The 56412-nt window shown below is 63.8% G+C and carries 51 protein-coding genes and 1 riboswitch (1 of these 52 only partly in view); of the genes, 24 read left to right on the forward strand and 27 right to left on the reverse strand.

From position 1 onward, the window contains the following. From PJE01S_RS02455 to PJE01S_RS02470, 4 genes are all read right to left on the reverse strand, one after another. Positions 1–292 (reverse strand): electron transfer flavoprotein subunit beta/FixA family protein (locus PJE01S_RS02455; RefSeq protein WP_422630670.1); only part of this gene is annotated, 292 nt, incomplete at its 3' end. 241 nt (positions 293–533) lie between these two features. Continuing rightward, a complete protein-coding gene (locus tag PJE01S_RS02460; RefSeq protein WP_068831576.1) occupies positions 534–1856 on the reverse strand; it encodes a mechanosensitive ion channel family protein in 1323 nt (440 codons plus the stop codon). Continuing rightward, the gene (locus PJE01S_RS02465; RefSeq protein ID WP_068831577.1) at positions 1835–2644 is read right to left on the reverse strand and encodes an enoyl-CoA hydratase; all 810 of its coding nucleotides are present in this window, start codon (positions 2642–2644) and stop codon (positions 1835–1837) included. The genes PJE01S_RS02460 and PJE01S_RS02465 overlap by 22 nt, the downstream gene beginning before the upstream one ends. A 22-nt stretch (positions 2645–2666) precedes the next feature. Continuing rightward, a complete protein-coding gene (locus PJE01S_RS02470) occupies positions 2667–3620 on the reverse strand; it encodes a histone deacetylase family protein (protein ID WP_068831578.1) in 954 nt (317 codons plus the stop codon). Between the two features lie 41 nt (positions 3621–3661). Between PJE01S_RS02470 and PJE01S_RS02475 the strand changes: the two genes are divergently transcribed. The 4 genes from PJE01S_RS02475 to mltB all read left to right on the forward strand — a co-directional run bounded on the left by PJE01S_RS02475 (position 3662) and on the right by mltB (position 9354). Then, the gene (locus tag PJE01S_RS02475; protein WP_068831906.1) at positions 3662–4582 is read left to right on the forward strand and encodes an AAA family ATPase; all 921 of its coding nucleotides are present in this window, start codon (positions 3662–3664) and stop codon (positions 4580–4582) included. Between the two features lie 18 nt (positions 4583–4600). Beyond that, a complete protein-coding gene (locus PJE01S_RS02480) occupies positions 4601–5620 on the forward strand; it encodes a DUF58 domain-containing protein (RefSeq protein WP_068831579.1) in 1020 nt (339 codons plus the stop codon). A 583-nt stretch (positions 5621–6203) separates the two neighbouring features. Further along, a complete protein-coding gene (locus PJE01S_RS02485) occupies positions 6204–8237 on the forward strand; it encodes a transglutaminase TgpA family protein (protein WP_174548503.1) in 2034 nt (677 codons plus the stop codon). 28 nt (positions 8238–8265) lie between these two features. Next, positions 8266–9354 (forward strand): lytic murein transglycosylase B, encoded by a 1089-nt coding sequence (mltB, locus tag PJE01S_RS02490; protein ID WP_068831580.1) that lies wholly within the window; start codon positions 8266–8268, stop codon positions 9352–9354. Between the two features lie 166 nt (positions 9355–9520). Here the strand turns inward: mltB and PJE01S_RS02495 are convergent, their stop codons facing one another. The 11 genes from PJE01S_RS02495 to PJE01S_RS02535 form a co-directional block, all read right to left on the reverse strand. After that, positions 9521–10192 carry a hypothetical protein gene (locus tag PJE01S_RS02495; RefSeq protein ID WP_068831581.1) on the reverse strand — a complete coding sequence of 224 codons (672 nt, stop codon included), beginning with the start codon at positions 10190–10192 and terminating at the stop codon, positions 9521–9523. A gap of 216 nt (positions 10193–10408) precedes the next feature. Further along, a complete protein-coding gene (locus PJE01S_RS02500) occupies positions 10409–10837 on the reverse strand; it encodes an SRPBCC family protein (protein WP_068831582.1) in 429 nt (142 codons plus the stop codon). A gap of 132 nt (positions 10838–10969) precedes the next feature. After that, positions 10970–11590 carry a DUF2846 domain-containing protein gene (locus PJE01S_RS02505; protein ID WP_084389349.1) on the reverse strand — a complete coding sequence of 207 codons (621 nt, stop codon included), beginning with the start codon at positions 11588–11590 and terminating at the stop codon, positions 10970–10972. 128 nt (positions 11591–11718) lie between these two features. Further along, on the reverse strand, positions 11719–12198 hold the full coding sequence (locus PJE01S_RS02510; RefSeq protein ID WP_068831583.1) for a cyclic nucleotide-binding domain-containing protein: 480 nt from the start codon (positions 12196–12198) through the stop codon (positions 11719–11721). A gap of 250 nt (positions 12199–12448) precedes the next feature. Next, complete coding sequence (locus PJE01S_RS02515) at positions 12449–13420, reverse strand: Bug family tripartite tricarboxylate transporter substrate binding protein (protein WP_068831584.1); 972 nt, start codon at positions 13418–13420, stop codon at positions 12449–12451. Positions 13421–13571: 151 nt separating this feature from the next. Continuing rightward, positions 13572–14393 carry a transglutaminase family protein gene (locus tag PJE01S_RS02520; RefSeq protein WP_068831908.1) on the reverse strand — a complete coding sequence of 274 codons (822 nt, stop codon included), beginning with the start codon at positions 14391–14393 and terminating at the stop codon, positions 13572–13574. 40 nt (positions 14394–14433) lie between these two features. Beyond that, a complete protein-coding gene (locus PJE01S_RS02525) occupies positions 14434–15396 on the reverse strand; it encodes an alpha-E domain-containing protein (protein WP_068831585.1) in 963 nt (320 codons plus the stop codon). A 19-nt stretch (positions 15397–15415) separates the two neighbouring features. Then, positions 15416–15577: an alpha-E domain-containing protein gene (locus tag PJE01S_RS24260; RefSeq protein ID WP_084389316.1), complete on the reverse strand. Its 162-nt coding sequence runs from the start codon at positions 15575–15577 to the stop codon at positions 15416–15418. Between the two features lie 19 nt (positions 15578–15596). Then, a complete protein-coding gene (locus PJE01S_RS24960; protein ID WP_157090201.1) occupies positions 15597–15758 on the reverse strand; it encodes an alpha-E domain-containing protein in 162 nt (53 codons plus the stop codon). Positions 15759–15760: 2 nt separating this feature from the next. After that, entirely contained in the window at positions 15761–17263 is a 1503-nt protein-coding gene (locus PJE01S_RS02530; protein ID WP_068831586.1) for a circularly permuted type 2 ATP-grasp protein, read from the reverse strand. An 85-nt stretch (positions 17264–17348) separates the two neighbouring features. Continuing rightward, positions 17349–19844 (reverse strand): DNA internalization-related competence protein ComEC/Rec2, encoded by a 2496-nt coding sequence (locus PJE01S_RS02535; RefSeq protein ID WP_084389350.1) that lies wholly within the window; start codon positions 19842–19844, stop codon positions 17349–17351. A 471-nt stretch (positions 19845–20315) separates the two neighbouring features. Here PJE01S_RS02535 and PJE01S_RS02540 point away from each other — a divergent pair, with 471 nt between their 5' ends. The 5 genes from PJE01S_RS02540 to PJE01S_RS02560 all read left to right on the forward strand — a co-directional run bounded on the left by PJE01S_RS02540 (position 20316) and on the right by PJE01S_RS02560 (position 29347). Next, positions 20316–23921, forward strand: a complete 3606-nt coding sequence (locus PJE01S_RS02540; RefSeq protein ID WP_068831587.1) for a transglutaminase family protein — start codon at positions 20316–20318, stop codon at positions 23919–23921. Between the two features lie 148 nt (positions 23922–24069). Beyond that, complete coding sequence (locus PJE01S_RS02545) at positions 24070–26904, forward strand: circularly permuted type 2 ATP-grasp protein (RefSeq protein WP_068831910.1); 2835 nt, start codon at positions 24070–24072, stop codon at positions 26902–26904. Between the two features lie 5 nt (positions 26905–26909). Next, the gene (locus PJE01S_RS02550) at positions 26910–27830 is read left to right on the forward strand and encodes a transglutaminase family protein (protein ID WP_068831588.1); all 921 of its coding nucleotides are present in this window, start codon (positions 26910–26912) and stop codon (positions 27828–27830) included. Positions 27831–28002: 172 nt separating this feature from the next. Beyond that, on the forward strand, positions 28003–28473 hold the full coding sequence (locus PJE01S_RS02555; RefSeq protein WP_068831589.1) for a RidA family protein: 471 nt from the start codon (positions 28003–28005) through the stop codon (positions 28471–28473). Positions 28474–28561: 88 nt separating this feature from the next. After that, positions 28562–28720, forward strand: a riboswitch (FMN riboswitch). An 87-nt stretch (positions 28721–28807) separates the two neighbouring features. Continuing rightward, entirely contained in the window at positions 28808–29347 is a 540-nt protein-coding gene (locus tag PJE01S_RS02560; RefSeq protein WP_084389317.1) for a 6,7-dimethyl-8-ribityllumazine synthase, read from the forward strand. Between the two features lie 127 nt (positions 29348–29474). Here the strand turns inward: PJE01S_RS02560 and parC are convergent, their stop codons facing one another. The 3 genes from parC to PJE01S_RS02575 form a co-directional block, all read right to left on the reverse strand. Continuing rightward, entirely contained in the window at positions 29475–31829 is a 2355-nt protein-coding gene (parC, locus tag PJE01S_RS02565; RefSeq protein WP_068831590.1) for a DNA topoisomerase IV subunit A, read from the reverse strand. Between the two features lie 145 nt (positions 31830–31974). Beyond that, entirely contained in the window at positions 31975–32787 is an 813-nt protein-coding gene (locus PJE01S_RS02570; protein WP_068831591.1) for a lytic transglycosylase domain-containing protein, read from the reverse strand. A 152-nt stretch (positions 32788–32939) separates the two neighbouring features. Continuing rightward, complete coding sequence (locus tag PJE01S_RS02575; protein ID WP_068831592.1) at positions 32940–34958, reverse strand: DNA topoisomerase IV subunit B; 2019 nt, start codon at positions 34956–34958, stop codon at positions 32940–32942. A gap of 161 nt (positions 34959–35119) precedes the next feature. Between PJE01S_RS02575 and PJE01S_RS02580 the strand changes: the two genes are divergently transcribed. The 6 genes from PJE01S_RS02580 (at position 35120) to PJE01S_RS02605 (ending at position 40943) form a co-directional block, all read left to right on the forward strand. Next, positions 35120–36361, forward strand: a complete 1242-nt coding sequence (locus PJE01S_RS02580) for an MFS transporter (protein WP_068831593.1) — start codon at positions 35120–35122, stop codon at positions 36359–36361. 184 nt (positions 36362–36545) lie between these two features. Beyond that, positions 36546–37358, forward strand: a complete 813-nt coding sequence (locus PJE01S_RS02585) for an SDR family oxidoreductase (RefSeq protein ID WP_068831594.1) — start codon at positions 36546–36548, stop codon at positions 37356–37358. Next, the gene (locus PJE01S_RS02590; RefSeq protein ID WP_245660562.1) at positions 37355–37981 is read left to right on the forward strand and encodes a class I SAM-dependent methyltransferase; all 627 of its coding nucleotides are present in this window, start codon (positions 37355–37357) and stop codon (positions 37979–37981) included. The genes PJE01S_RS02585 and PJE01S_RS02590 overlap by 4 nt, the downstream gene beginning before the upstream one ends. 92 nt (positions 37982–38073) lie before the next feature. Then, positions 38074–38958 carry a 4-hydroxy-tetrahydrodipicolinate synthase gene (gene dapA, locus PJE01S_RS02595; protein ID WP_068831595.1) on the forward strand — a complete coding sequence of 295 codons (885 nt, stop codon included), beginning with the start codon at positions 38074–38076 and terminating at the stop codon, positions 38956–38958. Between the two features lie 17 nt (positions 38959–38975). Continuing rightward, positions 38976–40127, forward strand: a complete 1152-nt coding sequence (gene bamC, locus PJE01S_RS02600) for an NlpB/DapX family lipoprotein (protein ID WP_068831596.1) — start codon at positions 38976–38978, stop codon at positions 40125–40127. A gap of 42 nt (positions 40128–40169) precedes the next feature. Further along, positions 40170–40943 (forward strand): MBL fold metallo-hydrolase, encoded by a 774-nt coding sequence (locus PJE01S_RS02605; RefSeq protein ID WP_068831597.1) that lies wholly within the window; start codon positions 40170–40172, stop codon positions 40941–40943. On the opposite strand, the gene PJE01S_RS25645 is transcribed toward PJE01S_RS02605, so the two are convergent. The 3 genes from PJE01S_RS25645 to PJE01S_RS02620 form a co-directional block, all read right to left on the reverse strand. Beyond that, complete coding sequence (locus PJE01S_RS25645; protein ID WP_068831598.1) at positions 40897–41265, reverse strand: hypothetical protein; 369 nt, start codon at positions 41263–41265, stop codon at positions 40897–40899. The genes PJE01S_RS02605 and PJE01S_RS25645 overlap by 47 nt on opposite strands. A gap of 244 nt (positions 41266–41509) precedes the next feature. After that, positions 41510–42022 carry a hypothetical protein gene (locus PJE01S_RS02615; RefSeq protein WP_068831599.1) on the reverse strand — a complete coding sequence of 171 codons (513 nt, stop codon included), beginning with the start codon at positions 42020–42022 and terminating at the stop codon, positions 41510–41512. Between the two features lie 40 nt (positions 42023–42062). Continuing rightward, positions 42063–43298, reverse strand: a complete 1236-nt coding sequence (locus PJE01S_RS02620) for a cupin domain-containing protein (protein ID WP_068831600.1) — start codon at positions 43296–43298, stop codon at positions 42063–42065. 14 nt (positions 43299–43312) lie between these two features. Between PJE01S_RS02620 and PJE01S_RS02625 the strand changes: the two genes are divergently transcribed. Then, on the forward strand, positions 43313–43837 hold the full coding sequence (locus tag PJE01S_RS02625; RefSeq protein WP_068831601.1) for an FKBP-type peptidyl-prolyl cis-trans isomerase: 525 nt from the start codon (positions 43313–43315) through the stop codon (positions 43835–43837). A 62-nt stretch (positions 43838–43899) separates the two neighbouring features. On the opposite strand, the gene PJE01S_RS02630 is transcribed toward PJE01S_RS02625, so the two are convergent. The 3 genes from PJE01S_RS02630 to coaBC form a co-directional block, all read right to left on the reverse strand. Next, positions 43900–44382, reverse strand: a complete 483-nt coding sequence (locus tag PJE01S_RS02630) for an outer membrane lipoprotein (RefSeq protein WP_068831602.1) — start codon at positions 44380–44382, stop codon at positions 43900–43902. A gap of 137 nt (positions 44383–44519) precedes the next feature. Next, positions 44520–44969: a dUTP diphosphatase gene (gene dut / locus PJE01S_RS02635; RefSeq protein WP_068831603.1), complete on the reverse strand. Its 450-nt coding sequence runs from the start codon at positions 44967–44969 to the stop codon at positions 44520–44522. Beyond that, entirely contained in the window at positions 44966–46231 is a 1266-nt protein-coding gene (coaBC, locus tag PJE01S_RS02640; RefSeq protein WP_068831604.1) for a bifunctional phosphopantothenoylcysteine decarboxylase/phosphopantothenate--cysteine ligase CoaBC, read from the reverse strand. Before coaBC ends, dut begins: the two co-directional genes overlap by 4 nt. Positions 46232–46424: 193 nt before the next feature. On the opposite strand from coaBC, the gene pyrG reads away from it, so the two are divergent. The 6 genes from pyrG (at position 46425) to PJE01S_RS02670 (ending at position 51576) form a co-directional block, all read left to right on the forward strand. Next, on the forward strand, positions 46425–48116 hold the full coding sequence (gene pyrG, locus PJE01S_RS02645) for a CTP synthase (protein WP_068831605.1): 1692 nt from the start codon (positions 46425–46427) through the stop codon (positions 48114–48116). A 2-nt stretch (positions 48117–48118) separates the two neighbouring features. Next, entirely contained in the window at positions 48119–48976 is an 858-nt protein-coding gene (gene kdsA / locus PJE01S_RS02650) for a 3-deoxy-8-phosphooctulonate synthase (RefSeq protein WP_068831606.1), read from the forward strand. A gap of 100 nt (positions 48977–49076) precedes the next feature. Further along, positions 49077–49367, forward strand: coding sequence for a DUF1330 domain-containing protein (locus PJE01S_RS02655; RefSeq protein ID WP_068831607.1), 291 nt, complete (start codon positions 49077–49079; stop codon positions 49365–49367). Positions 49368–49410: 43 nt separating this feature from the next. Continuing rightward, on the forward strand, positions 49411–50697 hold the full coding sequence (gene eno / locus PJE01S_RS02660) for a phosphopyruvate hydratase (protein WP_068831608.1): 1287 nt from the start codon (positions 49411–49413) through the stop codon (positions 50695–50697). Positions 50698–50718: 21 nt separating this feature from the next. Further along, positions 50719–51033 carry a septum formation initiator family protein gene (locus PJE01S_RS02665; RefSeq protein ID WP_068831609.1) on the forward strand — a complete coding sequence of 105 codons (315 nt, stop codon included), beginning with the start codon at positions 50719–50721 and terminating at the stop codon, positions 51031–51033. A 30-nt stretch (positions 51034–51063) separates the two neighbouring features. Continuing rightward, the gene (locus tag PJE01S_RS02670) at positions 51064–51576 is read left to right on the forward strand and encodes a hypothetical protein (RefSeq protein ID WP_068831610.1); all 513 of its coding nucleotides are present in this window, start codon (positions 51064–51066) and stop codon (positions 51574–51576) included. A gap of 57 nt (positions 51577–51633) precedes the next feature. Here the strand turns inward: PJE01S_RS02670 and hslO are convergent, their stop codons facing one another. Together hslO and PJE01S_RS02680 are read right to left on the reverse strand one after the other, a co-directional pair. Then, entirely contained in the window at positions 51634–52602 is a 969-nt protein-coding gene (gene hslO / locus PJE01S_RS02675) for an Hsp33 family molecular chaperone HslO (protein WP_068831611.1), read from the reverse strand. 47 nt (positions 52603–52649) lie between these two features. Beyond that, entirely contained in the window at positions 52650–53174 is a 525-nt protein-coding gene (locus PJE01S_RS02680; RefSeq protein ID WP_068831612.1) for a gamma carbonic anhydrase family protein, read from the reverse strand. A 131-nt stretch (positions 53175–53305) separates the two neighbouring features. Here PJE01S_RS02680 and PJE01S_RS02685 point away from each other — a divergent pair, with 131 nt between their 5' ends. Then, positions 53306–54127: a ferritin-like domain-containing protein gene (locus PJE01S_RS02685; protein WP_068831613.1), complete on the forward strand. Its 822-nt coding sequence runs from the start codon at positions 53306–53308 to the stop codon at positions 54125–54127. Positions 54128–54213: 86 nt separating this feature from the next. Next, complete coding sequence (locus PJE01S_RS02690; RefSeq protein ID WP_174548505.1) at positions 54214–55497, forward strand: class I SAM-dependent methyltransferase; 1284 nt, start codon at positions 54214–54216, stop codon at positions 55495–55497. 68 nt (positions 55498–55565) lie between these two features. Here the strand turns inward: PJE01S_RS02690 and xerD are convergent, their stop codons facing one another. Beyond that, positions 55566–56412: the 3' portion of a site-specific tyrosine recombinase XerD gene (gene xerD, locus PJE01S_RS02695; RefSeq protein ID WP_068831914.1), read on the reverse strand. Its footprint extends 56 nt past the window's final position; 847 of the gene's 903 nt are visible here — the last part of the coding sequence; its start codon lies beyond the right edge, outside the window; its stop codon occupies positions 55566–55568.

Consider the following 56412-nt stretch of genomic DNA (forward strand, 5'->3'; position numbering starts at 1 on the left):
CCACGGCCAGCGGCTGCAGCTCCTCGGCGGTCTCGACCAGGAGGGCGCGGTCGGCGCCTATGGCCATGGCGGTGCGCAGGGTTTCCTGGCACTGGGCCACGCCGCAGCTGACGGCGATGACCTCGGTGGCCACACCTTTTTCCTTCAGGCGCACGGCCTCTTCGACGGCGATCTCGTCAAAGGGGTTCATGCTCATCTTGACGTTGGCGATGTCGACGCCGGTGCCGTCCGATTTGACGCGGACCTTGACGTTGAAGTCGACTACACGTTTGACGGGGACCAAGACCTTCATTGCACGGCTCCAGAGTTTATTGAATTGACGTTAACGTAAAGCGTTTCATTTTATGCTGCAGCGCAACGCTACTGGGCTGCCTAGCCGCCCCAAGGGTTTATCAGGGGGCACATTAAAAAGAACGACCGTTCTTTTTTATTATAGAGGGCGGCTTCCAGGGAATTAGAGCCCCCACCCAACAGCGCTCATGCGCGCGTCCGCTGATTCGGCGTGAGGCCCTGCGACACCCGCATTGCCGGGATCAGGAAGGCTTGACGGCCTCCACCGGACTGACTGGGGTATGCAGCACCCGCTGCGGATACGGAATGTCGATGCGGTGCGCGCGCAGCGCCTCAAGAATGGCCAGATTGATGAGCGAGCGCAGGTTCTGCAGGCCGTTTTCGGGATCGCCCAGCCAGTAATTGAGCGTGAACTCCAGGCCGTCGGCCCCAAAATTGGTCAGCGCCACCGACGGCCCGGGATCGCGCACCACGCGAGCCTGATTCAGGGCCGCGTCCATGAGCAGGCGCGTCACCAGTTCCACGTCGCTGTCATAGCCCACCGACACCACGGTGAACTGCAGCAAGCGGGTATCGCTCAGTGTCAGGTTTTCAACACGGCTGCTGATGAACATCTCGTTCGGGACAATCGATTCACGCCCCGACGCCGCACGCACCACCGTGTAGCGGGCATTGATGTCGGTGATGCGGCCTTCGAAGGTGTCCACCCGCACGCTGTCGCCGATGCGCACGCTGCGTTCGGCCAGCATCACAAAACCGCTCACATAGTTGGCGGCCAGCTTTTGCAAGCCGAAACCCACGCCCACGCCGATCGCCCCCCCCAGCACCGACAGGGCCGTCAGGTCAATCCCCACCGAGGACAGCGCCAGCAGCAAGCCCACAAACATCAGCACCGCGCGCGTGGCATTGCTGATGGCCTTGCGCAGGGACAGCTCGCCGCCCGTGGCCGAACGCAGCAGGCGCGCCTCAATGGCCGATGAAATCCACAAGGTGATCAGGATGACGATGCCGGCGGTCAGCGTGCCTTCCAGCATGGTGCGCACCGACAGGGTCGAGCCGCCCACCTTCCACCGGATGCCATCCAATTCGTCCAGAATGACGGGCAACAGCCCGCTGACCCACAGCACCATGGCCATCCAGGCGCCCCAGGAAATGGTGCGCTCCAGCGCCCGCACCAGCGGCGCGTCCTTGAAGGCGGCCTGCAGCACCTTGACGCCCAGGCGAATCACGGCCAGGGCCAGCAGCACCGGAATGGCCACCTTGAAGACCGCCACAGTAAGCACCTGCGCCAGCAAGGCCTGGGCCACATGGGCAAAAAACAGCAGCAACAAGGGGAACAGCACGCCATCAAAAATACGCCGCCCAAAAAGAATCGACGAGTCGTCAACCACCCGGCGCGCACGGCTCACCACGCGCGCCACCAGCCAGGCCAACAAGGCGCAGGCAATCAGGGCGGCGAGTTCGGTGAGGGCCGAGGGCTGGGTCAGGGCGGCAAACCAGCCGTCCAGACCGTCAATACCGGCGGGGGAAGCGGGACGAAGATTCAAGGCGCCGGAGCTGGCCATTGAGGTTTCCTTTTCTCGATGAAGGCTTGCACGCCCTCTTGTGCGACCGGGTGGACCATGTTGCAGGCCATGGCCTGGCCCGCCAGCTGGTAAGCCGCTTCCACCCCGGTTTCACGTTGTTGGTAAAAAAGCGCCTTGCCCATGGCCAGCGCCTCGCGCGGCTTGCCAAGCAAGGTCTGCAGCAGTTTTTCAAGCTCGTTGTCCAGCGCCTCCAGCGGCACCACACGATTGACCAGGCCTCTGGCCCGCGCCTCGTCGGCGGTGATGAACTCGCCGGTCATCAGCATTTCCATGGCCTGCTTGGCCGGCATGTTGCGCACCAGCGGCACACTGGGCGTGGCACAAAACAGGCCCACATCAATGCCGTTGACGCCAAAACTCGCATTGCTGCTGGCGACCGCCAGATCACACTGCGCCACCAGCTGGCAGCCCGCGGCGGTGGCCAGACCCTGCACCCGGGCAATCACAGGCACCGGCAGATTCTGGATGCTGAGCATGACACGCGAGCACTGGGCAAACAGCTTCTGGTAGTAGGCCAGCTCGGGCCGGGCGCGCATGTCCTTGAGGTTGTGGCCGGCGCAAAACACCTTGCCCTCGGCCGACACCACCGCCACGCGTGCGGCGCTGTCCAGGGCAATCGCATCCAGGGCCGTCTGCAGCGCCGCCAGGACCTCTTCGCTCAATGAGTTGAAAGTGCCCGCGCGGTTCAGGACCAGGTAATGAACGCCCCGCGCATCCTGCGTATGCAGGACGGGCGGCGACACATCGGCATGTACGGTGGTGTTCATGAAAACTCCTCGCTATAACTCGCTATAAATCAGCCAGCACGCGAATATGCGCTTCCACGCTGCGCGCCAGCGCGCCCAGGTTGTAACCGCCTTCGAGCGAGGAGACGATGCGGCCCTGCGCATGGCGCTTGGCCACATCCTTGACGCGCTGGGTGATCCAGACATAGTCCTGCTCGACCAGGCCCAACTGGCCCAGGTCGTCATCGCGGTGCGCATCGAAGCCGGCGCTGATGAAAATCATTTCGGGCCTGAAGGCCTCCAGGCGCGGCATCCACATCATGTCGATCAGCTCGCGCACCGCCATGCCCTTGGTGTAGGCCGGCACCGGCAGGTTCACCATGTTGGGGGCCTGCGTGTCGGCGCCGCTGAAAGGGAAAAGCGGGTGCTGGAAAAAGCTCACCATCAGCACCCGGTCGTCACCGCGGAAGATATCTTCGGTGCCGTTGCCGTGGTGCACGTCAAAGTCCACAATCGCCACGCGCTTGAGGCCGTGGCGCTCCAGCGCATATTTGGCGGCAATGGCCACGTTGTTGAAAAAGCAAAAACCCATGGCCTTGTTGCGCTCGGCATGGTGGCCAGGCGGGCGCACGGCGCAAAAGGCGTTTTCCAGCTCGCCGGCCAGCACGCTGTCGGTAGCCGCAAGTGCGGCGCCCGCGGCGCGCAAGGCGGCGTTCCAGGTGTGCACGTTCATCGAGGTGTCGGGATCAATCTGCGCGTAGGCGGGGCCGCCGGCCCGGATGTCATCGGCCAGGCCTTCGCTCAAGCCACGGATCGCCGCCACCAGCATGCGGTCGTGCGCCAGCTCGATGTCGCCCAAAGACGCTTGCGGGGCCTCGCGCCGCGCCAGCGCATCGCCCACGCCGGTGAGCAGCAAGCGGTCTTCAATGGCGTCGAGCCGCTGCGGGCACTCGGGGTGACCCTCGCCCATTTCATGCTTCCAGCAGTCCTTGTGGGTGAAATAACCAGTCGCGTTCATCAGGGAAATTTTTACAAAAAATTTGCGTTATGGTTGACGGCATGCACGTCAAAGAAAAACTTCAAGCGCTCCTGAATCAGCTTAACACGGTCATTGTCGGAAAACCCTCCCAGGTCAGCGATTGCGTAGCCTGCCTGCTCGCCGGCGGCCATCTGCTGATCGAAGACGTTCCCGGCGTGGGAAAAACCACGCTGGCCCATGCGCTGTCGCGCTCGTTCGGCCTGCAGTTTTCACGCGTGCAGTTCACCGCCGATTTGATGCCCAGTGATTTGTCGGGCGTCTCGATTTACGAGCGCCAGAAAGAAGGTTTTGTGTTCCACCCCGGGCCGGTGTTTGCCCAGGTGCTGCTGGCCGATGAAATCAACCGCGCCAGCCCCAAAACCCAGAGCGCCCTGCTCGAAGCCATGGAGGAAAAGCAGGTCACGGTCGAGGGCGAAACCCGGCCCCTGCCGGTGCCGTTTTTCGTGATTGCCACGCAAAACCCGCACGACCAGCTGGGCACCTACGCCCTGCCCGAATCGCAGCTGGACCGGTTTCACATGCGGATTTCACTGGGCTACCCGGATCGCGCCGCCGAGCGCGAACTGCTCAGGGGCAGCGACCGGCGCGAGATGGTGGACCAGCTGCCGGCGGTGCTGGCGCCGCACCACCTGCTGGAGCTGCAGCAACTGGTCACACAGGTGCATGCCGCAGAGCCGCTCTTGAACTACCTGCAGGACCTGGTGGCCGCGACCCGTTCGGGCCGCTGGTTTCTGCAGGGCCTGAGCCCGCGCGCCGGCATCGCCATCATGCGGGCCGCCAGGGCGCAGGCCTTCCTGAACGGGCGGGATTACGTCGCCCCCGATGACATTGCCGCCGTCATGCCGCAAACCGCCGCGCACCGGCTCATTCCCGTCAGCGGCGCGGGCCGCGGCCCGCTGGAGCAGGTGCGGGCCATGCTGGATGCTGTGCCCCTGCCCTGAAGCGGACGGCAGCGAATCATGGCCTCACCGGCGTTCATTCCCAACCCGTTTTCCCCGATACGCCGACGCTTTCAGAGCTGGTGGCAAAGCCGGCTGCCGCTGACCGACAGCGTCACGCTGACCCAGCGCAATGTCTACATCCTGCCGACGCGCCCGGGGCTGATGCTGGGCCTCACCCTGCTGGTGCTGCTGGTCGCCTCCATCAACTACCAGCTCAACCTGGGTTACCTGCTGACGTTTTTGCTGGCCGGCTGCGCCCTGGTGGGCATGCATGTCAGCCATGGCACGCTGCGCGGTCTTGCTATGAACCTGGTAGCACCTCACGCCCAGTATGCGGGCGCTACAGCCACTTTTGACATCAAACTCACGAGCACCCGACGGGCCGCCCGCCACGGCATCGGCCTGAGCGTGCTGGACCCTCACGATGTGGCCGCAGAAAATGGGAAAGAGCGGCACTGGGCCTGGACGGACGTGCCGGCGCAAGGCAGCAGCGTGGTGCAGGTGGCCTTCACGCCCGCCCGGCGCGGCCTGCACCGCCTGCCGACGCTGACCGCCGAAACGCGTTTTCCGCTGGGCACCTTCCGCGTCTGGACGGTCTGGCGGCCCGCGGCGCAGATGCTGGTCTACCCGGCGCCCGAACTGCATCCGCCGCCCCTCCCTCCGGGGGAACCCCGATCCGGCGGCGCCGCGCTTGCGGCACGGGCGCAAATCACAGGCGAATTTGACGGCGTGCGGGGCTATCGCCGCGGCGACCCCATGAAGCTGGTGGTCTGGAAAAAGGCCGCCAAGGACGACGGACAAGGCAACGGCCTGGTGGTGCGCGACACCCAGCAGGCCCAGCGGCACGAGCTCTGGCTGGACTTCATGCGGGCAGGTACGGCGGGTACGGAGCAAAAACTTTCGCGGCTTTGCGCCTGGGTGCTGCTGGCCGACAAGCTGGCGCTCGACTATGGGTTGAGGCTGCCTTCGCTGGAGATCAAGCCCGGCAGTGGGGAGGCGCATAAGCGGCTTTGTCTGGAGGCGTTGGCGGTATGTTGAGCTTTGTCGATGTGCGAGCAGGCCGGGTCTCGCCCCGGCGGGCGACTTACTTGTCTTTTGCTTCGCCAAAAGAAAGTAAGCAAAGAAAAGGCGACCCGCAGTCTGGGTCCCTGCGCTTCGCTCCGGGCAACCTGCGCTGCTCGACTACGGCGGGGGTCCGCAGAACTCGCTTCGCTCAAACAACTGCGGCCCTGATCCCGCCTCCATCTGCGCTGCTCAGCCCAGCCAGGACGGGACAGGCAAAAAAGCAGGTACCAAATACAAACACTAAAACAAGTACGCGCCAAAGCGCGTACTTGCGGAGTTCGGCTGTTGGTATTTCTTTCCCACCCCGTTCTGGCTGGGCTGAGGAGCGCAGGGCCAGGCGGATCAGGGCTCGTGCTTGTCTGAGCGAAGCGAGTTTGCACGAGACCCCGCTTGGACCGAGCACCGCAAGGTGCCCCGTAGCGAAGCGCAGGGGACCCAGACTGCGGGTCGCCTTTCTTTTGGGTACTTTTCTTTGGCGAAGCAAAGAAAAGTGCCTCGCCCGCCGGGGCGAGACCCGGCTTCCGCCCTCAAAAAGACCAGCACCAGGCGGATATCAATGCTGATCCGCCTCACCACCCTGCCCCGCGACGCCCGCGACACACTGTTCCTGCTGCTGGTCATCGCCTGGCTGCTGCTGCCGCAAACCGCCCATCTGCCGCTGTGGTGCAGCGCACTGGCGGGCACGGTGCTGCTCTGGCGCGGCTGGCTGGCCCTGCAGGCCCGGCCGCTACCGGGAAAATGGTGGCTGCTGGCCTTGCTGGCGCTCACCATGGGCGCCACCTGGGCCACACACAAAACCCTGCTGGGCCGCGACGCCGGCGTCACCCTGCTGGTGGTCTTGCTGACGCTCAAGACCCTCGAATTGCGCGCCAGGCGCGACGCCTTCGTGGTGTTCTTCCTCGGCTTTTTCTGCATGCTGAGCAATTTCTTCTACTCACAATCGCTGCTCACTGCGTTCAGCATGCTGCTGGGGCTGCTGGGTCTCCTGACCGTGCTGGTCAATGCCCACCTGCCAGTCGGCAAACCGCCCCTGGCGCTGGCCGCCAAGACCGCCGGCTGGATGACCCTGCTCGGCGCGCCCATCATGGTGCTGCTGTTTGTGCTGTTTCCGCGGCTGGCGCCCTTGTGGGGCGTTCCCGGCGATGCCATGACGGGCCGCAGCGGCCTGAGCGCCAGCATGCAGGTCGGCAACATCGCCAGCCTGGCGCTGGACGACAGCATCGCCATGCGCATCCGGTTTGAAGGCCGCCCGCCCGCGCAGCCCGATTTGTATTTTCGCGGCCCGGTGCTGTCGAGCTTTGACGGGCGCGAGTGGCGGCCACCGCGTTTTGGTGCGGCTTCGCGTGACGGCAATAACGGGGCTGGAGCCAAGCTCGCCGTTTCCGGCGCGCCCGTGCGCTATGAAGTCACGCTGGCGCCCACCAGCCGCCCCTGGCTCTTCGTCATGGAGGCCGCCACGCAAAGCCCCGAATTGCCGGGTTATCAGAGCACGATGCAGGCGGACCTGCAATGGCGGGTGGATCGCCCCATCACCGACCTGGTGCGCTACAAGGTGCAAAGCTACCCCAGCTTCCGGCACGGCCCCACGCAACGTATGGCCGGCTTACAGGAATTCGTGGAACTGCCGCCGGGTTTCAACCCGCGCACCCAGGCGCTTGCCGAGCAGATCCGCAGCGACCCGCGCCATGCCGGCGCCAGCACCGCCCAACTGGTCCAGGCCGCGCTGGAGCGCCTGCGCACCGGCGGCTACAGCTACACGCTGGAGCCCGGAGTGTATGGCCAGCACACGGCCGATGAATTCTGGTTTGACCGCAAGCAAGGCTTTTGCGAGCACATCGCCTCCAGCTTTGTGATCTTGATGCGGGCCATGGATATTCCTGCGCGCATCGTGACCGGCTATCAGGGCGGTGAACAAAATTCGGTCGACGGCTTCTGGGTGCTGCGGCAAAGCGATGCCCATGCCTGGGCCGAAGTCTGGCAGGCGGGCCGCGGCTGGGTGCGCGTGGACCCGACCTCGGCCGTCGCGCCCGGCCGCACCGGCGCCTTCCAGCGGCTGGCCGCCCCCCAGGGCGTGGTCGCCCAGACGCTGGGCAGCCTCAGCCCCACCTTGATGGCCCAGCTGCGCGCCACCTGGGAGGCCGTGAACAACGCTTGGTCCCAGCGGGTGCTCAACTACACCCAGGGCCAGCAGCTCAATCTGCTGAAAGACATCGGCTTTCAATCGCCGAGCTGGGAAGATTTGAGTGACCTGCTGCTCGGCAGCATCGTGCTGGCCAGCCTGGCGGGCGCCGCCTGGGCGCGCTGGGAGCGCAGCCAGCACGACCCCTGGCTGCGCCTGCTGGCGCGCGCCCGCAAGCGGCTGGCCCGGGCCGGCATCCACAGCACGCCAGCCAGCTCGCCGCGCCAGCTGGCCCGGCAGGTGCTGGCGAAATTCAATGGCGGGCAAATCGGCCAGGCGCAGGCGCTGCATGACTGGCTGATGCGGCTGGAGTCGCAGCGCTACGCGGCGACCTCCGCCCACCCGCAAAGCCAGCGCCAGGAGCTGCACCGGCTTAGGCAACAATTCAGCCGGCTCTCATGGCCTGCTTAAAATTGCTGCAACGCCCTACTTTCTTCGCATGACACCTTCAACGCTTACTCACCGATTCAAACTCGCTATATTTTTAATAGCCTCCCTCGCAGGTGCAGCAAGCGCTGGCGAGGTACAACCCTCGAAAAAAACGGCAAACACCCAAACCGCCGTGCAAGGCCCGCCCTATGCCACGCGGCCCGAGGCCATGCAGTTTGCCGACGACCTGGCCAGCCGGCGCGACCTGGACCCGGCCTGGGTGCGCGAGGCCATCGGCCAGTCGCGCTACAACGCCACCGTGGCGCGGCTGATGCAGCCCGCCACCAAGCCCTTTGTGAAAAACTGGAAGGTCTACCGCAGCCGTTTCATCGATCCGATTCGCATCGAGGCCGGCCGGCGCTTCTGGCTGGAGAACCAGGCCAGCCTGGCCCGCGCTGAAAAGGAATACGGCGTGCCCCCCGAAATCATCGTCGGCATCATCGGCGTGGAAACCATTTACGGCCGCGATACCGGCAGCTTCCGCGTGATGGACGCGCTGAGCACGCTGGCCTTCGACTTTCCGGCCAGCCACCCGCGCGCCCAGGAGCGCAGCGAGTACTTCAAGGGCGAGATCGAGCAGTTTCTGACCCTGCAAAGCCGCCTGGGCAATGACCCCTTCGAGGCCAAAGGCAGCTATGCCGGCGCCATGGGCATGCCGCAATTCATGCCTTCGAGCTGGGTCAAGTACGCGGTGGATTTCGACGGCGACGGCAAGATCGACTTGTGGAACAGCCCGGCCGACGTGATCGGCTCCGTCGCCAGCTACTTCAAGGCCTTCGACTGGAAGCCCGGCATGCCCACGCATTACCCGGTGAGCTTTGACAGCAGCCGCCTGGACATGGACGCCCTGATGGCGCCCGACATCCTGCCAACCTTCAGCGTCGCCAGCTTCACCGCCAAGGGCGCGGTGCTGGAAGGCCAGGCCCTGCAGCACCAAGGACCGCTGGCATTGATCGAACTGCTCAACGGCCCGGATGCGCCCACCTACGTCGCCGGCACCGAGAACTTTTACGCCATCACGCGCTACAACTGGAGCAGCTACTACGCCATGGCGGTGATTGAGCTGGGGCGGGAAGTGGCGGCGCGGGTCAAGCCATAAATTGGCCCTGCTCATGTTTGACGTGAGTCAGCATGACCTGGCTTGACGGGGCATGTCCGATCAACGGAAGGGTTGGGCTCCATGGCGACTAAACACGCCAGCCATCTTTCACGCGAAAGCAAACTCCATGGACTCGCAGTGCTCCGGGATGGGAAAACCCGGGTACTCAGGTATAGCCTTGCTTCCAGCGAACCGGCGCAAACCGGATCAGCGGCAACGGCGGATGCTGTGTCGCCCGGAGCGCTTGTGACAAGTCGACCCCAATGTCACGAGACTCCGGTGACGGCACGGGTGTGGCGAAGTCTATCGACAGGAGATACCGTCGGCCAGGCTCCATGAGGGCGAAGTCCGATTCGACAGGTCGATGATCCCACTTGCCGCCCTGCTTGACGCGGTTTCCCTGCAGGTCCCACATGTCGAAGTCGAAACCGGCGATGCCTGTGAATCGTTTGCCCGCTATGCTGAGCACAGCCAGTGAAGGACGAAAAACGAACCCTGGATCTGTGGGTGTTACGCTGACAAACACGCGCGTCTTCCCCGGCTCGTGGTTCTGAGGGTAGACATTGCGCGGGTCGACAGACAACGGGAGGGCGAACAGGTAGACCTGTGTGTCATAAGTACGCAGCTGGTTGTTGATCGCCACCCGCAGTTGCAACCCGGGGACGTTCAACGCGGCACGGTTGCGTGCCTCATGGAGGGTGGGAGCTTCGCTGGAGAATGCAGGGGGAGTGTCTCCTAGGTAGGCGACACTCTCCCAACCACCGCGATAGCCGGCGCATCCTGAGAAACCCAGACACACCAGAATGAGAGCAGGAAACCTGCGCCGCGCGATCAACATGATGCCTCCTACCGCTAATTGGTTGGCACCCCACGTTCTTGCAAAGTCCGCATTTCAGTTGGCCGTGGCAGCTGAACACTGCCGCGGACCGAAACCCTGAGCCTGACGCGCATCCAGTTCGGGCATTGCTTCCTCAATAGGGCGCCCCATCTGCGCATCATGGAGTCGCCGCGCACGCTGACTCAGTGGCCGGGGCATGGACGCAAAGCTTCTGCCTCAATCACCCACATGGATCTTGATGTCATGCGGTGTCGGATGCCCTCCACCACTTTCCAGCCAATCCCGCAGGCTTAGCAGGAAGGTGGCCCATTTGGTACTGCAGTGATGCATGAACTCAACAGGCTCTTTCCAGTTGGCGTGTTTGAAGAGAATGAAGGTCTGATCATCCTTCCTCTCCAATCGGAAGAACACTTCAGTTCCCACCCATTCATCGGGACCCGTTGTGCACTTCCAATGCACGAGAGAGAAAGGTTTGGATTCCAGCACCCTCATCTGGCAGAAGCCGAAGTTGATCAACCCGCCCACGCTCGTTTCTCCAGTGGTTTCGCTTATCCACCAATGCTGGAGGCCTTCGATCGTAGAGAGGGCGTTGAAAACCTTTTCAAGTGGTGCATCAACGCCAACCCGGTGAAGAATATCTGGCATGTTGCGCTCCTATATGTCCTTGAGTGAGGGGTGACCCAAGGTACATGAGCCGCCCGCCTGACGCAGAGGTGAGAGGTGACGCGGAGCGACTGGGCGAAGCCCGCCTGCGGAGCATCCCTCCAGACCACCATATTAGAGTTTCTCCAGAAGTTGCTGCTTCTTTTTCTGAAACTCCTCTTCGGTAATGACGCCGTCCTTTTGCAGATTTTGTAGTTCTCGTAACTTTTGATTTACAGAATCGCCTGGGGGCGCTGGAGATGCTGAAAGCGGAGCGTTTATCGGCGTATCAAGTGGCGTCAAGTCCTTATCTGAAACCGAAAAAGCAATTAACTTTGACTCCGTTACGCCAGCGCGTCCGGTGCTTTCGTTGACCTGTTGCAACAAGCTTCTTGGCGTCCACATTCCCATTTTTACTTCCTGCCACACGAAATAGTTTTTTCCTGCCTCGACGGACAGAGGAAGACTGGAAACGTTCTCGGAGTGGGATTCGACGCTGTATTTTCCCGGGACAACATTCAACCGAAAATAAGTCTTTGCCGCCGTCTGGCCCAGCACCTTTCCGTTAACCGATACGGTCATCGGTATTGCGGCGCCAAAACTTTCATTGCGATAGATGTATAAGGATGCCTTGCTTGGGGCGGGTAAAAATTCCTTCGCCTGAATATCCTGATCCAGGGGTGCCATAGGCACCGAAGCGCATCCTGCAAGCAGCAGAACCATGGCTGTCGTGAAGATTCCGAAAAAGTGTTTCATGTAGGCATCTCCCTTGTTGAAGCGCTAACCATAGAGATGAGCGGCAGACCACGGCTTGCAACACCCCCATGTGAGAAGAGCGTTAAAAGCCATCAAAAGTGGAGAGGCGAAGCGCGGTCCGTGCGCCGCTAATCCTGGTGCTTTCCCGGTCTACCCGCGGTGTCGCTCAGAAAACGGCTCATATCGCGCGACAGGCTCATGAAAAAAATGGCGAATTGCTGCGGGTCCCAGATGTAGAGGTCGGCAAACTCCTGACTCGACACCTTCACCACGATGCAGTCATCGGCGGCATCGCCGCTGAAGCGCCGCGGGCGCAGCGCGATCATCGCCGGAAAACCAACACTTTCTCCCGCGTTCATGACTCGGATGACGTCCTTGCCGCCGTCGGTATCCTCATAAACGGTGATCTGACCTCTTAGCAGCACGAAGAAGCTATCGGCGGTATCGCCCTTGCGGTAGAGGGTCTCTCCGGCTGTCAACTTCAGTACTTCACCGTCGGCCAGCAGCTTCGCGACAAAACTCTGCGACAGCGCGCCGAAGGCCGACATTTGCTCGAAGGCGTCAGCGGCCAGGTACTCATGGAGCGTTGCGGGGTCGAGAATTTCCATGTTTGGTGTCCGATGGGGGCGGCTCTCATCATGGCGGCGAGACTTGGGGAAAGAAGTCTTGTATTGCGACTATGAGGTCGAGGGTCAAGTCTCCCATTTTGCAAATCGACGCGCAAGTACAAGTCGAATTTGACCCTGATGTCTCTCACATCCGTACCGCGATCACCCCGGGGTCACGCATCCACGTGGGCAAGGCCACCTTCATCGACCTGCTGGCCGAGCGCATCGAACAGCGCCAACGCAGGGAGCGCTACTCGGGCTTGATGTTCGCGCTCCTGACCAGCTTGCCCCAGCGATCGGCTTCCGACTTGATCAGGGCGGCGAACTGCTCGGGCGTGCCGCCACCCAGTTCGTTGCCCTGGCCCAGCATCTGCTCCTTGATGGTCGGGTCGGCCAGCGCCTTGTTGACGGTTTCATTGAGCAGCTTGATGAGGGCCGCGGGCGTACTGGCCGGCGCCACCAGCCCCTGCCAGTTCTGGACCTCGAAGCCCGGCACGCCGGCCTCGGCCATGGTGGGCAAATCGGGAAACAGCGGCGAACGCGTCTTGCTGGTGATGGCCAGCGCGCGCAGCTTGCCGGCGCGGATCGAGGGAGCGGCCGAATACATCTGCTCGAACATCATGTCCACCTGGCCACCCATCAGATCGGTCGTGGCGGGCGCTCCGCCCTTGTAGGGAATGTGCGTGATGGACAGGCCGGCCAGCGACTTGAACATCTCGCCCGACAAATGGTGCGACCCGCCCAGCCCGCCCGAGGCAAACGACAGCTTGCCGGGACTGGCCTTGGCGGCGGCGATGATGTCCTTGACGCTCTTGAACGGCGAATTCGCCGGAACCATCAGCACCAGCGGGCCTTTTTCGATCAGGCAGACCGGCACCAGGTCCTTGGCCGGATCGAAATTCATTTTCTTGAACATGGTCGGATTGACCGCCAGCGGCGCGAAGTTGCCCATGCCTATGGTGTAACCGTCCGGCTTGGCCCGGGCGACGGCCTCGGTGCCGATGTTGCCGCCGGCGCCGGGCTTGTTGTCCACGAGCACCGGCTGGCCCAGCGCGGTGGAAATGAACCTGCCGATCTGGCGCGAGCGCTGGTCGGCGTTGCCGCCGGCGGCATAGGGGCAGATCAGGGTGATGGGCTTGCTGGGGTATTTGTCCTGCGCCCAGGCCAGCGAGGGCATGGCGATGACTACCGAAGTGGCCTGCAGGAGGTTGCGGCGTTTCATGTCGAATCCTTGTGATCAGTGGTGTTCCCCGACCTTAAAGGGTGCGGCTGTCAATCAGCTGGCAAAAGGCATGAGTAGTTTCCCGGATGCGGGCAGCTATTTGGAGAAAAGAGGGGCAGATCCCATCAATCAAATTTCAAGCCAAGCCCATTCAAACCGGCTCAATCGTGATATCCACCGTCATGGACTCCACACCGCCGCCCTGGCGCACGCCCTTGATGGGCGGGCAGGCGTCGTAGTCGGTGCCCATGGCCAGGCGCACATGGCGCTCGTCAATCAGGCAACCGTGGGTGACATCGATGCTGATCCAGCGGCGCGTGGCGGCATCCAGGCACACATCAACCCAGGCGTGGCTGGCCAGGTCGGGTTCGTTGGCGGCGTAGAAATAACCGCTGACATAGCGCGCCGGAATACCCAGACTGCGGCAGATCGCCACCATCACATGGGCCTGGTCCTGGCACACGCCGGCACCCGCCTCAAAGGCTTGCAGCGCCGTGGTGGTGACATTGGTGCTATTTTTTTGATAGCTTACTGCGCCCGCCACACCCTGGCTCAAGGCCAAAAGCTCGCTCAATTCGGCCCGACCGCCGGTCGCCCCGGGCGCGATGAAGCGCCGGCCGAACTCGGCCAGCAGCGGATGCGGTGCGGCCAGATGCGTGGCGCGCAAGAAGAAGTCGGGATGCGGCAAGGTCCCGACATCGGTGAACTCGGCCATGCCAAAGGTCTCCACCTCGCCGGCGGCATTGACCAGGCTCCAGCGCACGTTGTCAGTGGCCCGGCCGACAAAGGTGTAGGAGTGGATGGGGTTGCCGAAGGCGTCCAGCTGGGAAAACAGCTTTTCGGGCGCGCCCAGGCTCCAGAAATACACCGTCTGCGCCGGGCCGGACTGCGGCGTGAGCCAGAGCGTTTGCAACGCATAGCGCAAGGGCTCGGTGTAGCGGTAATCGGTGGTGTGACGGACGTGCAGCTTCATGGGCAACAGCCCCAACGGATTTCTTGGGTCAAGGCAATTTTCAATGGTTGGCCGGAACGAGGAATTCGCGGCTGATATGCGCGCCGAGTTCGTTCACGCGGTCCAGGAACTGGGTCAAAAAGGCATGCAGGCCGGTCGCCAGAATCTCGTCGATGCGCGCGTACTGCAAATCGGCCCGCAACTTGCCGGCACGGCGCTGGGTTTCGCTGAGCGGGTCGCTGGTCACCATGGCGAGGTTGCCCATCACTTCATTGAGGCAGGCCAGCAGCGAGCGCGGCATGTCGGGCCGCAGTATCAGCAGTTCGGCCACGCGCTCGGGCTTGATGACGTCGCGATACACCTTGCGGTAGACCTCAAAGGCGGACACGCTGCGCAGGATGGCGCTCCAGTGGTAAAAATCGAACTCCTGCTCTTTCTCGCTGACCATGCCGAGAAAATCACTTTGCACGGCGTGAAACTTCACATCCACCAGGCGAGCGGTGTTGTCGGCACGCTCCAGAAACGTGCCCAGGCGCAGAAAATGAAAGGCCTCATCCTGCAGCATGGTGCCGGCCGTCACGCCGCGCGACAGGTGCGAGCGGAACTTGACCCATTCAAAAAACTGGCCCGGGTCGCGCTCAAAATCACCTTGACGCAACATGCGAATGACTTCCAGATAAGTCTGGTTCTGCGTTTCCCAGACTTCGGTGGTCAGCGAGCCACGCACGGCGCGGGCGTTTTCACGCGCGTTCTGCAGGCACGAAACAATGCTGGAAGAGTTTTTCTCGTCGCGCACCATGAAGTCCATCACATCACGCGGATTGACGTTGTCGCCGTATTTGGCGGCGTACAACGGCTTGAGCTCGCTGATGCTGAGCAGGCCCTGCCAGCCCAGTTGCAGCCCATCATCGGATTGCGGCAGCAGCGAGGTCTGGTAATTCACATCCAGCATGCGGGCGGTGTTTTCGGCGCGTTCGGTGTAGCGCGACATCCAGAACAGGTGATCGGCGGTGCGGGATAACATTTTTTCTCCTTCTTAAGCCTCAAACACCGAAAGCGCTGACGCGCTTTGCGTGTTTTGGTGATGACCTCACAAGCGCTTCGCGCAATTGATGAGTCATCCCCGCGAATGCCTGCGGCATGTCGCCGGCGCGTTCGGTGTAGCGCGACATCCAGAACAAATGATCGGCGGTGCGGGATAACATTTTTTCTCCTTCTTAAGCCTCAAACACCGAAAGCGCTGACGCGCTTTGCGTGTTTTGGTGATGACCTCACAAGCGCTTCGCGCAATTGATGAGTCATCCCCGCGAATGCCTGCGGCATGTCGCCGGCGCGTTCGGTGTAGCGCGACATCCGGAACAGGTGATCGGCAGTGCGCGACAACATGGTTAAATTCCTCCCGCCAATGACTGCGACTGGGATTGAAACGGTGAAGGCGTGGGCAACGAGGCACCGGTCTGCAGCACCCAGGTGTCCTTGGTCCCGCCGCCCTGCGAGGAATTGACCACCAGCGAGCCATCCTTCAATGCCACCCGCGTCAGCCCGCCGGGCACCATCTGCACTTCCTTGCCGCTCAGCACAAAGGGCCGCAAATCAATGTGGCGCGGCGCAATGCCGCTTTCCACATAGGTCGGGCAGGTGGAGAGGCTCAGCGTGGGCTGGGCAATATAGCCCGAGGGGTTGGCCAGAAGCGCCTTGCGGAAGTCCTCAATCTCGGCCTGGGTGGAGGCCGGCCCCACCAGCATGCCGTAGCCGCCCGCGCCATGCACCTCCTTGACGACCAGGTCCTTGAGGTTGGCCAGGGTGTAGTGCAGGTCTTCGGCGTTGCGGCACATATAGGTGGGCACGTTCTTGAGGATGGGCTTTTCACCGAGGTAAAACTCGATCATCTTGGGCACATAGGGGTAGATGGATTTGTCATCGGCCACGCCGGTGCCTATGGCGTTGCACAGCGAGACATTGCCGCTGCGGTAAACGTTGAGCAGGCCGGCGCAACCCAGCGTGGAGTTGGGGCGGAAGGCCAGCGGATCGAGGAAGTCGTCGTCGACGCGGCGGTAGATCACATCCACGCGCTTGGGGCCGCGCGTCGTGCGCATGTACACGAAGTTGTCCTTCACGAACAGGTCCTGGCCCTCGACCAGTTCCACCCCCATCTGCTGCGCCAGGAAGGCATGCTCGAAATAAGCCGAGTTGTACATGCCGGGCGTGAGCACTACCACCGTGGGCTCGGCCGTGGCGGGCGGCGCCATGGCGCGCAGCGTTTCCAGCAGCAGGTCGGGGTAATGCGCCACCGGGGCCACACGGTTCTCGCTGAAGAGTTCGGGGAACAGCCGCATCATCATCTTGCGGTCTTCCAGCATGTAGCTCACGCCGCTGGGCACGCGCAGGTTGTCTTCGAGCACGTAGTACTCGCCCTCGCCCTGCGCATTGGGCGCGCGCACGATGTCGATGCCGCTGATGTGCGAATAGATGTTGCCGGGCACGTCCACGCCCATCATCTCGGGGCGGAACTGCGCATTCTGGAAAATCTGCTCGGACGGGATCACGCCCGCCTTGATGATGTCCTGGCCGTGGTAGACATCATGGATGAAGCGGTTCAGCGCGGTGACGCGCTGCACCAGCCCTTTTTCCATGCTGGCCCATTCATGCGCCGGGATGATGCGGGGGATCAGGTCGAACGGAATCAGCCGCTCGGTGCCGGCGCCGTCCTCGTCCTTGGCGCCGTACACCGCAAAGGTGATGCCGACGCGGCGAAAAATCATTTCCGCTTCGGCGCGACGCGCCTCCATCACCTCGGGCGCCTGCCGGGCCAGCCAGCGCTGGTAGCCCTGGTAGTGCGCACGGACGCTGGATGCCGCGGCATTCATTTCATCAAACATCGGTCGGCTCATGGGCTTGATCTCCAGCAAGGTTGGCGCGCAGCGCTATGTTTAGTCATAGCTTAGCAAGTTATGCGCCAAGCCGGTGCACCCGCCTTTAATAAAGCTCGGGCGCATGCTGCCAGTAGCGCCGGCCGGCCTCGCGCTGGCAACTGATGTCTGCGGGCGTCAGGCTGCGCCAGGTGGCCGCTCCGCACTGCGGCGACCGGATCAGCCGGATGCCGCGCTCCTCGTAGCGCGCCACCACCGATTCGACGGGATGGCCGAAACGGTTGCGGTAGCCCGCCTGGGCCAGCGCCAGCCGCGGCTGTACCGCGTCCAGGAACAGCGCGCTGGAAGAGGTCTTGCTGCCGTGGTGCGGCACCAGCAAAAAATCGGCCTTCAGGCTGGCGGGATGGCCCAGGCTGGCGCCTTCGGCCAGCCGCAATTCCTGGGGCGACTCGATATCGCCCACCAGCAGCGCCGTCCGGCTGCCGTTGGAGACACGCAGCACGCAGCTCATGGCGTTTGATTTGTTGACCCGTTCATAGTCGGCGGCGGCCGGGTGCAGCACCTCAAAAGTGACCGCATCCCAGACCCAGCGCTGGCCCGCCGCGCAGCGCGTCGATGGGCGCAGCGCCTGCAACTCGTGCGTGTCTTCAATCGAGCTCAGCAAGCCGGCCTGTGGCTGCATGGCCAGCACGGCGGGCGCGCCGCCAATGTGGTCGCTGTCCCTGTGGCTGAGCACCAGCAGGTCCAGCCGCTCGCCCAGCGCGCGCAGCAGCGGCACGAGCACGCGGTTTCCGGCATCACTTTCGCGTGAAAACCTGGGGCCGGTGTCGTACAGCAGCGTATGGCCGGCGGTGCGCACCAGCACCGCATTGCCCTGCCCGATGTCAGCGGCCAGCAACTCGAACTGCCCGGGCGCCACCCGCGCCGGCTGCCACAGCAACACCGGCAGCATCAGGGGAATGCCCAGCGCCCGCCAATGCCACGGCAGGTGCATGGCCAGCAAGGCGCCGCCCAGCACACCGGCCACGGCGCACCACAGCGGTGCGGCAGCCACGCTGAGGGAAGCCAGCGGCCAGCTCGCCAGCCACTGCAAAAACACCGCCAGCCAGCTGACCGCCCAGGCCGCCACATCCCAGACCGGCGCCCACAGCACGCCCAGCATGGCCAACGGCGTGACCAGCAGGGTCACCCAGGGAATGGCCAGCGCATTGGCCAGCAAGCCGACCAGCGACACCTGGTTGAACAGCAGCAGCGACAAGGGCGTGAGCGCCAGCGTGACCACCCACTGCTCCCGCGCGGCACGGACAAGACCGCCCAGAAATTTCGAGAGCCGCTGCCGCCAAAAGCCGGCCTTTGGCAGGGCTACTGAAGGTATTCGATCTCCAGCCCAGGTACCACGGGCGTCAGCCGCTCCTGAATCCGTAGCAAAAAGAACACCCACCGCGACAAACGACAGCCAGAAGCCGGCCTGCATCAGCGCCCAGGGGTCCAGCGCAACGACCACCGCCATGGCCAGCAGCCAGGTCTGCCCCCAGGGCCACTGCTTGCCGCTTTGCCGCAGCAGCACCACCGTGGCCAGCATCCAGATGGTGCGCTGGGCCGGCACGCCCCAGCCCGAAAACAGTGCGTACAAGGCGGCCAGAAGAAGCCCACCCAAAGCCCCGGCATGGCTGGCCGGCAGCGCCAGGCACAGCCGCGGCGTCAACCTGACCGAGCGCCGCCACAGACGGCCCAGCAGCAAGGAAGCGGCCCAGGCAAACATCGTGATATGCAGGCCGGAAATGCTCATCAGATGGGCCACGCCGGTGGCGCGGAACACATCCCAGTCGGCGCGTTCAATCGCGTTCTGGTCGCCCACCACCAGCGCGGCCAGCACGCCGGCGAGCTGCCGGTTGTCCACACGCTGGTAAATCGCCTCGCGCACCGACTGGCGGGCGCGCTCCACGGGATAGCGCCAGCTGCTCGAAAGCCTGGCCGGCGGCGCATCCTGCGGCCCGGCCCGTACATAGCCGGTGGCCTGAATGCCCTGCTCCCAGAGCCAGAGTTCGTAGTCGAAACCGTGGGGGTTGCTGTTGCCATGCGGCGCCTTGAGCCGCACCGTCATGCGCCACTGCTCGCCGGCACGAAGGGTCTGCGGCTGGCGCTGCAAGGCCAGGCCCAGTTCGAAGGGATCAGCGTCCTGCGCTGCAAGCCCCCTGGCGCTGCTTTTGAAATCCCGCGCACCAAAGCCCGAATACCAGCCCAGCAGCATTTGCGGCGGCAGCCTGACGGTTTGCCCGTTGAGGCGGGCAGCGTCGATGCCAAGGCGAAACCGCACGCCGTCTTCGCCCGGCTGCGGCATGGCCAGCACCCTGCCAGTCACCTCGATATCGCGCCCCTCCAGCATGGGATCGAGTGCGGTGGACTGGAAAACGCCGGCCCGCCATCCCGTCAGGCCCAAGCCCAGCAAGGCCGCCAAAACAACAACGGCCAGGGCCATGCCCCAGGAAGCCTTGTTGTTGAAGGCTTGAACGCGCCACAGAACACTCGGCACTACGCAAGCCAGCGCCGCCAGCGCGGCATACCACCCGGCCGGCCACAGCGCAGGCTGCTGCAACTGCATGGCCACACCGGCGATGAAACCACCAAAAACAAGCCCGGGGCTGATGCCACCCGCCAACCGTCTGACTGAAACAGGTCGGTCCACAGCCTCCTCCCCCCATTATTTTTCTATCGCATTTACCGCCACAAGTTCAACGGACCATCAGGGCAAAGGGCCGACAAAGCCGGTATGGCGCAGCTCTTGCTTTCAAAATACAGGCAAACCCGGGTAAGCTGTTTGCCAGCAGGGCGCATGATGTGGCGGCCTGCGCTAGTGTGGTGTTGCAAGCTTGACGGTGCAAATAAAACCGATGGATTTTTGTTCAGGGCAAGGCGCAAACCACAGCAATAGTTCCACTATTGCGAGGATTTGCAACGCCGCCATGGACGAAAAGACGCGGTTTTATGTGCCGGATAGCATGCAACACCACACTAGCTACCATTTTGCTTGACGGCGTTTGCACCAACGTCATTTTTAAAAAGCGAGGCTGCCTTGTCCATCCACGTTGCCCTGAGCCACATCACCCATTACAAATACGACCGTCTGGTCAAACTGGGGCCCCAGGTCATTCGCTTGCGGCCTGCACCGCACAGCCGCACACGGGTGCTGTCGTACTCGCTCAACATCGAGCCCGCCAAGCACTTCATCAACTGGCAGCAGGACCCGTTTGCCAACTACCAGGCCAGGCTGGTGTTTCCCGAGCCGACCCGCGAATTCAAGGTCACGGTGGACCTGGTGGTTGAAATGGCGGTGTTCAACCCGTTTGATTTCTTTCTGGAGCCCAGCGCCGAGGAATTTCCTTTTACCTACAGCGCACCCCAGGCGAGGGAACTGGCGCCTTATCTCGTCACCCAGCCCGCCACACCGCTGCTCAAGCGCTACCTCGAGCAGACAGACCGCACGCCGAAACGGACCATCGACTTCCTGGTAGGCCTGAACCAGCGCCTGCAATCCGACATCAAATACTCCATCCGCATGGAGCCCGGCGTGCAGACGCCCGAAGAAACCCTGCAGCTGGCCTGCGGCTCCTGCCGCGACACCGGCTGGCTGCTGGTCCAGTTGCTGCGGCACATGGGGCTGGCCGCGCGCTTTGTCTCGGGCTACCTGATCCAGCTCAAGGCCGATGTCAAATCCATTGACGGGCCCAGCGGTGCCGAGGCCGACTTCACCGACCTGCACGCCTGGTGCGAAGTGTTTCTGCCCGGCGCGGGCTGGGTCGGGCTGGACCCGACCTCCGGCCTGATGGCCGGCGAAGGCCACATCCCGCTGGCCTGCACACCCGAGCCATCGAGCGCGGCGCCTGTCGAAGGCGGCGTCGACAAATCCGAGGTGACGTTTGAGCACCATATGGCAGTGCAGCGGATTTACGAATCGCCGCGGGTGACCAAGCCCTACACCGAAGCCCAATGGCAGGCGGTGCTGGCGCTGGGCGAAGCGGTGGACAAAGACCTGATGGCCGGCGACGTGCGGCTCACCATGGGCGGCGAACCCACCTTTGTCGCCACCACCGACCGGGATGCGGCCGAATGGAACATCGACGCGCTGGGCCCCACCAAACGCGGCTATGCCACCGAGCTGGTGCAAAAATTGCGCGCCGAATACGGCGAAGGCGGCTTTCTGCATTTCGGCCAGGGCAAGTGGTACCCGGGCGAGCAGTTGCCACGCTGGGCGCTGAGCATTTTCTGGCGCAAGGACGGTCAGCCCATCTGGCAGAACCCGGCCCTGTTTGCCGATGAGCGAAAGCCCTGCAGCTACACCAGCGCCGATGCGCAGCGCTTTATCCAGACCCTGAGCAGCAAGCTGGGCCTGGCCACCGACTACATCACACCGGGTTATGAAGACACCTGGTACTACCTGTGGCGCGAGCGGCGCCTGCCGGTGAACGTGGATCCGTTTGACTCCCGCCTGGACGATGCCATGGAGCGCGAGCGCCTGCGCCGGGTCTTCATGCAGGGGCTGGATGCGGTGGTGGGCTATGTGCTGCCGCTGCAGACCAGGGAGGCGCAAGCCAGACAGCATCCTGCGGCATCGCCTGCGCTGGCGGGGCCGAAGTGGACCACCGGCCCCTGGTTCTTCCGCGAAGAGCGCATGTACCTGATGCCGGGCGACTCGCCCATGGGCTACCGCCTGCCGCTGGACTCGGTGCCCTGGGTGTCCAAAACCGACTACCCCTACATGATCGAGGCCGACCCGTTTGCGCCGCGCCAGGATCTGCCGCCCGCGTCGGCCCTGGCCGCACGTTACAACGCGGCAGCAGCGGTGAGCCGGGGCGCCACGCCCGCTGCCGCTTCGCGAGCCGCCGCAGCATCCACCGCCGGCAGTGCCAGTTCGCTCGCGCAATACATGGCGCGCTTCATGACGGGCAACGCGGCGCTCACGGAAGCCGGCCGCATCCTGCAACTCAGGCCCGCCGGCCATGGCAACGCAGCCCCGCCGGTACCCGCCACTACGGCGCCCTCACCCAACGACAGCCGCACGCCCAAAGCCTTTGAGTCAGCCGCCTGGCTGACGCGCACCGCCCTGTGCGTGGAGGTGCGCGACCCGGCGCGGGCCAATGGCCCCAAAGACAAGCCCAAAGCCGACCCGGACAGCAAGGCCAACGCCACGGGCCGGGGCGAAACCGGCGCCCTCTATGTGTTCATGCCGCCGCTGGAACGCCTGGAAGACTACCTGGACCTGCTGGCCGCCGTGGAAGGCACGGCGCAGGCGCTGGGCGTCAGCATCGTGCTGGAGGGCTACCCGCCGCCGCGCGACCCGCGCCTGAAAATGCTGCAGGTCACGCCCGACCCCGGCGTGATTGAAGTCAATATCCACCCCGCCTACAACTGGGGTGAGCTGGTGGCGCACACCGAGTTCCTTTACAAGATCGCGCATGAAACCCGGCTGTCCGCCGAAAAATTCATGACCGATGGCCGGCACACCGGCACCGGCGGCGGCAACCACTTTGTGCTGGGCGGCGCCACACCGGCCGACAGCCCCTTTCTGCGCAAACCCGAGGTGCTGGGCAGCCTGATTGCCTACTGGCACAACCACCCGTCGCTGAGCTATCTGTTTTCGGGCATGTTCATCGGCCCGACCAGCCAGGCGCCGCGCGTGGACGAAGCGCGCAACGACCAGCTCTACGAGCTTGAAATCGCCCTGCGTGAAATTGCCGGCAACCGCGAAAAATACGGCCAGGACATGCCGCCGTGGATTGTTGACCGCACGCTGCGCAACATCCTGGTGGACGTGACCGGCAACACCCACCGCAGCGAGTTCTGCATAGACAAGATGTACTCGCCCGACTCCGCCACCGGACGCCTGGGCTTGCTGGAATTGCGCGCCTTTGAAATGCCGCCCCATTCCCGCATGAGCATCGCGCAGCAGCTGCTGCTGCGCGCCCTGGTCGCGCGCTTCTGGAACAAGCCCTACCAGGGCCGAATGACGCGCTGGGGCACCGAGCTGCATGACCGCTTTTTGCTGCCCAGCTTTGTCCGCATGGATTTTGCCGACGTGCTGACCGAGCTGCGCGAGGCCGGCTACGCCTTCGACATGGCCTGGTTCGAACCGCATTTCGAATTCCGCTTTCCGCTGATCGGGCAAGTCAACGCCAGCAGCATCGAGCTGACGCTGCGCAGCGCGCTGGAGCCCTGGCATGTGATGGGCGAAGAAGGATCGGCCGGCGGCACCGTGCGCTATGTGGACTCGTCGCTGGAACGCGTGGAAATTCACGTGACAGGACTCAACGACAACCGCTACGTCGTCACCGTCAATGGCCGCGCCCTGCCCCTGCAAAGCACTGGCTGGGTCGGTGAATACGTGGCCGGCGTGCGCTACAAGGCCTGGAACCCGCCTTCCGCGCTGCACCCCTCCATCGGCGTGCATGCGCCGCTCACCTTCGACATCGTCGATACCTGGATGGAACGTTCGCTGGGCGGCTGCCAGTACCATGTGGCGCATCCGGGCGGGCTCAGCTACGACACGCTGCCCGTCAATTCGTATGAAGCCGAAAGCCGCCGGCTGAACCGGTTCTTCCGCATGGGCCATACCCCGGGGAAAATGCAGATCAGCCCGGCCCAGCCAAGCCGGGAATTTCCCTTCACCCTGGACTTGCGCTGATCAGGCGCTGCAAAAACCGCCCCGAGTCTGCCCGCGCAGACCCGGGCGGCCTGCGGTTTTTTCATATGACGGTACAGGATTATGATGAGAGGGCTTGACGCTGGCTTTCACCGGCAGCAGCCGGGCCGCTGGCATACTCTATAGACCCGTGAAAAACAGCACCCAGTCACTATTTGCCGCCCATGCGCTGGACTCCCCTGGCGCGCTGGCGGCTGCCTTGGCGCCCGCCGCAGCGGCCGGGCACTTTGACGAAGTGCGTGGCCGCCCGTCTTTGGGTCCGGCGGCTGCGGAAGCTCTGCCACCCGTCCCGCCCATGCTGCGCCCGGCAGGCTCGCCAGGCAACGTTGTCCCCCAATCTCCCGAGGCCAACCAGACGGCAGAGCCAGAAGCCGCCCCTGGCGAGGCACTGTCCGTCCACTGGACCTGCTTTTTCAATTTTCTGGGCCAGGACGGCTTTTACGACCTGAACCGGCGCCGCGCCAGCCTGCAGCGCCAGATCCGCGACAACGGCGTCACCTACAACGTCTACGCCGATGCCAACGGACCGCAGCGGCCGTGGTCGCTGGACCTGCTTCCCATGCTGGTGTCGCCCCAGGACTGGGCATTGATTGAAACCGGCATCCAGCAGCGCGCCCGCCTGCTGGACCGGGTGATGGCCGATATTTATGGCCCGCAGCAGTTGCTTGTCCAGGGGCTGCTGCCCAGTGCACTGGTGCATGCCCACCCCGGCTACCTGCGCGGGATGCACGACGTCAAACCACCTGGCGGCACCTATCTGCACATTGCCGCGTTTGACCTCGCCCATGGCCCGGATGGCCAATGGTCAGTGGTGTCGCAACGCACGCAGGCGCCGTCCGGCTTGGGCTACCTGCTGGAAAACCGCCTGATCATCTCCCAGCTGTTTCCCGAGGCCTTTCGCGAAATGAACGTGCAGCGGCTGCTCGCCGCCTACACGGCGCTGGCCGACGGCCTGAAAGCCATGAGTCCGACACAGCCGGGTGAGGGCGACGGCCGCGTGGTGCTGCTGACCCCCGGCCCCTATAACGAAACCTATTTTGAACATGCCTATCTGGCGCGCTTTTTGGGCCTGACGCTGGTCGAAGGCAGCGACCTGATGGTGCGCGACGACCGGCTGTACCTCAAAACCCTGCAGGGCCTGGAGCCGGTGCACGGCGTGCTCAAGCGGCTGGACGATGAATTCCTGGACCCGCTGGAGTTGCGTTCCGACTCCGCGCTGGGCGTGCCCGGCCTGCTGCAAGTCATTCGCGCCGGCAACGTGCTGGTGGCCAACATGCCGGGCTCGGCCTTTCTGGAATCCAGCGCCCTGCTCGGCTTTTTGCCCGCGCTCTCAGAACACCTGCTGGGTGAAACGCTGGCCCTGCCTTCGCTGGACACCTGGTGGTGCGGCGAACAGGCGGTCATGCAGGACGTGCTCAGTCAGCTCAAGGACTGTGTCATCAAGCCGACCTATCCCGACTCGGGCACCGTGTCGGTCATTGGCAACACACTGAGCCGCCGCGAACTCGATGAATGGGCCGGCCGCATCATCCGCCGGGGCGAAGACTACACCGTTCAGGCCTACCAGCCGCTGTCCCAAACGCCCACCTGGCAAGGCGAAAGAATTGCCCCGCGCTCGGCCATGCTGCGCGTCTTTGCCGTCGCTGACGGCACCGGCTCATGGCAGGTGATGCCCGGCGGCCTGGCGCGGCTGACCGGTACCAACGAAAACATCGCCTCCATGCAGCACGGCGGCAGCAGCGCCGATGTGTGGGTTCTGGGCGCGCCGTCTGGCCCGGCCACGAGCGCGCCCGCTGGACGTCCGGCCGTTCCACACGCAGAGCGGCCCGCGCCCGCCCGGGCCACGGCCCCGCTGCGGCGTCGGCCGCCAGTCACCAGCCGGGCAGCGGAAAACCTTTTCTGGCTGGGCCGCTACACCGAACGCACAGAAAACGCCACCCGCCTGGCGCAACTCACCCTGCAGTGCCTCAATTCCGAAGAAGCGGTTTCCCAGCCGCTGCTGGCCTGGCTGAGCAGCATGGCGGTGGCCAACGCGTTGGTGCTCAGCACCGTGCCACCGGCCACGCAGTCGCGCCGCGTCTTTGAACGCGCCCTGATCGCCAACCTGCCCCATACCGGCCAGGCCGCCAGCGTCGGCGCCAACCTCAAAGCCATCAAGAATGCCGCGTCGGCGGTGCGCGAGCGCCTGTCCCTGGAGCAGTGGCATGTGATCGTCCGCGCCGAGGCCGACTTTTTCAAGCACCGCGACGCCTTCAGACCCACCCACTCGTTCGGCGCCATGGCATCGCAAAGCCAAAGCCAAAGCCAAGGTCAGGGCCAAAGTCAAAGCCAGGGCGCTCAACACCCGCTGGAGTATTCATCGGCCGAAGCGCTCAAAGCCCTGGAGTCGGCCAGCGGGTTTCTGGCCGCCATGACAGGCGCTCAGACCGACCGCATGACACGCGACGATGGCTGGCGGCTGCTGAGCCTGGGCAGGATGATCGAGCGGCTCAACACCCTGGCCACCGCGCTGATGCGGGGCTTTGAATCCGGTGCGGTCTTTGAGACCGGCGGTTTCAGCGCGATGGTGGCGCTGTTTGACAGCACCGTCACCTTCAATGCGCAGTACCAGCAGCGCCGCGACATTCCGGCCTTGCTCGACCTGCTGGTGCTGGACCGCGACAACCCCCGCGCCTTGGGCTGGGTGATGCAAACACTGCGCGGCCGCCTGGCCAAACTGACGGGCAGCACGCCCGGTGATTTACGCGGGATGGCCTGGAGCCTGCCTGACCCCGACAACTGGGTACTGGCCGATTTATGCGAAAGCACGCCAGCCAGCAGCCAAGGCAGCGATAAAACCCGGCGTTACGGCAAGCTGCATGACTTGCTCGAAGAATGCAGCCAGGCGGCGCTGGAACTCTCGGACACGCTGAGCCGGCGCTATTTCAGCCATGCCGACTCAGGCAGTCAGAGCCTCGGAGCCTGATTCCCGTGCTGCTTCACGTTGTTCACGAAACCCGCTACCGCTACATGCCAACGGTGGAAAACGCCCACCACATGGTGTACCTCAAGCCCGCCAACGGCAGCGGGCAGACCTTGCTGCGCCACGCGCTGCGGGTCGATCCGGCCCCGGCGCAACTGTGCGACGCGGTGGACATGTACGGCAACACGCGCACCTATTTTTCACTGCAGGCCGCGCATGAGCGCCTGCTGGTCGTGGCCGACAGCGTCATTTCCACATCGACCGCTGCGCCACTTCAGGACGCCACGGCCTGCGCCGCCTGGGAGCGTGTCAGGGACCAGTTCCGCTACCAGGCGGGCACCGCCTACGACAGCGCATCCGAGTTCCTGTTTGCCTCGCCCTGCATTCCCCGCGACGACGCCTTTGTCGAATTCGCCCGCCCCAGCTTCCCGCCCGGGCGCCCCCTGCCAGACGCGGCGCGCGACCTGATGAACCGCATCCACACCGCCATGGCCTACGAAAGCGCCAGCACCGAGGTGAATACGCCCGCCCTGGACGCCCTCAGGCAAGGCAAAGGCGTGTGCCAGGATTTTGCCCACATCATGGTGGCCTGCTGCCGCGCCATGGGCTTGCCGGCGCGCTACGTCAGCGGCTACATGCTGACCAACCCGCCACCCGGACAGCCTCGGCTGATTGGCTGCGATGCCTCACATGCCTGGGCCTCGGTGTATGTGCCCGACCTGCGCCAGTGGCTGGACTTTGACCCCACCAACAACCGGGCGCCAGGCGAAGACTATGTGGCGCTGGCCACCGGCCGCGATTTTCTGGACGTGTCGCCCATGCGCGGCGTGATTCGCGGCGGCGCGCAGCACACGCTGGAAGTCGCCGTGACCGTGACGCCGCTGGCGCCCGGCGATACGTTCAGCGGTATGCCCGGCGCGGACGGCTGAACGCCTGGCAGTGGCCCGGACAGGCGAATAAGGCCCGCCCCTCGGTTAAGATAAAACCGCCACCGGCCCGCCCCTTCGCTACTCTTTTCATAGCTGGTCGCGCAGATGAAACAAGCGCCAGAGGCCTTTTTTCTTTAAAGATTATTCTCTCTAACAGCACCAGGAAACCACCATGACCACCTCCACGAACAACGTTTACGACAAGCTCAGCGCCCTCAACATCACCCTGCCTGCAGTGGCCACCCCGGCCGCTGCCTACCTGCCTTTTGTGCAGACCGGCAAGCTGGTGTTCCTGAGCGGCCACCTCGCCAAGAAAGACGGCAAGGTCATCGTCGGCCAGCTCGGCAAGAACATCAGCACCGAAGAAGGCAAGGCCGCCGCCCGCGCCATCGCCATCGACCTCATGGGCACGCTGCACGCGGCCGTCGGCGACCTCAACAAGGTCAAGCGCATCGTGAAAGTGATGAGCCTGGTCAACTCCACAGGCGATTTCACCGAGCAGCATCTGGTCACCAACGGCGCCAGCGAGTTGCTGGGTGAAGTCTTCGGCGCCGCCGGGGTGCACGCCCGCAGCGCCTTTGGCGTGGCGCAGATTCCGATGGGGGCCTGCGTGGAGATCGAGATGATTGCCGAGGTCGCTTGAAGAAGCTCAGCGTGGACCGTGCGGCATAACCCGCCGCCTCACCGGCACATCGATTTAAAATAACCGCGCCTCGGGAGGAATCCCGGGACAGCGTTCTCAGGGCGGGGTGAAATTCCCCACCGGCGGTGATTGCAGGCAACTGCATCAACCCGCGAGCGCCCGGTGCCGGCTTTTGCCGGCGGCGGGGTCAGCAGATCCGGTGTGATTCCGGAGTCGACGGTCATAGTCCGGATGATAGAGAGCGCGATGCAGACGGCTGCGCCGTGCTTTTCAGCGTGGGTGCGGCCGCAGGCTCGTGCGCCCTGATTCTGGTATCACCTTTTGACAGGAACCCATGAGTCAGACTGACCTTAGCCATATTTCCGCCCACCCGCGCCCCGGCGCATCGACCGCCTTGGTCGCTTCCGGTGCGGCACCGCTTCCCCGTTTTGCGTTCATCCAGTCGTCCTGGCACGAAGACATCGTGGACAACGGCCGCATTGCCTTCCTGGCCGAAATGGCCGGGCGTGGCGTGGGCGCCGAAGCCATCGACGTGTTCCGCGTGCCGGGCGCGTTTGAGATTCCGCTGCACGCGAAAAAGCTGGCGCAGTCCGGGCGCTATGCTGGCGTGGTGTGCTGCGGCCTGGTGGTGGATGGCGGCATCTACCGCCACGACTTTGTCGCCAGCGCGGTGATCGATGCGCTCATGCGGGTGCAGCTGGATACCGGCGTGCCGGTGTTCTCGGTGGTGCTCACGCCGCTGCACTTTCACGAGCATGAGGAGCATCGCCGCTTCTTCAGCGGGCATTTCCTCACCAAGGGCAAGGAAGCCGCCCAGGCCTGCGTGCAGACGGTGGCGAGCCTGCAAAACGTCGATGCGCTGCTGAGCGCCTGATAAAGCCTGCGCCGCTCACCGGGAGCGGCGCGTTTCACGGCCAGTTTCGCGGCGCTTCCCACGCTCCAGTTCGCTACCAAATCAGTAGCTGGTCGCGCCTGCCCCTTCTGGGCTGCAGGCGCTTTTCCTATTCAACCCGCGCAATTCCTATGGGCTTGAAGCCGAGGTCCGCCGCCTTGCCTTTGCGCGCGCGCGCGGCGCGGGCGTTGTTGAGGCTGCGGATTTCCAGCGTTTCCTCACGCGCCTTGCCGCCGCGGCCAATGCCTTCAATCCGCACGCTGCGCGTGTAGGCGGCGGCACCGGCCAGCGTGTCCTTGGCATCCAGGTCAATCAGCACCAGGCCGCGTCCGCCCTTGTCCATCTGCTTGAGTTCGCTGATTTCAAAGGTCAGGATGCGGCCGCCGGTGGAGGCGCAAGCCACATGCGTGGCGGCGGCCATGGGCAAGGCGCCCGTGCTGCCCGAGACATGCGAGGGCTGGCACACGGTTTCACCCTCGGCGCAATTGATGAACACCTTGCCGGCCCGCTGGCGCGAGATCATGTTGTCCACCGTGGCGAGGAAGCCATAGCCGCCGCTGCCGCTGAGCAGCAGGGTGGCGCTGGCCGGACCGGCGAAGTAATGCAGCAGCTGCGTGCCGGATTCCAGATCAATCAGGGTCGTGAGCGGCTGGCCATCGCCGCGCGCGCCGGGCAGCGAGGACACCGGTACCGAGTAAATACGGCCGCGCGAGCCAAAGGCCAGCAAGGTATCGACCGTGCGGCACTCGAAGGTGCCATACAGCCCGTCGCCGGCCTTGAAGGCAAAGCTGGCCGCATCGTGGCCGTGGCCGGTGCGGGCGCGCACCCAGCCCTTGCTGCTGACGACGACCGTGACCGGTTCGTCGAGCACCTTGACTTCCAGCACGGCTTTCTTCTCGGCCTGAATCAGGGTGCGGCGCGGGTCGGCAAACAGCTTGGCATCGGCCTCGATCTCCTTGACCATGAGGCGGCGCAGCGCTGCCGGGTTGCCCAGGATTTCTTCAAGCCGGCCCTGCTCTTCGCGCAGGGTCTTGAGCTCCTGCTCGATCTTGATGGCTTCGAGCCGGGCCAACTGGCGCAGGCGAATTTCAAGAATGTCGTCGGCCTGGCGTTCGCTGAGACTGAAGCGCTCCATCAGCGCGGTTTTGGGCTCGTCAGACTGGCGGATGATGGCAATCACCTCATCGATGTTGAGCAGCACCAGCTGCCGCCCTTCGAGGATGTGGATGCGTGCCAGCACCTTGTCGAGCCGGTGCTGGGAGCGCTTTTGCACCGTGCTTTGCCTGAACTCTATCCACTCCAGCAGCATCTGCCGCAAGGATTTTTGCGTGGGCTTGCCGTCCAGCCCGACCATGGTGAGGTTGATGGACGACGAGCTCTCCAGGCTGGTGTGCGCCAGCAGGGTGTTGATGAGCTCGGACTGTTCGATCTTGCTGGTCTTGGGCTCGAACACCAGGCGCACGGCGGCGTCCTTGCTGGATTCGTCGCGCACCACGTCGAGCACAGACAGCACGGTTTGCTTGAGCTGCACCTGGTCCTGGCTGAGCGCCTTTTTGCCGGCCTTGATCTTGGGATTGGTCAGCTCCTCGATTTCTTCCAGCACTTTTTGCGTGCTGACGCCGGGCGGCAGCTCCTGCACCACCAGCTGCCACTGGCCGCGCGCCAGGTCTTCAATCTTCCAGCGCGCGCGCACCTTGAGCGAGCCCCGGCCGCTGCTGTAAGCCGCCGCAATTTCGGCGGCACTCGAAATGATCTGCCCGCCACCCGGGTAGTCCGGCCCGGCGATCAGCGTGTACAGCTCGTCGTCGCTGAGTTTGGGCGTCTTGATGAGGGCCACGCAGGCGTCGGCCACCTCGCGCAGGTTGTGGCTGGGGATTTCGGTCGCCAGCCCCACGGCAATGCCGCTGGCGCCGTTGAGCAGGGTAAAGGGCAGGCGCGCGGGCAGCTGCCTGGGCTCTTCGGTGGAGCCGTCGTAGTTGGGCACGAAGTCCACCGTGCCTTCGTCGATCTCATCGATCAGCAGGCTGGTGATGCGGGCCAGGCGGGCTTCGGTGTAGCGCATGGCGGCCGCGCCGTCGCCGTCGCGGCTGCCGAAGTTGCCCTGCCCGTCGATAAGCGGGTAGCGCTGCGAAAAGTCCTGCGCCATGCGCACCAGCGCGTCATACGCGGCCTGGTCACCGTGCGGGTGGAAGCGGCCCAGCACATCGCCCACGACACGGGCGCTTTTGACGGGCCGAGCGCCGCTGGCGCCATTGGCACCGCCAAAGCCCAGGCCCATGCGTGCCATGCTGTACAAAATGCGCCGCTGCACGGGCTTCTGGCCGTCGCACACATCGGGCAGCGCCCGGCCCTTGACCACGCTCAGGGCGTATTCAAGGTAGGCGCGTTGCGCATACGCGGCCAGCGAGTCCTGGTCAGCGGGTTCAGCGTTCTGGGCTTCGGGGCCCGGCGTAAAAAGATCCATCGTGTTTTGCTTGGGTTGGACAGGTTATGCAATGCCGATTCGCACAGGTACGGGGCAACAAAAAGTGAAAGGCGGGTCGGTTTTCAGCCCGCCGGGCGGGTAGATGCCGGGCTCTGCAGCACAGCCGAGGCAAGAAGCATGTTGCTCAATCCAGCCCGATCTTGCCCAGTGGCAAGGGGATGGCGGCCCCCGTGGACGGCACCATGTTGCTGCGGCCCGTCGGGCGGCCGCCCATCATTTCCATGCGGACCCGGCCCGGGGTGGCCCTCATGTCGGGGGGCTTGAGGTGGTTGTAAAGCTGCATCACGGTTTTGACGTAATTACGGGTTTCGGGGAAATTGGGAATCCTGTTGCCCGCCCGCTGGACCGCGCCTTCTCCGGCGTTGTAAGCGGCAATCGCGAGTTCGAGCTGGCCGGGAAACAGCTGGATCAGGTCGTGCAGGTAGCTGGCGCCGGCGCGGATGTTGGTCCCGGGATCGGTGAGTTTTTTCTGGACCGGGGAATTCTTGTCGGCCCGCACGCCGTAGCGCTCGGCCGTGGGCGGAATCAGCTGCATCAGCCCGACAGCGCCCTTGGCAGAAACAGCGTGGGTGTCGAAGCCGGATTCGGTGGCGATCAGGGCTTGCAGCAGTTCGTACTCAATCCCGTGCCTCACAGAGGCCTCGCGCAGCAGATGCTTGACCGCCTTGTAATTGGGCGACACCTCAAAAAACGCCAGCAGCCTGGGAGGCGCGGCCGCCATGCCCGCGCCTTGGGGAGCGCCCCGGCCGGGCTGGCCGGCATCACCGGTGCTGCCGGCATCGAAGCGCTCGCCGCGGAAAAAAAGCGCATAGCGCTCGTCCAGCTGCAGCGCCGAAAAGTGGGCAATGCCCTGCGGATCGACATAGCCCCAGATATCGGCCCGGGCCGGGCTCGCATGCAAGGCCGCGAAAGCCATGACCAGCGCGGGCAAGGCCATGACGCGCCAGGAAAGCCGCGCGCGCCGGGCTCGTCGTGCACCTGTTCCTGCATTGATTCCCCCACTTGCGCCCGCGTCCACGCCCATGGCCATTCCCGCGCCGACGGGCGCTTGCATAGGCCACTTCAGAAACGGGAACAGGTTCAAATTCATCAAATATCGATTTCCACGGCGTCGCCGTGCAACTCCATCAGTTCGCGGCGCGCCGCCGCTTCGCCCTTGCCCATGAGCTTGGTAATCAGGCTCTCGGTCTGCAGAAAATCAAGATTGCCCAGCTGCACCGGCAAGAGGCGGCGGGTGTCCGGGTTGAGCGTGGTTTCCCACAATTGTTCCGCGCTCATTTCGCCCAGGCCCTTGAAGCGGCTGATGCCCCAGGCATTTTCGCGCACGCCATCCTTGCGCAATTTATCCAGTATGGCGGTCAATTCGCCTTCATCAAGGGCATAGACCTTGGACGCCGGCTTCTTGCCGCGCGCTGGCGCGTCCACGCGAAAAAGCGGCGGCCGCGCCACGTACACATTACCAGCTTCGATCAGTTTCGGGAAGTGGCGGAAAAACAGGGTCAGCAACAGCACCTGGATGTGCGAGCCGTCCACGTCGGCATCGCTCAGGATGCAGACCTTGCCGTAGCGCAGGCCGCTCAGGTCCGGCGTGTCATTGGGGCCGTGCGGATCAACGCCTATGGCGACCGCGATGTCGTGAATCTCGGTGTTGGCAAACAGGCGGTCGCGGTCCACCTCCCAGGTGTTGAGGACCTTGCCGCGCAGCGGCAAAATGGCCTGGCTCTCCTTGTCGCGGCCCATCTTGGCGCTGCCGCCGGCGGAGTCGCCCTCGACCAGGAACACCTCGTTGTTCGCCAGGTCACGGCTTTCACAGTCGGTCAGCTTGCCCGGCAGCACGGCCACACCCGAGCCCTTGCGCTTTTCAACCTTCTGGCCGGCCTTCTGGCGGGTTTGCGCGGCCTTGATGGCCAGTTCGGCCAGCTTCTTGCCGTAGTCCACATGCTGGTTGAGCCACAGCTCCAGCGTCGGGCGCACGAAGCTGGAAACCAGCCGAACGGCGTCGCGCGAGTTCAGGCGCTCCTTGATCTGGCCCTGGAACTGCGGGTCCAGCACCTTGGCACTCAGCACATAGCTGGCGCGCGCAAACACGTCTTCGGGCAACAGCTTGACGCCCTTGGGCAGCAGCGAATGCAGCTCGATGAAGCTCTTCACGGCATTGAACAGGCCGTCGCGCAGCCCGCTTTCATGCGTGCCGCCGGCGCTGGTTGGAATCAGGTTGACATAGCTTTCGCGCACCGGCTGGCCGTCTTCGGTAAAGGCCACGCACCAGCTGGCGCCCTCGCCCTCGGCAAAGCTGTCGTGCGAGGCATCGGCAAAGCCTTCGCCCTCGAACATGGGGATCACCGGGTCGGCCGTCAGCGTCTGCATCAGGTAGTCGCGCAGGCCGCCCTTGTAGGCCCAGGTCTGCGTTTCCTTCGTTTTCTCGACCGTCAGCGTGACGGTCACGCCGGGCATCAGCACCGCCTTGCTGCGCAGCAAATGCGTCAGCTCGGCCATGGGCAAGGCCGCCGACTCAAAGTATTTGGCGTCCGGCCAGGCCCGCACGGTGGTGCCGGATTTGCGGTCACGCGGGCTGTCTCCGGCCTCGTTGGCATCGGCTTCGCCGGCCTTGCGCAGCTGGAGTGGCTCGATCACATCGCCGCCGGAGAACACCAGCCTGGCAACCTGGCCTTCACGGTAGGAAGTGACTTCCAGCCGCCTGGACAGCGCGTTGGTGACGCTCACCCCCACGCCGTGCAGGCCGCCCGAGAAACTGTAGGCGCCGCCCTTGCCCTTGTCGAACTTGCCGCCCGCATGCAGACGGGTGAACACCAGTTCCACCACCGGCGCCTTTTCTTCGGGGTGCAGACCAAACGGGATGCCGCGGCCGTCGTCTTCCACGCTGACCGAGTGATCGGTGTGCAAGGTGACCTTGATCTTCCGGCCGTACCCGGCCAGCGCTTCGTCGGCCGAGTTGTCCAGCACTTCCTGGATGATGTGCAAGGGGTTGTCGGTGCGCGTGTACATGCCCGGACGCTGCTTGACGGGCTCCAGGCCCTTGAGCACGCGGATGGAGCCTTCGGAATAAACGGGAGAAGCAGAAGAAGCGGTAGGTAGTTTGTCGGCCATGGCAGTTGAAATGATTGCGGTCATTGTAGATCGCAGCGCGCGAACAGCTGTATAAATGTACAGCCCAATGGATACCAGACACTTTAGCAGGCCTGATGCCGCGCGGCCCCGAAATCTGCGTTGCGGCGGCAGGCCCGGGACATTTTCGTTAAAGTCGCTGGATGGCTTTCGACACCCCCTCTTCCCACAAACACCTGTCCATGCTCCAGCTGCTGGCCTGCGGCGCGGCAATCGTCACCCTGTCCATGGGCATACGCCACGGTTTCGGCCTGTGGCTGCAACCCATCACCCAGGCGCAGGGCTGGACGCGCGAGACCTTTGCCTTTGCGATTGCCGTGCAAAACCTGGCCTGGGGCGTGTTTGGCATTTTTGCTGGCATGGTGGCCGACCGCTTTGGGGCCTTCCGGGTGATTGCGGGCGGCGCCTTGCTGTACGCGCTGGGCCTGGTGGGCATGGCCATGTCGCCCACCGGCCTGCTGTTCACATTGACGGCCGGGGTGCTCATAGGCGCCGCGCAGGCGGGCACCACCTATGCCGTGATTTACGGCGTGATCGGGCGCAATATTTCGGCCGACAAGCGTTCTTGGGCCATGGGCGTGGCGGCGGCGGCCGGCTCGTTTGGCCAGTTCCTGATGGTGCCCACCGAAGGCTTCCTGATCAGCAGCTTCGGCTGGCAAGAGGCCCTGCTGGTGCTGAGTGTCGCCGTGCTGCTGATCGTGCCGCTGGCGCTGGGCCTGCATGAAGCCAGCTTTGCCGGCGGGCCTGCGGCCAAACGCGAACAAACCATTGGCCAGGCGCTGCGGGAAGCCTTCAAATACCCGAGCTTCCAGCTGCTGATGGCGGGCTATTTTGTCTGCGGCTTCCAGGTGGTGTTCATTGGCGTGCACATGCCCAGCTACCTCAAGGACAAGGGCCTGTCGCCCCAGGTGGCGAGCTACGCGCTGGCGCTGATCGGCCTGTTCAATGTGTTTGGCACCTATGCCGCAGGCGCGCTGGGCCAGAGAATCGCCAAAAAGAAAATCCTGGCGACGATTTATTTTTCCCGCGCGGTGGTCATCGCCGTGTTTCTGGCCGCGCCACTGAGCCCGGCCAGCGTCTATATCTTTGCCAGCCTGATGGGCCTGCTGTGGCTGTCGACCATTCCGCCGACCAACGCCGTGGTGGCGCAGATCTTCGGCATCCAGCATTTGTCCATGCTGGGCGGCTTCATCTTCTTCAGCCACCAGATCGGCTCCTTCATGGGTGTCTGGCTGGGCGGCTACCTCTATGACCGCACCGGCAGCTACGACATCGTCTGGTACATCGCGATTGCGCTGGGCGTGTTTGCCGCGCTGGTGAACCTGCCGGTGCGCGAAGCGCCCATTTTGCGTGTCCGCCATGGCGGATTGCCGCAGGGAACCTGAAATGGCCGCCAAAATCGCACTGTGGACGACCGTGGTCATCGCCTCGCTGGCGGTGTTTGCCCTCTACACCCGGCCGGATTTCCTGTTCACACTGGCCAACCAGATCTGGGCCTGCTTTTAGGCCCGCCCAGGTTTTTACAAGCCATTTCGGGCGCCAGCCCAGGCAGAACGGGCGCAAGCAGCTATGAAAACAATAGTCATCACAGGGGCCTCCGACGGCATAGGCGCCGAAATGGCGCGGCAACTGGCCCGGCAGCACCGGACGGACGTGGCCCTGGCGCTGGCGGCGCGCAATGAGGCCCGGCTCACCCAGGTCGCCACGCAATGTGCCGACCTGGGCGCGCAAGCCCTGGTCGTCAAAACCGATGTGTCGCAAGAGGCCGACTGCCGCCAGCTGGTGGCCAGCGCCATCGACAGTTTCGGCCGCATCGACGCCCTCATCAACAACGCCGGCATGTCGGCGCAAGCCCTGTTCGAAGACGTCAAGGCCGAAGACCTGGGCTGGTACGAGCAGCTGATGCGCATCAACCTCTGGGGCAGCGTCTGGTGCACGCATGCCGCGCTGCCCCACCTCAAGGCAAGCCGCGGCAGCATCGTGGCCGTCTCCAGCCTGGCCGGGCTGGTGGGCGTGCCGGGCCGCACCGCCTACAGCGCCAGCAAGTTTGCCATGACCGGCTTCTTCGAGGCCCTGCGCGCCGAACTGAAAGGCGCCGGGGTCAGCGTGACAACGGCCTACCCCGGCGTGGTGGCGACGCAGATCCGCTACCGCGGCTTCAACGCGGCCGGCGTCGCTGCGGGCGCCAGCGGCCTGAAGGAAGACAAGGCCATGAGCGTCGAGGAATGCGCCCGGCTGATCCTGCAAGGCCTGGAAAAGCGCGAGCGCGAGGTCGTCATGGGCGCCAGGGGCAAGCTGGGCCGCTGGCTCAAGCTGATCGCGCCAGGCGCCGTCGAGTCCATGGCGCTGGCGGCGCTCAAGGACGAGGTAAAACCCCATTGAAAGCACTGATTTTGAATAAAGAGCGACGGCACGGCACGGAGCCGCCCTCCGCCTGGGTACAGCGCTGGTCGCATTTGGTCGCCGACCAGGGCGTGGTGCTGGATGTGGCCTGCGGGCACGGCCGCCATGCCTACTGGTTTTATGAACGGAATCACCCCGTAGCCCTTGTAGACCGGGCGCAGGAAGCTATTGAATCCATAGCAATTCCAGCACAGGCCTGCGAAGCCGTGGTAGCCGATATTGAAAACGGGCCCTGGCCCTTTGCGGGGCGGCAGTTTGCCGCGGTGGTCGTCACCAATTACCTGTGGCGCCCCTTGCTGCCCACCCTGCTCGCCAGCCTGGCGCCCGGCGGCGTGCTGATTTACGAAACCTTTACCCAGGGCAACGAGACGGTGGGCAAGCCTTCCCGACCCGATTTTTTGCTGCGGCCCGGTGAATTGCTCGATATCTGCCGCGGCCTGCGCATCGTGGCCTTCGAGGACGGTTTTCAGGAGGGCCCGCCGGGCGGCCAGCCGCGCTTTGTACAGCGCATTGCCGCCGTCCGCGAAGCCAGCGGCGACGCTGCTTATCCCCCTCCCCAGGCCCCGGCCATTCCCGGTCCGCCGCGCTATAGCCTGCCCTAGGCTCTGGGTAGAATGCAGAATTGGCTTTTTGGGCGGGTCCGCAGATGGCATGACCGCCCACCCCCTCCGGCCACCAACGTGATAACCAAGACATGAAAACCATTACCGGCAGCATCGTTGCACTGGCAACGCCCTTGCATGAAGACGGCAGCGTGGATTACCCCACCCTGCGCAAACTCGTGGACTGGCACATCGCCGAGGGGACCGACTGCATAGGCGTGGTCGGCACCACCGGCGAATCCCCCACCGTCAATGTCGAAGAGCACTGCGAAATCATCCGCGTCTCGGTGGAGCAGGCGGGCAAGCGCGTGCCCATCATGGCCGGCTGCGGCGCCAACTCGACCACCGAGGCCATCGAGCTCGCCAAATTCGCCAAACAGGTCGGCGCCGACTGCCAGCTGCAGGTCGTGCCCTACTACAACAAGCCGACGCAGGAAGGCCAATACCAGCACTTCAAGGCGATTGCCGAAGCGGTGGGCGACCTGCCAACGGTGCTGTACAACGTGCCGGGCCGCAGCGTGGCCGATATGCAGCACACCACCGTGCTGCGTCTGGCCCAGGTGCCCGGCATTGTGGGCATCAAGGAAGCCACCGGCAACATCGAGCGCGCGCAATGGCTGATCAAGGAAGTCCCCAAGGGCTTTGCCGTGTATTCGGGCGACGATCCGACCGCCGTGGCGCTGATGCTCTGCGGTGGCCAGGGCAACGTCAGCGTGACGGCCAACGTCGCGCCCCGGCTCATGCACGAGTTGTGCGTGGCGGCGCTGGCGGGCGACACCCGGCGTGCCATGGAACTGCAATTCAAACTGCTGCCGCTGCACCGGAATCTCTTTATCGAAGCCAATCCGATTCCCGTCAAATGGGCCATGGCCCGGATGGGACTTTGCGGCGGCACGCTGCGGCTGCCCATGACGCCGCTGGAAACATCGAACGAAGCCGCCGTGGAAAACGCCCTGCGTGTGTGCGGCCTGATCTGATTTTTAAGGGAACCCAAGTGAAGACATTGCCAAATCGTTCTGCATTTCTAAAAGCCCCCAGCGCGGCAACCATCACGGCACTGCTGGCCATCAGCCTGCTCGCGGGCTGTTCCACCATCAAGGACACGATGGAAGGCGAACGTGTCGACTACAAATCGAGCGGCGCCAGCAAGGCCCCTTCGCTGGACATCCCTCCCGATCTGACCCAACTCAGCCGTGAAACCCGCTATGTGGTTCCCGGCACGGCCGTCACGGCCAGCAGCTACCAGGTGGCCCAGCCCACCCAGACCGTGCCGACCGCTGCCACGGCAGTCGGTGACGTACGCATAGAGCGCGCAGGCAGCCAGCGCTGGCTGGTCATCAACCGCCCCGCCGACAAGCTCTGGGGGCCGGTCCGCGATTTCTGGCTGGAAAGCGGCTTTTTGCTGGCACAGGACCAGGAAAACCTCGGCATCATGGAAACCGACTTTGCCGAGAACCGTGCCAAATTGCCGCAGGACTTTATTCGCAACGCTTTGGGCAAGGTCTTCGACAGCATCTACTCCACCGGCGAACGTGACAAGTTCCGTACCCGGTTTGAGCGTCGCCCCGATGGCGGCACCGAGATCTATATCAGCCATCGCGGCATGGTGGAGGTGATTACCGGCTCCAAAACCGGACAACCAGCGTCGGGGGACAGCACCATCTGGCAGCCCCGTCCCGCCGATCCGGAACTGGAAGCCGAATTTTTGCGCCGCCTGATGGTCAAGCTGGGCGTGACACAGGAACAATCCAAGGCGCTGGTTGCCGCCGGGGCGAGTACGCAGACCTCGCGGGTCGCTCTGGTGAACAACCTGCCCGTGGTGCAGATCGATGAGGGGTTCGAGCGCGCATGGCGCCGGGTCGGCCTGGCACTGGACCGCACCGGCTTTACCGTTGAGGACCGCGACCGCAGCCAGGGCACCTACTTTGTGCGCTACGTCGAACCCGTCGCCGACAAGAGCGAGCCCGGCTTCTTCAGCAAGCTGTTCAGCAGCACCAAGTCCGCACCGCTGCCGCTGAAGTACCGCATCACCGTCAAGAGCCAGGGCGAAAGCACCACGGTGTCCGTCCTCAATGCACAGGGCGCGCCCGAGTCATCCGCCAATGCCCAGCGCATTGTTCAGGTGATTGCCGACGACCTGAAGTAAAAGCGGGCAAGTACCGCTGGCGGCCTCCTCGCCCCTGCCCCCATGTTGAGATTCAAGAGCCTGGGCAGCGGCAGCTCGGGCAACGCAACGCTGGTTGAAGCCGCGGGTGGGGCGCCGTTCCGTCTGCTCGTAGACTGCGGGCTGGGCATCAAACACCTCACCTACCGCTTGGGCGAGGCCGGGCTGCAGCCCGAAGACATCGATGCGGTGTTCATTACCCATGAACACGGCGACCACATCGGCTGCGCCAGGTCGCTGTCCCTGCGCCACCGGATTCCCGTCTGGATGAGCCACGGCACGCACGCCGCGATGGGTTCGCCGGATTTCGACGGCCTGCTTCGCACGGCACGTGACGGCGAGGCCATCGACCTGGGTGGCTTGCAGCTGACGCCCTTCAGCGTCCCGCACGATGCCCGCGAGCCCTTGCAGCTCAGCTGCACGGATGGCTCGGCGAAGCTGGGCATACTGACCGATCTGGGGCATGCCACGGCGCATGTCCTGGCGCATCTGCAAGCCTGTGACGCCATGCTGCTGGAATGCAACCACGATGCGGACATGCTGGCGCGATCGGCTTACCCCGCGTTTCTGAAGCGCCGGGTGGGCGGCCCCTATGGCCACCTCTCGAACAGCGCGGCAGCAGACATTGCCCGCGCGCTGGTGCACCAGGGCCTCAAGCACCTGGTGGCGGCGCATCTGAGCGCGCAGAACAACCAGCCCGCGCTGGTTCAGGCGCTGATCGCGGAGGCTTTGTCCTGCGGACCGGAAGACATCATGGTGGCGAAGCCGGATGTGGGGACCGGCTGGCTTCAGCTGTGATGCGGCAAATCCATCGCGGCATCCGGGGCCACAAGGCACTCATGCAGCCGCCATCAATCGCCAATACCAATAGGCCATAAAAAAACCGCCCAAAGGCGGCTTTTAGAATCGTTGAAGAACGATTACTTGGCAGCGCTGGCAGCAGCGGCAGCAGCAGCCACGGCAGCGTCAGCAGCTGGGGCAGCAGCGGCAGCAGGAGCAGAAGCGTCAGCAGCAGGGGCAGCAGCGGCTGGAGCAGCAGCAGGTGCTTCGACAGCGGGTGCGGGTGCAGGTGCAGGCGCTTCTTCTTTTTTACCGCAGGCAGCCAGAGCAGCAGCGGCAATAACAGCTGCCAAAACGAGTGACTTGTTCATTTTTACGATCCTTGATGAATTAAGAAAACAATTTCCGGAAATTGCCAAAATAAACCCAAACCAAAATTCAAGTTCTGTTTTGACAGGTGAAAGGACTCGCGCTCTTTCTACCCAGCTTTAAATTATATGCCGGATAGTACAAGCCTGAAAACCCTTAGTCGGCAAAACGCAACCAACCATGGGGCAGTCATTTCAAAAACCCGCCCGCACCGTTCAGAGCCCCAGAGTGGAGGCAGCGAAAGCCGGCGCGCTCTTGAGCAGTCGCTCATTCAGGCGCTCCCTCAAGGCCACGCGCCTGGCGGCCTCAGATCCCGCCATGCCCCTGCAGTGCTGCAGATCCAGTCGTTCAAATACCCAGCCGGGACCCCACAAGGCACTCGGCATGTCATCCACCGGCGTGCAAGCACTGCCACGGCATTCCACGATGTGCGCCCAGGTTCGCCGCCATGCCACAAAACGCGCGTGCTTTCGCTGCACTTCATCGTAATTCCTGGCGAGCATGGTGAGCTTGCGACCGGTCTTTGACCAGTCATTCAGGGCCTGAGCAACCACCCGCTCGCCCAAAGGCCAGTCTTCAAAGCTGGGGTCACACAAAATGATTTCACGCCAGCCCTGGGCCGCAGCCACGGCAAAGGCTTGCCGGATCAAATCGGTGAATTCGGCGCGGCCCGTGAATCGACCTTCCAGCAAAGCCGGGGGCACTCCGGGTAAGTCCTGTGAGTCCATGCGATGTCTCCTTGGCAGGCGTGAAATGAACACCGGCAATTCAGCGCTGGGGCGGCTCCCGCTGCGCTTGCAAGTCCTGCAGCAACCAACCGGCATCATGCCAGTCGCCCAGCAAGGCCATCGCCGACGCGCCGGCCTTGCGCAGCTCGCGGCCCGAGAGGCTGCGCTGGTCGGCGAGCTGGCGCATGAACGTGGCATCGGCGCCCCTGGCACGATAGCTTTCACCGTTGATGAACACATGCTCGGTGTCATACATCATGCGGGTCCGTGCATCCAGGCGGACGCTGCCCCGGCCGGCTTTGACGGCCTCGGCATCCCAGGCCTGCAGCGGCTCGTCAAACCACACGGAAGACTTTAGCTCGGTCATGTACTCACCCAGGGCGCAGGCCAGCGCCAGCGGGTCCTTCAGCGCCTCACGAACAGCCTGCTCGGCAAACGCGAGCAGCGCGGCCGGCAGCGCCGCAGGAGCTGGCGTCGCGGGTTGTGCCGGATCACGGTAAAGACGCGGCGGGCGGGCGGCACGGCGCGGCGCTTCGCCAGACGACCCCTCGGCCTCGTCCTCGCCGAACTCAGCCAGGCGGTGCAGCATTTCCGCCGCCAGTTCGGTCTGGCCGGGCGCCCTGAACCCTATGGAATAGGTCATGCAGTCAGCCGCTTTGCCGTCCGGGCCCGTGCATGCTTCGGCAACGCCGTCATGCGCATAACGCGGCGGCAGGTAGAGCATGTCACCCGCCTCCAGCACAAACTCCTCGTCAGGCTCGAAGTTCTGCAAAATTTTCAGGGGCACGCCCTGCTGCAGGCTGAGGTCCTTTTGCAGCCCGATCTTCCAGCGCCGACGTCCGCTGGCTTGCAACAGAAACACGTCGTAGCTGTCAAAGTGCGGCCCGACGCCACCGCCTGCCGTAGCAAACGAGATCATCAGGTCATCGAGCCGCGCGTCGGGCACGAAGCGGAATTTCTGCAGCAGCGCGTGCGCGCCGGGGTCGTGCATGTCGACCCCCTGCACCAGCAAGGTCCAGGCATTCTGGCCCAAGGGCGGCAGGCTTCTGGGCGCCACCGGCCCCTGCTTCATGCGCCAGCCCTTGGATTGCTGAACAATCAGCCGGGACTCCACATGGTCACGCGCAGCCAGCTTGAACAGCTCGGGCCGGCTTAGCAAGGGCCGGAACCCGGGTATGGCCTGGCGTACCAGAAGCGGCTTTTTCTGCCAGTGGCGGCGCATGAATTGCGCCGGGCTCAGGCCGGCGAGAAGGTCTAGAGGTTGATTAACATCCATGGGACAATTGTCGGATGAAAATCACCCCGCAATGCGTCGTCGCCCTGACATGGACGCTGAAAGACACCTTGGGCGATGTACTGGACGAACTGGACGAGCCCGTTGAGTTTTTGCTTGGCGGCAATGATTTGCTGGCCAAAATCGAAGAAGCCCTGCAAGGCCACCAAGCCGGGGACGAACTCAAGCTGCATCTGGAGCCCGAGAACGCCTTTGGCGACTATGACGAAAATCTGGTCTTCCTCGAACCCCGCAAACTTTTTCCGGCCGAACTGGAAGAAGGCATGACCTTCGATGGCGCGGCATTACCCGCCGGCTGCACGACCGGGATACCGTCCGCACGGATTTACACCGTGACCGAAATCTACCCCGAGCATGTCGTGCTCGACGGCAACCATCCACTGGCAGGCATTGCGATCCGCCTGGCCTTGAAAGTCGAATCGGTACGCGAGGCCAGCGAAGAGGAAATCGGGCAAGGCAGTTGCGGCACCGGCTTCTTCAAGGTGGAGACTTCGGCGCCGGGCAAGGACCAGTTGCACTGACGCGCCACGCCACCCCGCCGAGTCGCTTGGGCCGCGGCAAGCGGCAAAAGAAAAGCGGCCGGTCAGCGGTAAAGCTGGTTGTTTTCAACCCGCACACGGTCGCCGATGCGTACGTTGGGTTGCGTCGCGTAGTCGAAAGTCCGCACCATACCATCGTCCTGCTGCACGGTCACGCGGTAGATCTCGGTGACCGTGGGCGGGGTCCTGCCCTTTTCGATGGCGTTGCCCACCAGTGCGCCACCCAGCACACCGACCACTGTGGCGATGTCGCGGCCCGTACCCCTGCCCACCTGGTGGCCGACCACACCACCCACGACGCCACCGACGACAGCCCCAGCGCCGATTCCGGTGCTGGGCTGCTGCTGGGTGCGCACCAGTTCCACATTGGTCACCTGCCCAAATTGCACGGTGGCTGGCGCGGGTGCCACGGGATAGGTGGTGGTTGCAGGGTAAGTTGGCGCCATGCCGGGGTAGTTGGCGCAGGCGGACAAGGCAGCCAAGACGGCGGTGGCGGTCATCGCCTTCAAAAAGCGGATGTTTCGCATTGGAATCTCCTTCATCAACTGATGGGTCAAACGAGTCCTCAAGGAACCGTTGCCCCCAACCTGTTAACGCACCAGCCCCGGCCCCCGCAGACAGCGGCCGTCCGTCAAACCCTGACTGGCGAAGGGAGATTACCGGCTCAGGCCTTCCCGGTGGAGCCGTAGCCGCCCTCGCCGCGCGCGCTCGCAGCGGCAAATTCGGTCACCACCTGGAACTGCGCCTGCACCACTGGCACGACCACGAGTTGCGCAATGCGCTCCATGGGGGCTATGGTGAAGGCCACATCGCTGCGGTTCCAGGCGCTGACCATCAACTGGCCCTGGTAATCGCTGTCGATCAGGCCGACCAGGTTGCCCAGCACGATGCCATGCTTGTGGCCCAGCCCCGAGCGCGGCAGGATCAGGGCGGCGTAGCCGGGATCCTCCAGATGAATGGCAATGCCGGTGGACACCAGCTTCCAGGCGTTGGGCTGCAAGGTCAGCGGCTCGTCCAGGCAGGCGCGCAGATCGAGCCCGGCGCTGCCGGGCGTGGCGTATTGCGGCAGTTGATCCGCCATGCGCGGATCGATGATTTTGACGTCGATGATCATGTTTTTTGGCTTTCCGTCCTTGTACGGCGGGCGATATCAGCTATCAATTTGCGAGCAAGCTCGCGCTTGGAGGCACGCGGCAATTCCTGCGTTCCCTGCGCATCGACCAGCAGCAATGCGTTGTCGTCCCGGCCGAACGTGGCCGGCCCGATGTTGCCCACCAGCAGCGGCACGCCCTTGCGCAGGCGCTTGGCCTGCGCGTTGGCCACCAGGTCGTGGCTCTCCGCCGCGAAACCGACGCAGAACAGCGCCCCGCTTTTGCCGCGCGGCGACTGGGCGAGCGTGGCCAGGATGTCGGCGTTTTCGGTGAATCCCAGTTGCGGTGCCCGGCCCGAGCCGTCCTTCTTGAGCTTTTGGGTCGACGGCGCGGCGGGCCGCCAATCGGCCACGGCCGCAGTTGCTATAAAAACAGTAGCATCATGCGCCTGCTCCACAACGGCCTCGAGCATATTTTGCGCCGACCTCACGTCAATACGGGTCACACCACGCGGCGTGGGCAGGCTCACCGGGCCGGCGACCAGCGTGACCTCGGCCCCCGCTTCCCGGGCCGCGCGCGCGATGGCAAAGCCCATTTTTCCGCTCGACAGATTGGTGATGCCGCGCACCGGATCGATGGCCTCATACGTGGGGCCGGCCGTGACCAGCACGCGCTGGCCGGCCAACACCTTGGGGGCAAAAAACGCGATGATGTCTTCGAGCAGCTGCTCGGGCTCAAGCATGCGGCCGTCCCCGGTTTCACCGCAGGCCTGAAAGCCGTTGCCCACGCCCAGCACCTTGGCGCCGTCCGCCTCCAGCTGAACGAAATTGCGCTGCGTGGCCGGATGCGCATACATCTCGCGGTTCATCGCCGGCGCCACCAGCAGCGGCACCTTGTCGATGGGCCGGGCCAGGCACATCAGGCTCAGCAGGTCATCGGCGCGGCCATGGAGCAGCTTGGCCATGAAGTCGGCGCTCATGGGCGCGACCAGGATGGCGTCGGCCTCGCGCGACAGGTTGATGTGCGCCATGCTGTTGGGCTCGCGGCTGTCCCACTGGCTGGTGTACACCGGCCGGCCGCTGAGCGCCTGCATGGTGACGGGCGTGATGAACTGCTCGGCGGCCTCGGTCATCACCACCTGCACCGTGGCGCCGGCCTTGATCAGGGCGCGGCACAACTCGGCCGCCTTGTAGCAGGCGATGCCGCCCGAGAGGCCCAACACCAGATGTTTGCCGGCCAGGTCCAGCGCTTCTGCGCCGGCCAGGCCATTTGCTTGATTCGTCATGCCCCGCAATGTAGCAGCTAAGCCATAGCCATAGGGCCCCCAAGCCTGTCACCTGGTACACAAAACCGCCCCTTCCGCCTTGGCGTATCGGCCGGAAATGTGCCCGATTTAAGGCCCTGGCCGCCAGCGGTCATGCGCTCCCCCCGTATAATCTCCGTTTACCACCTCAGCGAACTTGCGGTTCGTTCCTGACATGACCAAATTTGTCTTCGTCACCGGCGGTGTGGTGTCTTCCCTGGGCAAGGGAATCGCCTCAGCCTCCTTAGCTGCGATCCTTGAATCGCGAGGCCTCACAGTCACTTTAATCAAGCTCGACCCCTACATCAATGTGGATCCGGGCACCATGTCGCCCTTCCAGCACGGCGAGGTGTTCGTGACTGACGACGGCGCGGAAACCGATCTCGACCTGGGCCATTACGAGCGTTTCATCGAAACGCGCATGCGCAAGCCCAACAACTTCACCACCGGCCAGATTTACCAGAGCGTGCTTGAAAAAGAGCGCCGCGGCGACTACCTGGGCAAGACCGTGCAGGTGATCCCGCATGTCACCAACGAAATCCAGGACTTCATCAAGCGCGGCGCGCGCTATGACACGCCCGAAGCCGTGGATGTGGCGATTGTGGAAATCGGCGGCACGGTCGGCGACATTGAATCCCTGCCCTTCCTGGAGGCGGTGCGCCAGCTGAGCCTGCGCCTGGGCTCCAACAACACCGCGTTTGTGCACCTGAGCTATGTGCCCTGGATTGCCGCCGCGGGCGAACTCAAGACCAAGCCCACCCAGCACACGGCCCAGAAGCTGCGCGAGATCGGCATCCAGGCCGACGCCTTGCTGTGCCGCGCCGATCGCCGCATTCCGGACGAGGAACGCGAAAAGATTTCGCTGTTCTCCAACGTGCCCGAGTGGGGCGTCATTTCCATGTGGGACGTGGACACGATTTACAAGGTCCCCCGCATGCTGCACGAGCAGGGTCTGGACGGCCTGATCTGCGACAAGCTGCGCCTGAACACGCCGCCCGCCAACCTCAAGCGCTGGGACGACCTGGTCTACGAAACCGAGCACCCCAAGACCGAAGTCAACATCGCCATGGTCGGCAAATATGTCGACCTGAGCGACAGCTACAAGTCCCTCAATGAGGCTTTGCGCCATGCCGGCATGAAGAACCACGCCAAGGTGGTCATCGAGTACGTGGACTCCGAAACCATCACGCCGGAAAACGTCGGACGTCTGGCGAAGTTTGACGGCATTCTGGTGCCCGGTGGCTTTGGCGTGCGCGGCGTCGAGGGCAAAATCTGCACCGCCCGCTTCGCCCGGGAAAACAAAATCCCTTACCTGGGCATCTGCCTGGGCATGCAGGTGGCCACGATCGAGTTTGCACGCCACGTCGCGGGCCTCAAGGACGCCAACAGCACCGAGTTCGACCCGGCCAGCCCCCACCCTGTCATTGCACTCATCACCGAGTGGAAAGATGCCGACGGCACCATCAAGACGCGTGACGAAAAATCCGACCTGGGCGGCACCATGCGGCTTGGCGCGCAGAGTTCCGACGTGGCCAAGGGCACGCTCGCGCACAAGATTTACGGCGATGTGGTGACCGAGCGCCACCGCCACCGCTATGAAGCCAACGTCAACTACCTCGATGCCTTGCGCAAGTCGGGCCTGGTCATCTCCGCGCTGACGCAGCGCGAGCACCTGACCGAAATTGTCGAACTGCCGCAGGATGTTCACCCCTGGTTCGTGGGCGTTCAGTTCCATCCTGAATTCAAGTCCACACCCTGGGCGGGTCATCCGCTGTTCAACGCCTACATCGCAGCGGCGCTCGAGCACCGTGCCACCGCCGGCCAGGAAGACAAGGCGGCCACAAAACCCCTGAAAGTGGTGGCATAACCATGAAACTTTGCGGATTTGACATCGGCCTGAACCAGCCCTTCTTCCTGATTGCCGGGCCCTGCGTGGTGGAGTCCGAGCAGCTGCAGATGGACACGGCGGGCACGCTCAAGGAGATCACCTCCTCCCTGGGCATCCCCTTCATTTTCAAATCCAGCTATGACAAGGCCAACCGTTCCAGCGGCACCAGCTTTCGCGGCCCCGGCATGGCCAAGGGCCTGGAAATTCTCGCCAAGGTCAAGCGCGAACTGAAGCTGCCCATCCTGACCGATGTGCACTCAGAAGCAGAAATCGCTGCTGTTGCAGCCGTCGTGGATGTGTTGCAGACCCCGGCCTTCCTGTGCCGCCAGACCGACTTCATTCACGCAGTGGCGCAGTCGGGCAAACCGGTCAACATCAAAAAAGGCCAGTTCCTCGCGCCCGGTGACATGAAAAATGTCATCGACAAGGCGCGGGCCGCGGCCCGTGAAAAAGGCCTGGACGAAGACCGCTTCATGGCCTGCGAGCGTGGCGCCAGCTTTGGCTACAACAACCTCGTGTCGGACATGCGCAGCCTGGCCATCATGCGCGAAACCCACGCCCCCGTGGTGTTTGACGCCACCCACTCGGTGCAGCTGCCCGGCGGCCAAGGCACCAGCAGCGGCGGTCAGCGTGAAATGGTGCCGGTGCTGGCGCGTGCCGCCGTGGCCGTCGGCGTGGCCGGCCTCTTCATGGAGACCCACCCTGATCCCGCCAAGGCCATGAGCGACGGCCCCAATGCCGTTCCGCTCAAGCACATGAAGGCCTTGCTGGAGACGCTGCTCGAACTCGACCGCGTGACCAAGAAAAACGGCTACCTTGAAAACAACTTTGGCGCATGAACATGAGCAACGTCCCCCAAGTTGCGAAGGCCCCCTTGGGGAGCAGCACCGTGCACGAAGTGTTCTCAAAGAGCGGCGCAGCGACAAACGTGGGGGCCAGATGACTAGCGCTTACATCATTGCCCACGTTACAGTTACGAACCCCGAACAATACGAAACCTATAAAAAACTCTCTAGCATTGCCATGCAGGCGCACGGCGCCGAGGTGTGCGTGCGCGGCGGCAAGATCGAGGTGCTGGAGGGCGACTGGTCACCCAGCCGCATGGTCGTGCTGAAATTCCCGAGCGTGGAGCAGGCACGCGCCTTCTACGAATCAGCCGAGTACGAGGCAGCCCGGCAATCGCGCCAGGGCATTGCTGTCATGCGCATGGTGCTGGTTGAGGGTGTGTGATTTGATTTTGTGATTTTTGTTTTCTGACTTTGAAAGAGCATAAATGAGCGCAATTGTTGATATCGTCGGCCGCGAAATTCTTGACAGCCGTGGCAACCCCACCGTTGAATGCGACGTGCTGCTGGAGTCCGGCGTCATGGGCCGTGCGGCGGTACCTTCGGGTGCTTCCACGGGCTCGCGCGAGGCCATCGAACTGCGCGACGGCGACAAGTCGCGCTACCTCGGCAAGGGCGTGCTCAAGGCCGTCGAGCACATCAATACCGAGATTTCTGAAGCGGTGCTGGGCCTGGATGCCAGCGAACAGGCCTTTCTGGACCGCACCCTGATTGACCTGGACGGCACCGACAACAAGTCCCGCCTGGGCGCCAATGCCATGCTGGCGGTCTCCATGGCGGTGGCACGCGCTGCGGCCGAAGAAGCCGGCCTGCCGCTGTACCGTTACTTTGGCGGCATGGGCAGCATGCAGTTGCCCGTCCCCATGATGAACGTGATCAACGGCGGTGCGCATGCCAACAACAGCCTGGACCTGCAGGAATTCATGATCGTGCCCGTGGGCGCCCCGAGCTTTCGCGAAGCCCTGCGCTGGGGTGCCGAAGTATTCCACGCCCTCAAGAAGATTCTCAACGACAAGGGCATCAGCACCGCCGTGGGTGACGAAGGCGGCTTTGCGCCCAGCGTTGAAAACCACGAAGCCGCCATTCAGCTGATTCTGGAAGCCATCGACAAGGCCGGCTACACCGCCGGCGAGCAGATCGCCCTGGCCCTGGACTGCGCTGCCAGCGAGTTCTACAAGGACGGCATGTACGTCCTCGAAGGTGAAGGCGGCCTGCGCCTGACAGCCCAGCAATGGACGGACATGCTGGCCTCGTGGTGCGACAAGTACCCCATCATCAGCATCGAAGACGGCATGCACGAAGGCGACTGGGATGGCTGGAAAATCCTGACCGAACGACTGGGAAAGAACGTGCAGCTGGTCGGCGACGACCTGTTTGTCACCAACACCAAGATCCTCAAGGAAGGCATCGACAAGCAGATTGCCAACTCCATCCTGATCAAGATCAACCAGATCGGCACCCTGAGCGAAACCTTTGCCGCCATCGAGATGGCCAAGCGCGCCGGCTACACCGCCGTGATCTCGCACCGCTCGGGCGAAACCGAAGACTCGACGATTGCCGACATCGCGGTGGGCACCAACGCCGGCCAGATCAAGACCGGCAGCTTGAGCCGCTCCGACCGCATGGCCAAGTACAACCAGCTGCTGCGCATCGAGGAAGACCTGGGCGAGATCGCTTCCTACCCCGGCCGCGACGCCTTCTACAACCTGCGCTAAGCGCAGCTTTTTGGCCCGCGCGTGGGAAATCGCTTCATCCCTGCCGTCCTGATTGCGCTGCTGCTGCTATTCCACGCGCAACTCTGGGTGGGGAGGGGCAGCCTTCCCAGCGTGCGTGAAATGCAGCAGCGGCTGGACGAGCTACTCGCGAAAAATGTGCGTGATCAGGCCAGCAACGACCAGCTGGCGGCCGAAGTCCGGGACCTCAAAGAGGGGCTGGAAATGGTCGAAGAAAAGGCCAGGGGAGAACTGGGCATGGTCAAGCCCAACGAGATCTTTGTACAGATCACCCCCAACAAGCCGTCCGGCAAGTCATCGGCAGCCCAGGCTCAGTAGCCTGCCCCACCCCATCGATCGCCCTGCGGCATGACTGTGCTGAAAATTGCACTGCTCGGCGCGCCCCATACCGGGAAGTCGCAGCTCGCGACCGCGCTGACCGAATCGCTGAAGTCCCTGGAACGGCAAGCGCTTGTCGTGGTCGCCGATACGCCTGAGCTTCAGGCCGGCATGGGCGGCTACGACCTGACGCTGCTCATGGGGCTGGAAACCGCCGCCGATGCCAATGTACGCGGCGAATCGCTCAATGCCGCTGGGCTGGCGCAGGAAAGCCAGGCGGCGGCAGACCAAACGCTGCGCCGCATGCTGGCGCAGGCCGGCGTGCCTTACCGGGTCATTTATGGCGCAGGGGAAGAGCGCTTGGCCCAGGCACGCCATGCCATTGAGAGCCTGTTGCAGTGCACCGGCAAGCCCATGCAACAGCATCCCAGGCCCGCCGGCAAGCCCGGCGCCTGGGTATGGATTTGTGACAAATGCAGCGACCCACAATGCGAACACCGGCTGCTGACCGATCTGCTGGCTCAGCGCGGTCAGGCCGTTTGAGCAAGGCCCTTATAGGCTGCCGGTCAGCCCTTGGTGGCCGGCCAACAGCCGCAACGCTCACTGCACCGTTGGCGTGGGCGGTTGCTGGCGGCTCTGGCTGGTGAAAATATGCGCCGCATCCACGGGGTCGAAATCGTACTGCGCGCCACAAAACTCGCAGGCCACATCGACCTTGCCGCGCTCGGCAATGATGCTTTCGATTTCTGCGGTGCCCAGGCCACGCAGCATGCTGCCCACGCGCTCACGTGAGCAACTGCAGGCAAAGCTGGGCGTCAACGGTTCAAAGCGGGTGGTGGGCTCTTCCCAGAACAGGCGGCGCAAAATCGTGTCGGCGTCCAGCGTCAGCAACTCCTCGCGCTTGAGCGTGGCGGCCAGCAAGGCGATGCGCTTGTAATCTTCATTGAGGCCTATCTGGTCCTCATTGGCATCACGGGCAGCCCGGCCTTCCAGGTTGTCCTGCCCCTTGACCGGCAGGCGCTGGATCATCAGCCCCGCAGCGACATTTCCGTCGGCCGCCAGAATCAGCTTGGTGTCGAGCTGCTCGCTTTGCAGCATGTAATGCTCCAGCACCTCGCCCAGGTTTTCAATCTTTTCATGCCGGTCGCCGTACAGCGGCACCACCCCCTGGTAGGGCTGCTGCCCCGGCTGCTTGTCCTTTGGATCCAGCGTGATGGCGCAGCGGCCCTGGTTGCCGACATTCACCAGCTGGCTCAATGAGCTGCCCGGATCGATGGCGCCCGTCACGGTCGCCGTCGCACGCAGGCTCAAGTCGGGCTGCACCTCGGCCACGGCCAGCTTGACCGGGCCATCGCCGAAAATCTGCAGAATCAGCGCGCCATTGAACTTGATGTTGCTCTGCATCAGCGCGCCTGCCGCCGTCATCTCGCCGAGCAGGTGCATGACCTCGGCCGGATAACTGCCAGCGGCTTGCCGGCGCTTGAGGATTTCCTGCCAGGAGTCGGTCAGGCGCACCAGCATGCCGCGGACCGGCAGGCCATCAAAGATAAATTTATGAAGTTCAGACATGGCAAAAAAGTAGGATACAGACCGGGAAGAAGAAAGAAGCCGGGCGTTCAGCCCAGCTTCTTGAGCCCGGTCTTGTAGCGCCGGGCATTGTTCATATAGCGCTGCGCGCTCATTTTTAAACCCTCAATCTGTTCTGGCGAGAGTTGCCGCACCGCCTTGGCCGGACTTCCCAGAATCATGCAGCCATCGGGAAACTCCTTGCCCTCGGTGACCAGTGACCCGGCGCCGACCAGGCAATTTTTGCCAATCTTCGCACCGTTGAGCACCACCGCCTGGATGCCAATCAGCGAACCGTCGCCAACGGTGCAACCGTGCAGCATGGCCTGATGGCCAACCGTCACGTTTTCGCCGATGACCAGGGGTGTGCCTGGGTCCGCATGCAACACACTGTTGTCCTGGATGTTGGAGCCCTTGCCCACGCTAATGGCCTCGACGTCGCCCCGGACCACCACGCCGAACCACACGCTGCTGTTCTCAGCCAGCGTCACCTTGCCCATGACCTGCGCGCTGTCGGCTACCCAGGCTGAGCCGTGGATGGCGGGGGTCGAATCGTCCAATTGGTAAATGGCCATGGGAGTCCTTGGTGAAATGGTCTGGGGGAATGGTCTGGGAAATGGGCTTTTGATTGTAAGGAACCCCAGCCCAGCGCTTTTCCAGGGGCAGGGGCTCGGGCCTGGCCCGCACCATCGTTGACAATCCAGCCATGACCGCCGCGCCCCCATGCACAGAACTGCGCCAGTTGGCCCTGCAGGCCCTGCTGGAGCCAGATTTTCAAAGAAAAGTGGCTCTAGCCCTTTATATTCGGGCGCAAGCAGCTACTCTTTCAATAGCAACTGACGCAGACTTCCAGGTCCCTGCCGGCGTGCCCGGCTGCCCGGCGCGGCCCGAGCTGCGCTCGCACCTGGATGTCCCCAAGCGTTCCCCCTTCACCCAGGAGGGCCTGGCCGCCCTGCTCCATGCGGTGACCCACATCGAGTTCAACGCCATCAACCTGGCGCTGGACGCCGCCTGGCGCTTTGGCGGCATGCCGCCGGCCTACTACCTGGACTGGCTGAAAGTGGCGGCCGAGGAGGCCCATCACTTCAGCCTGCTGCGCGGCCAGCTGCAAACCATGGGCTACGACTACGGCGACTTCCCGGCCCACACCGGCCTGTGGGACATGACGCAGAAAACCGAAGGCGACGTGCTGGCGCGCATGGCCCTGGTACCGCGCACGCTGGAGGCCAGAGGGCTGGATGCGACCCCGCCCATGCAGGCCAAGCTGCGCAAGGTCGGCACGCCCGACGCACTGCGCGCGGTGGCTATTCTGGACGTCATTCTGCGCGACGAAATTGGCCACGTGGCGATTGGCAACCACTGGTACCGCCACCTGTGCGGCCTGCGCGGGCTGGAGCCGGTCGCCACCTATGCGGCGCTGGCCCGGCAATACGGCGCACCCCGGCTCAAAGGTCCCTTGAACCTGGACGCGCGCCGTGATGCCGGGTTTGACGATGCCGAGCTCGCCCTGCTGAGCGCCAAGGCCTGAGATGCCGGTTCTGCCACGGTCCAGGGGCCGGTGGCAGAAACTTTTCAAGGGCGCTAGACTGAGCGGATACCGAAAGGAGTTTGCGCATGATCCGGCACCTGGTCCCCGACATCCCCTCGCAAATGGCCCACCTGCCCGCAGACGTCGCCCTGCAACTGCCCCAGGGCCAGCGGCTGGGGGCGGCCAACGCCGCAGTCAAGCTGTCGTTCTCCAACTGGTCGAGCATCGCCCGCCTCAAGGCCGGCCAGATCGGGGCGCTGGCCGAGGATTATGTAGAGGGCAAGCTGCAGCTTGAAGGCGCCATGCGCGATGTCATGCGCGCGGTGACCAAGCTGCTGCCCGGCAACCCGGTCGAAAGCGACATGGGCTGGTGGTCCCACCTTCTGCGGCGGGCCAAATCCATGGCCGCCCACACCCCCGCCAAAGACGCGGCGCAAATCCAGTTTCATTACGACGTGTCGGACACGTTTTACGCCCTGTGGCTGGACCCGCGCCGGGTGTATTCGTGCGCCTACTACCGGGATGCGGCCATGACGCTGGCCGAGGCCCAGGAAGCCAAGCTGGACCACATCTGCCGCAAGCTGATGCTGCAGCCGGGCGAGCGCTTTCTGGATATAGGCGCGGGCTGGGGTGCGTTGCTCATGTGGGCGGCCGAGCATTACGGCGTCGATGCCACCGGCATCACGCTGTCGAAAAACCAGCATGCCCATGTGCAGCGGCTGATTGACGAAAAAGGCCTGGGCCGGCGCGTGCGCATCGAGCTGCGCGACTACCGCGACATGCCTGAAGACCGGCCCTTCGACAAAATCTCATCGGTGGGCATGTTCGAGCATGTGGGGCAAGCCAACATGAACGCCTACTTCACAAAAATCATGCGCCTGCTGGCCCCCGGCGGACTGGTCATGAACCACGGCATCACGGCCGGCGGGCTGGAAAACCGCCAGCTCGGCGCCGGCATGGGCGACTTCATCGAAAAATACATCTTCCCGGGTGGCGAGCTGATGCATGTCAGCGCGGTGCTGGAACACCTGGCCCGCTCGGGGCTGGAGATGGTCGACACCGAAAACCTGCGTCCGCACTATGCCCGCACGCTGTGGGACTGGTCCGATGCATTGGAGGCGCGGCTGGACGAAGCGCGCAAAGTTCTGGCCGCGGACGGCGGCCCGGAACGCGCCGAAAAAACCCTGCGCGCCTACCGCTTGTACCTGGCGGGCAGTGCCATGAGTTTTGAGCAGGGCTGGATCGCACTGCACCAGGTGCTGGCCGCGAAACCCTCTGGCGATGTGGGCAACGGCCCGGACAAGGGAGCCCAGTCGGTCTACCCCTTCAACCGGGACTATATGTACGCCGAGGCCAGCGCGCCACGCTAGGAAGGCAGCGCACCTTGCTGCCGCATTTCAGCGATCTGCCCGGAAAACCCTGCGCTTGGCCCTGCACGCTATCCCCGCGGATGATGCTGCGCATGCAGCGACTTCAGGCGCTCCCGCGCCACATGGGTGTAAATCGTGGTGGTGGAAATATCGGCATGGCCCAGCAGCATTTGCACGGCGCGCAAATCGGCGCCATGGTTCAGCAAGTGGGTGGCAAACGCATGGCGCAAGGTGTGCGGCGACAGCGGCGACGTGATACCGGCCAGGCGCGCGTACTTTTTGACCAGCATCCAGAACATCACCCGGCTCATGCCCTGGCCGCGCCCCGTCACAAACAGGTCGTCGGTCTGCTGGCCGCCCAGAATCGCCGGCCTGGCATCGGCCAGGTAAAGCACGATCCACTCGCGCGCCACCTGCCCGAAGGGCACCAGCCGCTCCTTGCCGCCCTTGCCCATGACGCGCAGCACACCTTCATTCAATCCCACGTGAAAAGTCTTGAGCCCGACCAGCTCGCTGACGCGCAGGCCGCTGGCGTACATCAGTTCCAGCATGGCACGGTCGCGCTGGCCAAGCGGAGTCGCTGCATCCGGCGCGGCCAGCAAAGCCTCCACCTGCGCCTCGCTCATGGTCTTGGGCACCCGCAAGGCCTGTTTGGCCGATTGAAGTTTCAGCGTGGGATCCGCCGCAATCCGGCGTTCGCGCAACGCCCAGCGAAAGTAGCGCTTGAACACGGTCAGTCGCCGGTTGGCCGACGTGGCCTTGGTGGCGGCATGCCTGACGGAAAAGTAGCTGCTGAGGTCGCCCTCCACTGTCTCGTCGAGCTTGCGGCCGCCCTGCTCCTTGGCGCCCAGCCAGGTCGCATAAAGCGACAGGTCGCGCCGGTAGGCCGCCAGCGTATTGTTGGAGAGTCCATCT

Origin of the sequence: Polaromonas jejuensis NBRC 106434 (assembly GCF_001598235.1) — a bacterium.
Taxonomy (GTDB): domain Bacteria; phylum Pseudomonadota; class Gammaproteobacteria; order Burkholderiales; family Burkholderiaceae_C; genus Polaromonas; species Polaromonas jejuensis.

What these genes read in the sequence shown, in the direction of transcription:
- PJE01S_RS02460 (WP_068831576.1), bottom strand. Translation starts at nt 1,856, where the DNA reads ATGGCCAGCTCCGGCGCCTTGAATCTTCGTCCCGCTTCCCCCGCCGGT.
- PJE01S_RS02465 (WP_068831577.1), bottom strand. Translation starts at nt 2,644, where the DNA reads ATGAACACCACCGTACATGCCGATGTGTCGCCGCCCGTCCTGCATACG.
- PJE01S_RS02470 (WP_068831578.1), bottom strand. Translation starts at nt 3,620, where the DNA reads ATGAACGCGACTGGTTATTTCACCCACAAGGACTGCTGGAAGCATGAA.
- PJE01S_RS02475 (WP_068831906.1), top strand. Translation starts at nt 3,662, where the DNA reads ATGCACGTCAAAGAAAAACTTCAAGCGCTCCTGAATCAGCTTAACACG.
- PJE01S_RS02480 (WP_068831579.1), top strand. Translation starts at nt 4,601, where the DNA reads ATGGCCTCACCGGCGTTCATTCCCAACCCGTTTTCCCCGATACGCCGA.
- PJE01S_RS02485 (WP_174548503.1), top strand. Translation starts at nt 6,204, where the DNA reads ATGCTGATCCGCCTCACCACCCTGCCCCGCGACGCCCGCGACACACTG.
- mltB (WP_068831580.1), top strand. Translation starts at nt 8,266, where the DNA reads ATGACACCTTCAACGCTTACTCACCGATTCAAACTCGCTATATTTTTA.
- PJE01S_RS02495 (WP_068831581.1), bottom strand. Translation starts at nt 10,192, where the DNA reads ATGTTGATCGCGCGGCGCAGGTTTCCTGCTCTCATTCTGGTGTGTCTG.
- PJE01S_RS02500 (WP_068831582.1), bottom strand. Translation starts at nt 10,837, where the DNA reads ATGCCAGATATTCTTCACCGGGTTGGCGTTGATGCACCACTTGAAAAG.
- PJE01S_RS02505 (WP_084389349.1), bottom strand. Translation starts at nt 11,590, where the DNA reads ATGAAACACTTTTTCGGAATCTTCACGACAGCCATGGTTCTGCTGCTT.
- PJE01S_RS02510 (WP_068831583.1), bottom strand. Translation starts at nt 12,198, where the DNA reads ATGGAAATTCTCGACCCCGCAACGCTCCATGAGTACCTGGCCGCTGAC.
- PJE01S_RS02515 (WP_068831584.1), bottom strand. Translation starts at nt 13,420, where the DNA reads ATGAAACGCCGCAACCTCCTGCAGGCCACTTCGGTAGTCATCGCCATG.
- PJE01S_RS02520 (WP_068831908.1), bottom strand. Translation starts at nt 14,393, where the DNA reads ATGAAGCTGCACGTCCGTCACACCACCGATTACCGCTACACCGAGCCC.
- PJE01S_RS02525 (WP_068831585.1), bottom strand. Translation starts at nt 15,396, where the DNA reads ATGTTATCCCGCACCGCCGATCACCTGTTCTGGATGTCGCGCTACACC.
- PJE01S_RS24260 (WP_084389316.1), bottom strand. Translation starts at nt 15,577, where the DNA reads ATGTTATCCCGCACCGCCGATCATTTGTTCTGGATGTCGCGCTACACC.
- PJE01S_RS24960 (WP_157090201.1), bottom strand. Translation starts at nt 15,758, where the DNA reads ATGTTGTCGCGCACTGCCGATCACCTGTTCCGGATGTCGCGCTACACC.
- PJE01S_RS02530 (WP_068831586.1), bottom strand. Translation starts at nt 17,263, where the DNA reads ATGAGCCGACCGATGTTTGATGAAATGAATGCCGCGGCATCCAGCGTC.
- PJE01S_RS02535 (WP_084389350.1), bottom strand. Translation starts at nt 19,844, where the DNA reads ATGCAGTTGCAGCAGCCTGCGCTGTGGCCGGCCGGGTGGTATGCCGCG.
- PJE01S_RS02555 (WP_068831589.1), top strand. Translation starts at nt 28,003, where the DNA reads ATGACCACCTCCACGAACAACGTTTACGACAAGCTCAGCGCCCTCAAC.
- PJE01S_RS02560 (WP_084389317.1), top strand. Translation starts at nt 28,808, where the DNA reads ATGAGTCAGACTGACCTTAGCCATATTTCCGCCCACCCGCGCCCCGGC.
- parC (WP_068831590.1), bottom strand. Translation starts at nt 31,829, where the DNA reads ATGGATCTTTTTACGCCGGGCCCCGAAGCCCAGAACGCTGAACCCGCT.
- PJE01S_RS02570 (WP_068831591.1), bottom strand. Translation starts at nt 32,787, where the DNA reads ATGGCCTTGCCCGCGCTGGTCATGGCTTTCGCGGCCTTGCATGCGAGC.
- PJE01S_RS02575 (WP_068831592.1), bottom strand. Translation starts at nt 34,958, where the DNA reads ATGGCCGACAAACTACCTACCGCTTCTTCTGCTTCTCCCGTTTATTCC.
- PJE01S_RS02580 (WP_068831593.1), top strand. Translation starts at nt 35,120, where the DNA reads ATGGCTTTCGACACCCCCTCTTCCCACAAACACCTGTCCATGCTCCAG.
- PJE01S_RS02585 (WP_068831594.1), top strand. Translation starts at nt 36,546, where the DNA reads ATGAAAACAATAGTCATCACAGGGGCCTCCGACGGCATAGGCGCCGAA.
- dapA (WP_068831595.1), top strand. Translation starts at nt 38,074, where the DNA reads ATGAAAACCATTACCGGCAGCATCGTTGCACTGGCAACGCCCTTGCAT.
- PJE01S_RS02605 (WP_068831597.1), top strand. Translation starts at nt 40,170, where the DNA reads ATGTTGAGATTCAAGAGCCTGGGCAGCGGCAGCTCGGGCAACGCAACG.
- PJE01S_RS02615 (WP_068831599.1), bottom strand. Translation starts at nt 42,022, where the DNA reads ATGGACTCACAGGACTTACCCGGAGTGCCCCCGGCTTTGCTGGAAGGT.
- PJE01S_RS02620 (WP_068831600.1), bottom strand. Translation starts at nt 43,298, where the DNA reads ATGGATGTTAATCAACCTCTAGACCTTCTCGCCGGCCTGAGCCCGGCG.
- PJE01S_RS02625 (WP_068831601.1), top strand. Translation starts at nt 43,313, where the DNA reads ATGAAAATCACCCCGCAATGCGTCGTCGCCCTGACATGGACGCTGAAA.
- PJE01S_RS02630 (WP_068831602.1), bottom strand. Translation starts at nt 44,382, where the DNA reads ATGCGAAACATCCGCTTTTTGAAGGCGATGACCGCCACCGCCGTCTTG.
- dut (WP_068831603.1), bottom strand. Translation starts at nt 44,969, where the DNA reads ATGATCATCGACGTCAAAATCATCGATCCGCGCATGGCGGATCAACTG.
- coaBC (WP_068831604.1), bottom strand. Translation starts at nt 46,231, where the DNA reads ATGACGAATCAAGCAAATGGCCTGGCCGGCGCAGAAGCGCTGGACCTG.
- pyrG (WP_068831605.1), top strand. Translation starts at nt 46,425, where the DNA reads ATGACCAAATTTGTCTTCGTCACCGGCGGTGTGGTGTCTTCCCTGGGC.
- kdsA (WP_068831606.1), top strand. Translation starts at nt 48,119, where the DNA reads ATGAAACTTTGCGGATTTGACATCGGCCTGAACCAGCCCTTCTTCCTG.
- PJE01S_RS02655 (WP_068831607.1), top strand. Translation starts at nt 49,077, where the DNA reads ATGACTAGCGCTTACATCATTGCCCACGTTACAGTTACGAACCCCGAA.
- eno (WP_068831608.1), top strand. Translation starts at nt 49,411, where the DNA reads ATGAGCGCAATTGTTGATATCGTCGGCCGCGAAATTCTTGACAGCCGT.
- PJE01S_RS02670 (WP_068831610.1), top strand. Translation starts at nt 51,064, where the DNA reads ATGACTGTGCTGAAAATTGCACTGCTCGGCGCGCCCCATACCGGGAAG.
- hslO (WP_068831611.1), bottom strand. Translation starts at nt 52,602, where the DNA reads ATGTCTGAACTTCATAAATTTATCTTTGATGGCCTGCCGGTCCGCGGC.
- PJE01S_RS02680 (WP_068831612.1), bottom strand. Translation starts at nt 53,174, where the DNA reads ATGGCCATTTACCAATTGGACGATTCGACCCCCGCCATCCACGGCTCA.
- PJE01S_RS02685 (WP_068831613.1), top strand. Translation starts at nt 53,306, where the DNA reads ATGACCGCCGCGCCCCCATGCACAGAACTGCGCCAGTTGGCCCTGCAG.
- PJE01S_RS02690 (WP_174548505.1), top strand. Translation starts at nt 54,214, where the DNA reads ATGATCCGGCACCTGGTCCCCGACATCCCCTCGCAAATGGCCCACCTG.